The sequence below is a fragment of the Rhodococcus sp. JS3073 genome (assembly GCF_026810085.1).
Classification (GTDB): Bacteria; Actinomycetota; Actinomycetes; order Mycobacteriales; family Mycobacteriaceae; genus Rhodococcus_F; species Rhodococcus_F wratislaviensis.
The window spans coordinates 2,170,677-2,228,347 of record NZ_CP113951.1 but is presented as its reverse complement, the minus strand read 5'-3'; the positions used below and the strand labels follow the sequence as shown (position 1 = coordinate 2,228,347).

The window sequence follows — 57,671 nt, the reverse complement described above, 5'->3', positions numbered from 1 at the left end:
TCGGATTCGGCCGCGAGGACATCTGGGAGCCCGAGGAGATGTACTGGGGTCCCGAGGACACCTGGCTGGGCGACGAGCGCTACAGCGGCGATCGCGAACTCTCGGGTCCGCTCGGGGCGGTGCAGATGGGTCTCATCTACGTGAACCCGGAGGGGCCCAATGGCCAGCCGGATCCGCTGGCAGCCGCCCGCGACATCCGGGAGACGTTCGGCCGCATGGCGATGAACGACGTGGAAACCGCCGCGCTGATCGCAGGCGGCCACACCTTCGGCAAGACTCACGGCGCAGGCGACGCCGACCTGGTCGGTCCGGAACCGGAAGGCGCCCCGATCGAGCAGCAGGGCCTGGGCTGGAAGAGTGCCTACGGTACCGGCGTGGGCAAGGACGCGATCACCAGTGGTCTCGAGGTCGTGTGGACCCCCACGCCGACGAAGTGGGACAACAGCTTCCTCGAAGTCCTGTACGGCTACGAGTGGGAGCTGACCAAGAGTCCCGCGGGTGCCTGGCAGTGGACCGCGAAGGACGGCGCAGGCGCGGGCACGATCCCCGACCCGTTCGATTCGTCGGCGGGGCGTGCTCCCACGATGCTGACCACGGACCTCTCCCTGCGCATCGACCCGGCCTACGAGAAGATCACCCGGCGTTGGCTCGATCACCCGGAGGAGTTCGCCGAGGAGTTCGCCAAGGCGTGGTACAAGCTCCTGCATCGCGACATGGGGCCCGTCACGCGCTACCTCGGCCCGTGGGTTCCGGAGGCGCAGCTGTGGCAGGACCCGGTCCCCGCAGTCGATCACCAGCTGATCGGTGACAGCGAGATCGCCGCGCTCAAGGGCAAGATCCTCGACTCGGGCCTGTCCATCTCCCAGCTGGTGTCGACCGCCTGGGCGTCGGCAGCGACCCACCGCAGCACCGACATGCGTGGCGGCGCCAACGGGGCGCGAATCCGGCTTGCGCCGCAGAAGGATTGGGAGATCAACAACCCCACTGAGCTGGCGACGGTCCTGCAGACCCTCGAACAGATCCAGCAGGACTTCAACTCGTCGCAGTCCGGCGGGGTAAAGGTCTCGCTCGCGGACCTGATCGTGCTCGCCGGCGCCGCGGCGGTCGAGAAGGCGGCGAAGAACGCCGGCCAAGACGTCACGGTCCCGTTCACGCCGGGTCGTACCGACGCCACACAGGAGCAGACCGATGTGGAGTCGTTCGCCGTACTCGAGCCGAGGGCCGACGGGTTCCGCAACTACCTCCGAGAGGGAGAGAAGTTGCCTGCCGAGGCACTTCTGGTCGACCGGGCGTACATGTTGAACCTGACCGCTCCGGAAATGACGGTTCTCGTCGGTGGCCTGCGTGCACTGAACGCCAACTTCGGCCAGACGAAGCACGGCGTCTTCACCGACCGGCCGGAGGCGTTGACCAACGACTTCTTCGTCAACCTCCTCGACATGGGTACGCAGTGGAAGGGAGCGGCCTCGGCCGAGAACGTCTACGAAGGCACCGACCGTGTGACGGGTGACGCCAAGTGGACCGCCACCGCCGTCGATCTCGTGTTCGGTTCGAACTCGCAGCTGCGCGCTCTCGCCGAGGTGTATGCCACCGACGATGCGCAGCAGAAGTTCGTGCAGGACTTCGTTTCTGCCTGGAACAAGGTGATGAACCTCGACCGGTTCGACCTCGACTGATGACGGTTGATCGGTCCAGGGCCGATCAATCCTGAACTGGCCCGGCACCCGCGAGTTGATACTCGCCGGGTGCCGGGTTCAGTTGGTCGACAGTTTCTCGGCGTTACGGACCGCGGTCTCGAGGTGCCTGTCCGCGGTGCTCAGGTCGAGTCGGGCGTCGCTGAGGCTGTCGATCACCTGTTCCCGCGAAGCGCCGGTGGTTGTGCTGTCGAGTAGGTCGAACGCGTCGGTCAACTCCTTGATCCGGTCTTCGAGCGCTTGCAGATCGGTACGCAACCGCGCGGTGCGTTTGACGAGGTCCTCGACGTTCATGGCTGCCCTATTCATCCCCGGACGCGCTGTCGCATCACCACTACGTCTGTCTACCCGCGGATCCGCGTATGAAACCCGGGGGTCGAGCGGCGACCTATCGGTACACCAGGCCGCCGTCGATCAGTCCCGCCTGCCCGGTCATGTAGTCGGAATCGGGCCCGGCCAGATACGACACGTACGCCGCGACGTCCTCGGGCGTCTGCGCGCGGCCGAGGGCGATGCCGCCGACGAACTTGTCGAACGTGGCACCCTTCGGCGCGCCGGTGAGGGCCGCGAAACGCTCGTCGATGGTGACCCACATGTCGGTGCCGACGACGCCGGGGCAGTAGGCGTTGACGGTGATGCCGTCGGATGCGTACTCCTTGGCCGCGGCCTGGGTGAGTCCGCGGACCGCGAACTTGGTCGCCGAGTACACGCCGAGCATCGGGAAACCCTCGTGGCCGGCGATCGACGACGCGTTGATGATCTTTCCACCATGTCCGAGTTCCCGGAACTTGGCTGCCCCGACCTGGATTCCCCACAGCACGCCTTCGACGTTCACGGCGAGGATCCGGTAGACCTCCTCGGGTGTCACGTCGGCGATCGGGTTGACCTGGGCGATTCCCGCGTTGTTGACGATGATGTCGAAGCCGCCCAGCTCGCGCTCGGTCCGGTCGACAGCGGTCTGCACCTGATCGCGGTCCGTCACGTCGGCGACCAGTGAGATCGCCCTCGCGCCCACGGCCCGGACCTCGTCGGCCACCGCATCGACCCGGTCGCCGTTGACGTCGACGAGCGAGATGTCGGCGCCGTCCGACGCCAGTCGCAACGCGATCGCGCGTCCGATGCCTTGGCCCGCGCCGGTGATCAACGCGACTTTGCCCTTGATGCTCATCCGTGACTCCTGTCCATTGTGACCGTCCTCACAGAGGAGCCAAGCATCATCGACAGCGGGTCTGCAAGGGTTGCACTCGGTTGCAATGCGAATTCGCTCGTTGTCGATTGTGTTTGCCCCCAATGGAAATGACCGGAATCCGGCCCTTGGTTCGGTGCCCGTAGCAGCGGTAGGCTCGGCCGGGTGAGTACCACCGGTTCGGTTCGACACCGCCTTCCCGCTGTCGGCTCCGGCGTCGATCTGCCCCGGCACGCGAGGTTGTTGAGTCAAGTGCACGAGGCCGTGCTGTCGGGTCGGCAACCGCCCGCGCAACCGCGCGACGTCGTCGGCCGGTCGTGGTCGCGGCTGCAGGCGGACGGGATCAGCCCCGACCGCTGCGAGGACGTGGTGCTCGCCGACTACGCCGAGGTCGAGGCCCGGCGCACGCGTACTGCCCTGCGATCGGTCCTCCCGGAGCTTCGCAACACGTTGACCCTGGTGGCGGAAGACGCGAACTTCATCGTGGTGATCGCAGACGCCGACGGGGTGGTGCTGTGGCGGGAGGGGGCACGCGGGGTGCGGAAGGCCGCGGACGCGCTGGGGTTCATGGAGGGCGCCCGGTGGTCCGAGGGGGCGGTGGGCACGAACTCCATCGGAACAGCGTTGGTGGAAAATGCTCCCGTGCAGCTGTTCTCGGCCGAACACTACGCACGGTCGCACTGCGGGTGGTCGTGCACGGGGTCTCCGGTGCACGATCCACGGAGCGGCGAGGTGCTCGGCGTGGTCGACATCAGTGGCTCGGCGATGTCGGTGCATCCGACGACGGTGGCACTGGTGCAGACGGCGGTCCGGTTGGCCGAAGCCACGCTGTGGCAGGAACACATGATCACTCTGGAGAAGCTGCGAGGTCATGCCGCACCTGTGCTCGGGGCGACCGTCGGTCCGGCCCTCGTGGTCGACCGGCACGGTTGGGTCGCCGACGCCCGCGGCCTCGCCGTCCCCGAGCGGGTGGCACCCCCGTGCCCCGGCACGCCGCTGTTCGTGCCCGGGTTGGGGTTGTGCATGCCGGAACCGCTCGGTGACGGCTGGCTGGTGCGACGCGGGGGCAGGCGGACGGCCATCGCAGTGGAACTCGATCTCGGTGACACCCCGCGCGCAACGGTGCGAGGCGACACGAGCTGGACCCGAGCGCTCTCGCCCCGCCACGCGCAGATCCTGCGACTGCTGACCGAAACCGGTTCCGCTGGAATCGATGCCGCGTCACTGAGTGTGGCGATGTTCGGTGACCGCGACCACGTGGTGGCCGTCCGTGCCGAGATCTCCCGGCTCCGGAAGAGTCTCGGCCCCGTTCTGTCCACCCATCCGTATCGGTTCGCGGACGGCGTCGACGTGCATGTCATCGATTGAGCGGAAGCTCCGGATCGAGGTGGCTGACGCAGCGCCGATGACCCGAATCGTTGATCACGGGCCGACGCTCCTGTCGGGTCCGACGGCTGAGAGATGAGTGAGCGGGTCCGCGAGTTCGCGGCCGTGGTGGGCCACTGCCTGTGCGTAGAGGCGGCCGGCGCGGTAGGAGGAGCGGACGAGGGGTCCGGCCATGACGCCGGCGAATCCGATCTCCTCGGCCGTCTTGGAGTGCGCGACGAACTCCTCGGGCTTGACCCACCGTTCGACGGGGTGGTGGCGGGGGGAGGGGCGCAGGTACTGGGTGATGGTGATGATGTCGCAGCCGGCGTCGTGCAGGTCGTGCAACGCCTGGGTGACCTCGTCGGGGGTTTCGCCCATGCCGAGGATGAGGTTGGACTTGGTGACGAGGTTGTCCTCGCGGGCGGCGGTGATCACGTCGAGGCTGCGCTGGTAGCGGAACGCGGGCCGGATCCGCTTGAAGATGCGGGGGACGGTTTCGACGTTGTGGGCGAGCACCTCGGGGCGGGTGGAGAACACCTCGGCGAGCTGGTCGGGTTTGGCGTTGAAATCGGGGATGAGCAGTTCGACGCCGGTGCCGGGGTTGAGCTGGTGGATCAGGCGGACGGTTTCGGCGTAGAGCCAGGCGCCGCCGTCGGGGAGGTCGTCGCGGGCGACGCCGGTGATGGTGGAGTAGCGCAGTCCCATCGCCTGGACGGATTCGGCGACGCGGCGGGGTTCGTCGCGGTCGAGGTCGTCGGGTTTGCCGGTGTCGATCTGGCAGAAGTCGCAGCGGCGGGTGCATTGCTGCCCGCCGATGAGGAAGGTTGCCTCGCGGTCTTCCCAGCATTCGTAGATGTTGGGGCAGCCGGCTTCTTCGCAGACGGTGTGCAAACCCTCGCGTTTGACGAGGCTTTTGAGCTCGGAGTATTCCGGGCCCATCTTCGCTCTCGTCTTGATCCAGTTCGGTTTGCGTTCGATCGGAGTCTCCGCATTCCGGATCTCCAGTCGAAGCAGCTTGCGGCCGGGCGGGGCCTGCGCGGCGTCGGACGATGTTTCTGGTGTGGCAGTCACGTGTCGATTCCTGGGTGGTGGTCCGCCGAACCGTGGTGCCGGAGGGCGACCACGGCTCGGCGGGATTGCTACATGTTGATCGGGCGACCCAGCGCGGCCAGGACCGATTCGTGCATGGCCTCGGACAGCGTCGGGTGCGCGAAGATCACTTCCGCGAGATCGTCACCGGTGGCCTCCAGGGATCGGGCGATGCCGAAGCCCTGGATCTGCTCGGTGACATCGGGACCGACCATGTGGGCGCCCAGCAGTTCGCCGCTGTCGGCGTCGAAGATGGTCTTGACGAACCCGTCCGCTTCACCGATGGCGAGCGCCTTGCCGGAGGCCTGCAGATCGAACTGCCCGATCTGCAGGGAACGACCGGTCGCCCGCGCCTGGTCCTCGGTGAGGCCGAGGCTGGCGACCTGGGGTCTCGAGTACGTGCACCCGGGGACATAATCCTTGTCCAGCGGTCTCACGTGCGGGGTGCCCGCCAGCTTGTCGACACACAGCACACCTTCGTGGCCGGCCTTGTGAGCGAGGCACGGGCCTCCTGCGACGTCACCGATGGCGTAGACCCCGAATGCGGTGGTGCGGCACCACTGGTCGGTGGTGACGAAACCGCGGTCGACCTCGACGCCGAGGTCCTCGAGCCCCAATTCCTCGACGTTGCCCTGGATGCCGGCTGCGACGAGAACCCGCTCCACGACACGCTGTTCGAGGGTTCCGTCCGCCGATCTCACCGTCACGGATACGGAGTCCGCGCCGACGGTGAGTTCGGATACCGAGGCGCCGGTGTGGATCTCGATGCCGCGCTTCTCGAACTGCCGTCGCACGTGGCCGGCCACCGCGGCATCCTCGACGGGCATGATCTGCGGTGCCAGCTCGACGAGCGTGACCTCACTGCCCAGATCGTGGTAGAGGCTGGCGAACTCGACACCGATCGCGCCGGAACCGATGACCAGCAACGACTTCGGAAGGTCCTGAGGAACCAGTGCGTCGAAGTAGGTCCAGACCCGATCGCCGTCCGGTGTCACCCCGGGCACCGACCGCGGGCGCGCACCCGTGGCCAGGATGATGTGGTCGGCCCGGTACTCGGTGAGCGGCGACGCCGAGTCGGAGCTGTCCCGAACCCCCACCACACCCTTTCCGGTCAGGCGTGCGGTGCCGGTGATCACGTCGATACCGTTCTTCTTCATCAGATATCCGATGCCGTCGGACAACCGGCTCGACACCCCACGGCTGAACTCGACCAGTTGTGCCATGTCGAATTCCACACCGCTGGTGGAGAATCCGAGGGGACGCAGATTTGCCAGCGTGTGGGCAACGTCGGCGCCGTGCAGCAGCGCCTTGGTGGGAATGCAACCCCAGTTGAGGCAGATTCCGCCGAGCCGGTCCCGTTCGATCACCGCGGTGCGGAGTCCGTGCTGAGCGGCGCGGATGGCGGCGACGTAGCCGCCGGGGCCGCTTCCGATCACCAGGACATCGTATTTGTCAGTCATCTATACCCCTAGACCAGCATCAACGCGGGTGACTCGACGAAGCGCCGCAGTTCCTGCAGGAACGTCGCGCCGAGGGCGCCGTCGATCACCCGGTGGTCGCAGGAGAGCGTCACGGTCAGCACCGTGCGGGCCTCCACCCGGCCATCGACGACGACCGGCCGTTGCTGCCCCGCACCGACGGCGAGGATTGCGCCTTGCGGTGGGTTGATGATCGCGTCGAATTCACGCACGCCGAACATGCCGAGGTTCGAGATGGTGAACGTGCCGCCCTGGAACTCCTCGGGGGTCAGCTTGCCGGTCTTGGCCTTCGTCACCAATGCGTGGACCTCACCGGAGATCTCGGCGAGGCTCTTACTCTCCGCCCCGCGAACGATGGGCGTGATCAGACCCGACGGCAAGGCGACGGCCACCGAGATGTCGGCGGCGGAGAATCTCAGCACCGACTGGGCCGCTTCGTCGAACTGGACGTTCATGTCGGGGACCCTGCGCAGCGCCGCCGCGCAGGCCTTGACGACGAAGTCGTTGACCGACAGCTTGACCGAGGGCACGGTCGCGTTGATCTCCTTGCGGAGCGCGAGGAGATTGTCGATCTCGAGGTCCACGGTGAGCCGGAAGTGCGGGGCGTTGCGTTTCGATTCCTGCAGCCGCTGACCGATCGCCTTCCGCATCGAGTTGAACGGGATCGTCTCGAACTCGGGCGACGTGTGCTGTGGGGTGTCCGCTCCGCCCGTGGACGCCGCCACCGGATCGGGAAGCAGCCGAAACGTCCGTTCGGCTTCCCGGACGTCCGACTCGCAGACGCGTCCCCGCGAACCGGTGGCCCGGCAATCGTGCAGATTGATGCCGAGGGATTTCGCCAGTCGACGCGCCACCGGCGTCGCACTGACTCCGCTGTCGTCGTCGGACGAGCGTCCTGGCACACCCGATCGGGTCGGAGACGGTGCTTCCGCGACGGTTCCACCTGCCGAGCGAATCGCGTCGTGGACATCCGCGACGGAGATCCGGCCGTCGCGACCGGTCCCGGCCACCCGGCCCAGGTCGATCGACAACTCGCCTGCCAATCGGCGGGAGTGCGGTGTCGCGAACACGTCATCCTTCGTCTGTCCCCGTAGCGAATCCGGGACAGTCGTCGCGCCGGGCGTCCTCGCCGGCTCCTGTGCCGCCGGCGCCGGCGGGGTGGGTGTCACCCGCGGTTCCGCGGGGGTGGGTTGTCCACCCGGCGACCGCTCGGGCTCGGATGCGGGGACGGAATCCGCTCCGATGCCGGTCAGGAATTCCTCGATCTCGGCGTCGGAAACGGCCGCGTCAGCCGATACGGCCAGGACCGCACCCACCGGCAACGTGGCACCCGGCTCGGCGACGATGCGACGAAGCGCTCCGTCGAACGGCGCCTCCAACTCGTTGGTGATCTTGCTGGTCTCGATCTCGCAGATCAGATCGCCCTTCGAAAAAGGGGTTCCTTCGTCGATCAACCACTCGGTGACGGTGCCCTCGTCCATGGACAGGCCCCATTTGGGAACTTCGATCAATTTGATGTCACTCATGATCAGGCGGTCACCACCTTGCGTACCGCGGCCTCGATGCGCGCCGCGTTGGGAAGCCATGCCTGTTCGAGCACGGGGGAGAACGGCACCGGGGTGTGCGGTGGGGTGACCAACTCGATCGGTGCCTTCAGCGAACCGAACGCCTTGGTGGCGATCAGCGCGGCGACATCGTGACCGAATCCGCATCGGGCCGCGGACTCGTCGACGATCACCACCCGCCCGGTGGACGCGACGGATTCGAGGATGCCCTCCTCGTCGAGGGGTGAGACGGTCCGCGGGTCGACCACTTCGACGGAGATGCCCTCGGTGGCAAGTTTGTCGGCGGCCGTATTGGCGGCATTCACCATCGCCGACAGCGCGATGATCGTGACGTCCGTGCCCTCCCTGGTGTAGTTGGCGACACCGAACGGGATGGTGTACGGCTCGTCGGGCACCTCGCCCTTGAGGTCGTACAGAGTCTTGTGCTCGCAGAACACCACGGGGTCGTCGTCACGAATGGCTTGGATGAGAAGACCTTTGGCGTCGTACGCGTTGGACGGGGCCACCACCTTGAGACCGGGAACCGCGGCGAACACGTTGTACGGGGACTGCGAATGCTGCGCCGCCGCCGAGAATCCGGCACCGATCATGCCGCGCACGACGAGTGGGGTGCGGGCCTTCCCGCCGAACATGTAGCGGAACTTCGCGGCCTGGTTGTACAGCGCGTCGTAGCAGACTCCGAAGAAGTCCCTGAACATCAGTTCGGCGACCGGACGCAGTCCGGTCAACGCCGCGCCGGCCGCCATACCGATGATCGCGGACTCGGTGATCGGGGTGTCTATGACCCGGTCGGAACCGAATTCTGTCCACAAGCCCTTGGTCACACCCAGCACACCACCGAACGCCTCGAGTTTTCCGGACTCGAGTTCCGGATTGGTCCCCGCCTGACCACCACGCAGATCTTCACCGATCTGCACTACCGTCGCGTCGCGTTCCATCTCCTGGGCGAGCGCGGCCTTGATTGCTTCGCGATACGTCGTCTTCGACGTTGTCATTTCTGTTCTCACTCTCAGTACGACACGTAGACGTCGGTCAGAAGGTTTGCAAGCGGCGGGTATTCGGCCTTCCGGGCCTTCGCGACGGCATCGTCCACGCGGGCTCGCGCGTCGGAATCGATCGCGTCGAGTTCCTTCGCGGACACCTTCTTGCTGTCTGGGTGGTTGCGGAAGTTCAGCAGCGGGTCCTTCGTCTTGCGCAGTTCCGCGACCTGATCCGCGGTGCGGTACAGCTGCGCGTCACCCTCGAAGTGTCCGTGCCAGCGGTACGCGATCGCCTCGATCGAGGTGGGGCCGCCTCCCATCCGGGCACGCTCGACGGCCTCACGGGTTGCCTCGTACACGGCGAAGAAGTCGGTGCCGTCGACGGTGACGGCAGGCATGCCGAAGGACGCCGCGCGAGAGGCGATGCTGGGTGCGCCGACGGCGTAGTCCCGTCCGGTGGCCTCGCCGAATCCGTTGTTCTCGGTGACGAAGACGATGGGAAGGTCGAGCACGACAGCCATGTTCATGGCTTCGAAGACCGTCCCCTGGTTGGAACCGCCGTCGCCGGTGAACGAGGCCGCGACGCCGCCGTTTCGTAGTGTCTTCGCGCTGAGCGCCGCACCGATGGCCAGGGAGGGTGCCCCGCCGACGATGGCGTTCGCTCCCAGCATGCCGACCGACAGGTCGGCGATGTGCATCGAGCCGCCCTTGCCGTGGCAGAGGCCGTCGTCCTTGCCGAAGATCTCCGCCATCATCCCGTGCAGGTCGCAACCCTTGGCGATGCAGTGCCCGTGGCCGCGGTGGGTGGACCCGATGTAATCGGTATCCTGCAGGTTCTCGCACACGCCGACGGCAATGGCTTCCTGACCGGAGTACAGGTGGATGAATCCGGGGATGTCGCCGGTGGCGTTCTCCTCGTGGAGGCGGTCTTCGAACGCTCGGATCTCGGACATCTTCCGATACGCGCTCAGTAACGAGTTCTTGTTCAGCGCCATTGCACTCCCTTGGTTGCTACGTTTCGCCGGCTACGTCGGGGCCCGCGTCGGAACGGTTCGTGCCTCGTGTAACCCGGGTCATGAATGTAGGGAGATATGACGTGCGCAATAAACGTTGCAGCCGATTGCAATGTGTCAATCGGTGGATGCGAAACAGGAGCGGATCTGGCTCGAACACGTCGAACTCGGCGAGGCGGCCGACTCGTAGTCGGGAGGAGGGTGACGTAGAGGCAGTCGAGCAGCGAGGGACACCAGGCTCATCGGCGGCCGGGATTGCCTTGGTCACCTCACGACGTGCGATCACCGACCCCGGACTGGACGACCTCACGAAGCACGTTCTTCCGGACCTTGCCGGACACGTTGCGAGGTAGGGAATCGAGATTGATCGTCTCGGACGGCTTCTTGAATGAAGCCAGGCGTGCGGTGATCCAGGCGACCACCTCATGGTGTGTCACGGGATCGTCGTCTGTCGGCACGATGCACGCGATCGGAGTTTCTCCCCACTTCGGATGCGGTTTGCCAACAACGGCTACTTCACGAATCCGGGGGTGCTCGGCGAGGACCGATTCGAGTTCGGCCGGATAGATATTCTCTCCGCCGGAGATGATCATGTCCTTGAGACGATCCACGACGTAGAAATAGCCGTCCTCGTCCCTGTGGACGACGTCGCCAGAGTGGAACCACCCACCGTGGAACGCGGCTTCGGTCTCCGCCGGACGATTCCAGTAGCCCTGCATCACCCCGGCACCGCGGTAGACGATCTCCCCTGGTGCACCGACCGGGACGTCGTTCATGTCGGCGTCGACGACTCGGGCTGCCACCGTCGGGACCGGTCGGCCCACCGACCCGGGTCGTTTCAACCACTCGTCACCGGAAATCCAGGTGGTCACTGCCGACGTCTCGGTCTGGCCGAGGGTCGATACGATCCGGACACCGGGAAGAACTTCCGCCATTTTGCGCAAGAGTTGCTGCGAGGCAGGGGCGGCCCCCCAGGACACGGTACGGAGGCTGAGATTCCTCGAAGGCAGGCTCTCGGCGGCGCACACCATCTCCCATTGAGTGGGCACGAGGAACACATTGTTCACCATTTCGGTCTCGATCAGGTCGAGGAACGTCTCCGCGTCGAAGTTGCCGCTGGGGTTGATCACACACGTCTGCCCCATCGTGAGACTGCTGAGCAGCGTGGTCATAGCTGCTATGTGAAAGAAGGGGGTGGTGACAAGACGAACCGCGTTCTCGGAGAACAGCTGGTTCATATGAATGGACGTGACGGCGCCCGCAAGCAGGTTCTCGAAGCTGAGCATTGCCCCCTTCGGAAGACCTGTGGTTCCCGAGGTGTACATGATGACCGCGACGTCGCCCGTCGAGGCCGGCCCAGGCAGTGGTGAAGGGGGTCTGTCGCCGGGTGTGAGGTCGGCCAGCCGTGTCGATCGGTTATCGGATCTGCTCCGGCCACCGTTCACGACGTAGGGGAGATCGGGATGGCGCCGCAGCGTGGGTTCTACCAGGGCAAGCAGATCGTCATCGACGATGACGGCCGACACGGCCGCATCGGACGCAAGGAACTCCACCTCCGGTGGGGCGAGACGGAAGTTCACCGGAACGGCGATGGCCCCCAGGTGGTGGACCGACAGCAGAGCAATCGGAAACTCGGGTCCGTTCGACATCGCGAACAGCACGCGGTCACCGCGGCCGATTCCTCGGTGTTTCAACCACTGTGCCAACTGTCGTGACCGGCCGTCCAACTGGGACCACGTCAGGGATCGACCTGAATACCGCATGGCAGCACTGCCTGGCTTCACCGCAGCGTGTCGAGCGACTTGATCAGTCCATGTGAGGTGCCCGCTGGGGCTGGTCACTTCCGGATCATACGGTGCACTGTCGCGGGAAGTTGCTCGGTTCGCTGATGTATTCATATGTCTCACTGTGTCCTTGGCGCTTGCTGGTTGATCGGGTGTGGTCCCGCGACTGTGCATGAGGGGTGATCGACGGCAGGAGAGCCTGTTTCAACTCGTGTGTGACTGCGCGGTGCAGGAAGAGTCGCGATCCGTCGCATTCCTGGTCGGTGAGACGAACCCGTATGCGGACAGCGCTCGACTGCAAGCGATTCCGAACCTATCGGCACTAGCGACGAGAGGTTCGAACGATTGTAAGCTAACCCGCAGCGTGACTTCCGTCAACTGTCTGACACATCCCAGGAGTACTCCATGGCTGAATCGCCATTGCACACCGCCGAGTCATCGTGGTCCGAATCCATTGTTCAAACTGTCGACGCACCTGCGCATCTCCGCCGATTGGCCGACGCCACCCGGGCATTCATGGAGGCGCAGATGCGAGCAGACGTCGACGTGGCAATCGCCGATGACGTCGCTTCTCGGCTCGAACACCTCACCCGGCGTCTCCGCTCGTCGGTGCCCGATCGGACTCCGGGTGACCTGTTCGATATTGGAGGGCCGCTGCGGAATGACTTCGGTAACGCCGTGGTCGGCCGTCGGAACCCGGTGGCGCCACCGATGACCGTTCACCGACTGCCGGACGGTCGTGCACGCGCGGAACTCGACCTGGGATGCCTTTACGAGGGCGCTCCGGGACAGGTCCACGGAGGGGTTTGTGCGATGCTCCTCGACCAATTGCTCGGTGAGGCCGCAGGTGCCGGCGGAAATGCCGGTATGACCGTGTATCTCACGACGACCTTCAAGCGGATCACCAAGCTCGGGCACATCAGGTTGGAAGCGTGGACCGCTTCGGTCGACGGCAGAAAGGCAATTGTGCGCGGCCATCTTGCTGATGGCTCCGGAGCGACCTGCATCGAAGCCGAAGCCCTGTTCATCATGCCGCGATCGCACGTGGGCACAGTGAACGAGAGCTCGCGGGGTGAAATCAGCTGATTCGGGGGCCACGTGAACGGACGGCACCAATCACGCCGCGGCTCGTGGCACGGGAACGGAGATACCCGGGGACGTGCCACACGCTGCGGAAAGCCCGCCCCGGCGTGAGTTTCCATAGGAAGGGTCTATCGGGGCGATAAGCAATCGCAGTTTGCTTGTGTGTCATGGGTCACCTTCAATGGGTCTACTGCATCTTCGTACTGCACAGATGGCGACCGTGCGATCCCATAACAAAGGACTCCCGTGACCACAGGTGAAGTCGCTCGAGACAAACAGACCCCCCATTCCTCCTCTGGCGCAGGAATTCTGAAAAGCAGTGGCCGCGCGTGGGGGATGACCGGACTTGTCGTCTTCCTCTATATCGTCAACTGGGGTGACAAGGTCGTCTTGGGTGTCATTGCCCAGCCGCTCGCCAGGGAACTCGGCTTGACCGCCTCTCAAATCGGTTTGGCCGGTTCTCTGTTCTTCCTCGCCTTCACTATTGGGGGCTTCTTCGCAGGCCCAATCAACAAGTATGTGACACTGCGGTGGTCACTGCTGGCGCTCGCCGTTGCATGGTCCGTGGTGATGCTCCCGCTGGTTGTCGCCGCGAGTGTGACGATGCTCATCGTCAGTCGCATGCTCCTCGGGCTCGCCGAGGGGCCGAGCGCTGGGCTCATGCATACCGCTACGTACTCGTGGCATCCTCCTGCCAAGCGTGGCCTTCCGAGTGCGTTATTGACTGGTGCCTCGTCGATGGCCAAGATCGCCCTGGCGCCGATACTGACGTTCGTAACCATTGAATATGGATGGCGTACAGCAGTTCTCGGGCTCTGCGGGCTCGGCGCAGTCTGGGCGGTGTGCTGGCTGGCAAGTTGGTCCGAGGGCCCCTACGCGGGCAAGGCCTCCGCCGAGTTGGATTCGGACATTGGAGGAACCGAACCCAGCGCTCCGTGGCGCACGATATTCCTCTCACGCACGTTCGTCAGTTGCGCCGTCCTCGTCATAGTCGTGTACGCATTGGTAACCATGGTGTTGACGTGGCTGCCGTCGTACTTCGAAGTCGGACTGGGATTCAGCGCCATGCAGGCCGGATCGTTGTTCGCGTTGCCATCCATCGTCAGCCTCGTTCTGATGATCATGTCGGGCGCGGTCACAGACCGCCTGCGGCAACGCGGCGCCTCGGCTCGTCTGGTCCGGATCATCGTGCCCTGCATCGGTGTCATCGTGTGCGGAAGCGTTCTGATGGCAATGCCTGTGTTCGACACCCCGATCGTGGCCGTCGTGGCTATCTCGATCGGCTACGGATTCTCGGCAATGGTTTTCCCTCTGGTGAATTCGGCCATCTCGGAACTGTGTCCGCCGCAGCAGACCGCAGGAACGATGGGTACCTTCATTGCGCTGATGGCTGTCGGTGGCCTGATCGCACCGTATGCCACCGGTTTGATCGTCGACAACGCAGCGACTCCGGCCGCGGGTTATCTCTTGGCATTCCAATTGCTCGGAGGGCTCGGACTCGTCGCGGCAGTCCTGGCATTGGTCTTCGCGCACCCCGACCGTGATCGGAAGCTCATCCGTGAACGGTCGTAGCAACCCGTACCCGAATCATCGTCCGTCGAGGCTGGGGATCGGAGAGAGCAGCGTCGTCACCGTGGTCGCCCGTCCGCTGGTCCGGAGACTTCAGGTTGGATGGATGGATAACAGTCGGCGAACGTGGTGGTGATCGCAGCAGATCGTTCTGGTGGGCGCAGGACGTCGCGAGTGGTCTCTTGCGGGTTCTCAGTCCGGACTGGCGCCAATCCGGCTGTGCTGGAGGGGGAGTCGGACTGCCTCACCGTGGCCGTCTCCACTGGAGGATCTGCACACCTCCGGCGTGATGGTCTGGCATTCGGCGAGTTTGCTGTCGACGTCGTCGGGGATGTCATTTCCGTCCCCGCCGGGGTGGTGCGGGTTCGCGTTCGCTGCCGGATCCACTGAGCAGTTCACTGAGCGTTTCGCCGACGCCCTCGAGGACGCCCTTGGTCTTGGATTTCGTGCTGCCGCTGCCTTTGACGTCGGAGACGAGGTCGGTCAGGCCCTTGGGTTCGCTGCCGATCTCGAGCCGGTTCACCGCCTCGGCGAACCGGAGGTAGGTGTCGACACTGGCGACGACGATGCGGGCGTCGATAGTGAGCAGTTCGATACCGACCAGTGAGACCCGCACGTAGGCGTCGATGACCAGGCCCTTGTCCAAGATGGTGTCGATGACGTCGGCCAGGCTGCTCGAGCTCGGACCACCCGTTGTGGTCATCGCTGCACTCCCCGCTTCCGGGTGCCGGAGGTTTTCGCCGGGGCGCTTCGCTTGCGGGGCGGCTCGTCACTACGCCTGCGGGTCGGTTGCCGCGCCGGTCGTTCCTCGGCCTTCTCTGCCATCCCCTCGTCGTCCTCGTCCTCGTCATCGTCCTCCTCCGGTGGCGGTGCCTTCTTCGGCCGCTTCTTGCGCCCCACCAGGCCCACGGCGTCGTGGGTGAGCTTCCGCACCCTGCCCGTGGTGTCCTCGTCGGCTTCGTCGGTCTCGTCGGTCTCGTCCGGTGGCGGTGCTTTCTTCGGCCGCTTCCTGCGCCCCAACGCACCCACTGCGCCGAGTGTGCCCCCGGCGAGTTTCGCGACCGTGCCCGCGGTGTCGTCGGTGACGTCCCCGACCGTCTCCGCGGTGTCGTCGGTGACGTCTGCGGCCATGTCCGCGGTGTTCTCGACCAGGTCTTCGGCGGTCTCGAGAATTTCGTCGGAGCCGGAGAGCAATCGGTTGTTGAGGGCGTCGATCCGGGCGGTCGCGGCGGTCATGGCTGCCACTTTCACGGCGTCGAGGAGTTGGCCCCGTACCGATTCGCTGAGTTCGGCGAATTGGGGTGAGGATTGGAGGAGTTTGGTCGCCCGGTCCACCATCTCCTGAGGTCCCCCGGCGAGGCGGCCGGCGCTCGCCGCGGCGAGCAGCAGTCCCAGTTTCGTCCGGTGTGCTCGCCCCATCCAGTAGCCCACGACCACCGCTGCCGCGATCTGCAATCGGGTCATCATTGTCGACTCCCTTCACCCGGATCGGCGATCGTTGGACGACCCCGGTCGGGCTGGAGCAGCCGCCGGCACCCGAGATCAGCGAGTGCCGTGCGGACCACTCCGAATCGGCTACCCCCAACGACTCATTTTCAATCGGTCAGGAGTTGGAATTGATCGGTGCCTGTGACGTGTGGCGACACCGGCCGGCCGGTCGGCTCCTCGAACGCCGTCCACCCTGGTACAGGCCGGTTCGCGGACGGACTCGGCGCGGCCGTCCGTGCCGCGCGGTGACCCGCGCGGCTTCGCGAAGCGGTCGAAGTGACCGTCTTCTGCTTCGGGCGCGCGGCGCCGTTCTTCTTCACCGGCAGCGTGAAGGTGGTGTGACCCCGCCTGTGCCTGGCCGTTGGACCGGTCGGGGGCCTGCCGGCCTTACTTGCCCATTTCCGTCGTGCCGGGGTCGGCTGTCAGGTCGTCGGTGTCTGCGAACACCAGCCGCCCGTCGTCGAGGGCGACCGCCCACCGGTGCACCGGCGCCCAGGCGTGCCCGCGCTCCTCGGTGTCGGTCAGCTCGGCGTAGTCCTCGATGATCCGACCCGTCTGCGCCGCTTCGGACGGTCGGCGCACCAGCACACGTGCGCCCGCGCCGAGCGGACCAGGTTCGGGTTTCGGTGTGTTCTTGTTCTCGGGCATCGATCTACACCTTCCGGTCGGCCACGCTGGGCCACGCGCCCGGATCATAGGCACAATGGCGTCGCGCCCGCTGCGCGATCGGCCATCCTCATGGCCTCCGGGTTGTCACGCCGCGGACCGGCGCCGCGCTGCACCCCCCGGGGGGTGTGCGACCTTCAGGGCGATCCGCGTATCGCACTCGCTTGCGGGTACCTGCTGAGGACGGTGCGCGCCGCGATGGCAGACCGGGCAGCCTCGTGGGTCACGCGAATGCACACGAGAAACAAATGTCCCGATAATTCACTGTCACCCATTCTCTATTTGATTTGCCGGAACAATATGGGCGGTTTGTTGATTTCATTATGTGAGAAAGTTTCTTGTTCGCGAAACACTCATCGACCCCGATTGCGATAGGCACAGTAAGCGGGGCTTGATGATCCCGTGGATTCATCACCGGGAAAGGAGTGAATTCTGATGGGTTCTGCAGGAATCGACTTCAATGTCGCGTTCGAGGCGTTCCTGAAGTGGCTGAGCGTCACCTTCGGCGGCGGCATCGGATTTGGATGACCGACGGAGCAATCCGGGACAGCGGTGCCCCGGCTCGCCTGGGGGCGGCCGGGCCACCGCCCTGATCAGCGCGATCACTCGCGAGGCTACCGCCTGCCCCCAACCGCCGTCCTCGGCCGGGAAGTGCACTCGGTGTACGGGGACCGGTCGGCAGAGAGTCGATATCGTCACCCTGAAATCGGGCCGGCCCGACCCGGAATGACCTTGTGCGAACCGCGGCTCGAGAATCTGGGCCGCTCGAATTGGGCGTCGCCCGTAAATGTGGGCCGCCTCCGAATATGTGCACGTGATTTTTGCCGATTCTGGATGCCCGATAGTCCCGCATTATTATCTCCCGTTGCACGAGAGTGGCGGATGCCGGACTTCCCGGCGCGCAGCATGTACAAAGGGCGCCCGCCGTCACCGTCACTTCTTCGGCCCGCATTCGGCGGCGCGCGGGGACCGCGGCGTTTGGGATGCACGCCGACCCCGCTGGGGCTATGGGAGTTGGGTTCGGGCCGCATCCGGTCTCTCAACCCCGCCACGGCCAATCTGGAGGGGTTCCTGGACGGCGCCGAGGCGTCTGCGCGCACGGCCGCCGAGTTCTTCACCGCCAGCGCGGTGAACAGGCCGGCCCTCGTCTGGGCCTAAGCCTCGGCGGAGATCACAGCAGATCGTGGACCTGCTCGAGCGCGCTGGCGACCTTTGAACGTGCGGCCTCGGCGAGCCCCCGTACCGGCAGCGGGAGATTGGGCGATTCGACGAGGCCGAGGTGTTCGGCGATGGCGGATACGACGCGCAGGCTCCCATGGGTCCGGAACAATTCCCAGATGGGTTCGAGTCGATTCGACAGCGCGGTGGCGGTGTTCTGGTCGTCGTTCCGGGATGCGCGGGCAAGGGCCAGACATGGCTTGGGAAGCACGCCGGCAAGCACGCTGTACCAAACGTCGCAGCCGGCGTCGAGGCCTGCCGCGGCGAAGGGGTCTCCGCTGACACCGATCGTGACCGTCGACGGGATGTGAGATCGGAGGGACTTCACTCGACCGGCTGCCTCGGCGGGGTCGACAGGGACACCGGGAATCTTGATCGATCCGATCTTCGGAAGTTCGGCGATGCGGCCGTGCAGTTCATCGGTGAAGGTGAAGTGGGTGGTACCGGGATTGTCGTAGACGCACAGCGGCACGGACAGTTCACGTGTCACCGCTTCGTACAGGCCGAACACTTCCTCTGCGGTCAGTTGTTGATAGGACATCGGTGCCAGCAGCACCGCGGCGGCGCCCGCATCTTGTGCATCCTCGGCGAGGGAGCGGACGTGCGCCGTGCGCAGCGACCCGATACCGATCATGACCGGTGTGGTGCCCGCTGCGGCCACAGCGAGCTGTGCGACCCGCTTGCGCTCTTCTCTGGTCAGGTAGGCGTAGCTACCGGTGGACCCGAGGGCGCCGATGGATTCGACACCCGCGTCAGCCAGTCGCGAGACAATTCCGGAGAACGCGGACTCGTCGATTTCCGTCTCGTTCATCGGCGTAAGGGGGAAGGCGGACAGTCCGGTGAACATCGTCGAACCTCACTTCGCTCGGGTGTGGGACAAAACTCGTCGAGGCGAGTGGGACGGAAGGCGCACAGCAACTACGTCGGTCGAGGGGTCATTCAACCGATGACGACGGTGCGCCCATCGAGTCGTCGAGCACGGGTCGGCTCCATGTCTGTTGCGGACCTTTGCCTTTCGCGACGAGGCCCAGCTCGCGCAGTTTGGCGATCGTCATCATGGTGTTGAACATGGGGTTCGGGTTCGCGCCCGATACGCCAAGCGCCTGGGAGCGCGCAACGAAGGCGTCGACGAACGCCGGAAGGTCGTCGATGCCACCGCTGAGCAGTGCCTGTGCGGCGCCGTCCAGCGCCGCAGCCTGATCGAGCAGCGTCGACAGACGCTCGGCTGCGGTCGGGCGATCGAACACCTCGAACGCATGGCCTTCGGTGACGATGTCGACAGCATCGGTCTCGACCAGCGTCAGCGCCTGGGCGAGCGCGGCGAAGATATTCATCTGGTTGGCATCGTGCATCGCGCCGCACGGGCCGTTCGGTTCGTCGGACAGGTGCAGCAACCGCGCCTCGGGAAGGTGGACGACGACCTGGCCGGCGCAGTGGCCGTGGGTGCGGATGACCTGAACGGCACCGTCTCCGAACGACCAACCCGACATGTGTTGAGAGCCGATGGCGAGGTGCTCGAGCGGGAGTTCCTCGTAGGTCCGGGTGATGTCGGTGATGGGAACGTAGGGCTGGTACATGGCGAGGAGCTGTCGAGTTGCCGCAGACGGATCCTCGAAGCCCGGTACCAAGCCGGACACGCGATCAAGGCTCGTTGTCCAGTAGGGGAGCCCGTGATCGTGGTACTGGCTCGCGTCGTGTGCGCTGACGAAATGGTGCACGTTCGATTTGTCGAGTCCCTTGCCGAGGTCTGTGATGATGTCGTTGTTCCCGACATGGTCGGGGTGACCGTGGGTGGTGAGCAGCAGGATCTTCGACCACGGAGCGAGGTCGTCGGCAGCGGTCCGGATCGCGTCGCGGATGACGGATGTGACCCCGCTGTCGACGAGTACCAGGAGATCTCCGGCTCGGTGAACGATCACGTTGCCCACGTCTGGTTGGCGAGCGGCCATATCGAGCTCTTGACCCGCAATCATGCGTGTCCGAACGTCGATCTCGATCTGTTCGCCGAGTGCCACCCGTTCGTTCTAACACGTCACTCGACTTGGGCGCGGCGGTTCACGACATCTCCGCCTGACCTTTAGAAGTCGTTTGGATCAGGCCGCTCGATCGAGCGTGGCGTGAGTACGAGTCCTCTGATGTGTGAGGCGATGGCGCTCATGGACGTAAGCCACACGTCGTCCTGGGAACTGACATATCGAATCAGTTCCTCGAGTACTAAGGCTCGGGACGGCCGGCCGGACAGGAAGGGGTGGTTGGTGAGTACGAAGCACCCTCCGACCGAACGGATCCCTTCGAACTCGAGACCCCAGATCTCGGCGGCCTTGCGCGGGCTTTCGATCAGGCCCGACCCGGAGAAGTCCGGGATGTAGCAGTACTGTTCCCAGTCGTCGAGTGCCCATTGGATGGGTATTTCGACTATCGATCTCTTGCCCGAAATGGAGAGCTCGTAGGGGTGCTCGGCGTCCATGAGGCTGCTGTCGTAGAGAAAGCCACGATCGGCCAGCAGCCCGGGGGAGTGCCAGTTCAGTTCCCACATGGGGGCCCGGTAGCCGACCGGGCGTTGCCCGGTGACGGTCTCGAGGGCATCGAGGCCGCGGTCGAGGATCGTCGCCTCCTCCTTTGCGGTGAGGCCGGCCATCGATTCGTGCAGGTAGCCGTGGTGGGCGATCTCGTGGCCGGCATCGGCGATCGCTCGAATGACATCCGGATACCGGTGGGCGGTGTACCCCGGGACGAAGAAGGTCGAGGTGACGTCGTGCCGGTGGAGCAGGTCGAGGATGCGGGGTACGCCGACCAGGGGTCCGTAGGCCTGGTGAGACATCGCGGTCATGCGGTCCGCGTGCTGAGTGGACACGCCGAGCAGGGCTGATTCGGCGTCCACGTCGAAGGTGAAGCAGGCCGCGGCCTTCTTCCCGTGGGGCCACTGGACTGGGGCGGCGGGTGTCGTCATGTCTTAACGGTCCTTTGCTCCCGGTGACGCATTGGTGCTCACGACTTCTTCGCCAGCAGGGAGGTGAACTCGTACGCGAGATTCGCTGCGGCCACGCCGGTGATCTCGGCGTGGTCGTAGGCGGGGGAGACCTCGACGATGTCGGCGCCGACGAGGTTGAGTCCGTCGAAGCCGCGGATGATGTCGAGCAGTTCGCGGCTGGTCATCCCGCCGGCCTCGGGGGTTCCGGTCGCGGGGGCGTGCGCGGGATCGAGCACGTCGATGTCGATGGAGACGTACAGCGGTGTCTCACCGATGGTCTGGCGGAGCTGGTCGATGATGTCGTCGATCGGCCGGCGGGTGAATTCCCGGCAGTGCACGATCTGGAAGCCGAGTTCGGCATCGGATGCCAGGTCGTTCGGCGAGTACAGCGAGCCGCGGATGCCGACGTGGGCGCTGTGGCCGTAGACGAACAGACCGTCCTCGGCCGCGCGTCGGAATGGGGTCCCATGGGTCAGGGGAGTCTCGAAGTAGGTGTCCCACGTGTCCAGGTGCGCGTCGAAGTGGACGAGGGCGACCGGTCCGTGCACCCGGTTGACGGCCTTGAGCAGGGGGTACGCGATGGTGTGATCACCGCCGAGGGTGACGAGTGTGGCGCCGTCCTTGATGAGCTCGTAGGCGCTGGTTTCGATCTGGGCGACGGCGGTGTCGATGTCGAAGGGGTTGAACGCGATGTCGCCGGCGTCGACGACCTGCTGGCGTGCGAAAGGCTCGACATCGAGGGCCGGGTTGTAGGGGCGCAGCAGGCGGGAGGACTGGCGGATGTGTGCGGGGCCGAATCTGGCACCGGGGCGGTAGGTCACCCCGGTGTCGAAGGGGATGCCGACGACCGCGACGTCGTAGCGGGGAACGTCCTCGATGCGGGGGAGCCGGGCGAAGGTCGAATGACCCGCGTAGCGGGGGACGCTGAGTCCGTCGACCTGTCCTACCGGCGCGGTCGTCTGAAAGTTGGCGGAGTTGCTGGTCACGCTCGGCATCGGGTTGTTCCTCCATTGATCTGAATTGTCTGGCCGACGTAGGCGCCGATCTCTTTGTGCGCCAGTAGGGCGACAGCTGCGGCGATTTCGTCGGGTCGGCCGATGCGGCCTACGGGGATGTCGTGGGCGTACTGATCGTGCATATCGGTGAGGCTGATCTGCGCGTCGGCGGCGTCGACTTCGAGTTGGGGGGTGTCGATGACACCGGGTGCGACGGCGTTGACGGTGATGTTCTCCGGCGCGAGTTCACGTCCGAGGGACTTGGTCAGGGCGATCAGCCCGGACTTCGACGCGGCGTACGCGGTGGCGCGAGGCCAACCGGTGACCCCCCATTCGGAGGTCACGATGACGATGTTGCCGCGGCCGCGCCGTCGCATGCCGGGCAGTACGGCCTGAACGGTGTGGAAGGTGCCGGTGAGGTTCGTCTCGACGATCTTCCACCAGTCCTCTTCCGGGTGTTCGCCGAGTGCGCCCATGGACATGTACGCGGCATTGCAGACCAAGATGTCGACGGACCCTTCGCTGCGTTCTATCTCGGCCACCGCGGACCGGATCGAGGCGGGGTCCGACATATCGGCGGGCACCGGGAAGCCGTCGATCTGTTCGACGACGGCTTTCATGCTCGCGTTCTCGCTGCGGCCGTTGACACCGACTCGCGCCCCATCGGCGGCGAGGCGCTGCGCGATGGAACTGCCGATGCCTTGGGTGGCGCCGGTGACGAGTGCGATCCGCCCCTGCTGGTGCTGAGTTTTCATCAGATCACCGCTCCGCTGTTGGGGGACAACACTTCTCCGGTACAGAAGTCGGCTTCCTCGAGGAGGAACTGAACGGTGCGGGCAACTTCGTCTGGCCGGCACAGCCGCCGGGCCGGCAGGGTGGCGAGGTATTCCGGGGCCCGCCACGGCGAATCGGGTGCCAGCATCGGTGTGTCGGTGGGGCCGGGGGCGATCGAGTTGACACGCACCCCGTCCGGTGCGACTTCGGCGGCGAGGCTGCGCACGAATCCGATGACCGCCCCTTTGGCCGCGGCGTAGTGTGCTTCGCCGTCGCCACCGCCGATTGCCAATTCGGAGGAGATCGCGACGATCGATCCGTGTCCGCGGTCGAGCATCTGCGGTAACACGGCGTGGGCGGTGTTGCGCAGGCCGCCCAGGTGTACTCGAAGCATCCTGTTCCAGGCGTCGCCGGTGATGTCCGAGACGGGGGCGGTGGAGTAGTGGCCGGCGGCGGTGACCAGGGCGTCGATCAGGCCGACGTCGCGTTGTACCGATCTGATCGCCTGCGTGACGCTCTCGGAATCGGAGACGTCCGCGACGACGTGGTAGCTGGTGTGCGGGGTCGGTACGAGGTCCAGGCCGGCGACCGTCCAGCCGTGGTCGGTCAGTGTGGTGGCGACGGCGGCGCCGATGCCGGACGCGGCGCCGGTGACTACTGCGATGCGGGTCATTGCGGTTCCTTTCCGGTAGTGCTCGGGATGCGGTCTCCGACCGGTCCGATGATGCGGTCTTTGACCGCGAGGTAGACCACGGCACCGATCAGGCCGAGCCCGACCGCGGTGATCAGCATGCTCCAGTTGATGTACCAGGGCTGGCCGGGCTGGGTGCGCGGCCACACCACGTTGATCGTCTGGAAGATGATCCACACCGCGGCGAAGTACGTCACCGGCGCGCTCGCGCGGCCGAGAGTGAATCGCCCCGGCGTCCACTTGCCGGTCAGGTGTGCGATGGCGGCCCCGATGACCGGGATGCCGAACGCGATGTAGAAGCCGATCACGGTGAAGTTGACGAGAATGTTGTAGAAGCTCGATCCGGCCAACAGAACCAGTAGGGCTGCGACGAGGGCGGTCAGACCGATCGCGTTGATCGGCATCCGTTCCGGCCCAGCGAGTTTGCCGAGCACCGAGGATCCGGGAAGTCCGCGGTCGCGGGCCGCTCCCCAGATGCACCGGGAGACCGCCGCCTGGACCGCGAGGAAGCTGGAGACGAATCCGATGACGAACATGATCAGCAGCGGCTTGGCCACGCCCGATCCGAGGTGCGCGAGAAGGGTCGATGCCACCGGATCGCTCGACTGTTCGGCGAGCACCTGGTTCAGATTCGGAATCGCCAGAATCAGTGCCGCGCTGGAGAACATCACGATCAGGCCCACACTGAGCAGGCCGAGGATAATCGCCTTGGGCACGTTGCGTTCGGGGTCGTCCACTTCTTCGGCGATCGAGCCTGCGGATTCGAACCCGACGAACGCGAAGCCGGCGTACGCGATGGCCAGCAGCATCGGCCCCGACGCCCACGCGCCGGCGTTCGGCAGTCCCTCGAACAGCGTCGAGAAGGGGTTCTCCCGGTAGAACAGGAGCAGGACGATGCCGAGACCGACGGATCCGACGACCTCGCAGATGATGCTGGCGATGATCATGATCTTGAGAATCTGCCGGCCGATCATGTTGGTTGCGGTACCGATCGCGATGATCGCCACCGCCAGCGTGGTGGTCATCCACCGGCTGGGATGTTCGACCCCGAAAACCTCGATGATGAATCCAGCGGCGGCGTAGGCGAGGGTGGACAGGGCGATGGTCAGACCCCACATGTAGGCCCACGCGGCTGTCCATCCCCAGGTGGTGCTGCGGACATGTCGCGCCCACTGATAGACGCTGCCGGCGTAGGGCCATCGTGACGACAGTTCACCGAAGACAGCTGCGACGGCGAGCTGACCGACCAGCACGATCGGGAACGCCCAGAAGAATTGTGGCCCTGCGGCGAACAGGCCGAGGGTGAAGATCGCGTACAGCGCGACGATGGGGGAGACGTCGGCGAAGGCGAGTGACAGCGCGGAACGGAAGTTGAATCCGCGGTTGAGTTGTTCGCTCTCGGGTGGGTGGGAGGAGCGGGCGTGATGCACGGCGATCTCCGGGTTGTCCAGTTCCATGGTGGTGCTCCTCACAAAAAATCCTGGTGAGGCCCAACTATGGTCCCTGAACAACCGGGGGTGAATACTCAAAAAGTATAGATTTGACTATCTCATTTAGATGAAGATCCAACTCGGTAGGAGAAATGCTCATGGGACTGAGCGTGGGCGATCTGCTGGACACACCGCATCTGCGCCTCGAGCTTCAGGCCGGCCGTGAGGGCATCGGCAAACGGGTGACCTGGGCGCAGACCTCGGACCTGGACAGGCCGTGGGAATGGATGACCGGCGGCGAATTGCTCATGAAGAATGGCCGCACCCTGCCATCCACCTCGGCCGGCCAGGTCGCCCTCCTCGAGGGCCTGGTCGAACACGGAATCAGCGGTCTCGTGCTCGGGATCGACCCCGCGACACCGCCCTTGGACCCGGCAGCCGCCGCGGCGGCGGACTCGCTGCCCCTCCCCGTCATCTACGCCCCCTATTCGGTGGGGTTTGCCGCGATCGGGAGGGCCGTCGCCGACGCCAGTACCGCGGACGAGGGTCGTCGGATGGCGGTGACCGAGCGGGTCTACACCATGATCCGCAGATCAGTCACCCAGCCGGCGCGAGACGGGGCGCTCACGCAACTCGCCCGCGATCTAGCGTGCAAGCTCGCTGTCCTCGACGCAGAGACCGGGCGCCCGGTTCTCGACGACGCCGATGCGATACCGGACGGGCTCCGAAACGCGCTGTTGACGGAGGTGCGCCGACGCGACGGCGCCCTCCCCGGGGTTGTTCATATCGAGGTCGCAGGCACGAGAGCGCAGGTGGTGGAGGTTCCCGACGAAGAGCCCACCGTTCTGCTGACCTACGCGCACCGCGCGGCCGCCCCCGATATCGTGCTGCTCCAGCACATCGCCACAGCGGCGGCTGTCCTGCTCGCCCAACGAGGCATTCGCCGCGAACACGAGCGGCGTATCGGTGGGGAACTGTTGGCGCATCTGCTCGACAACCGGCTCGACGAGGACGACGCTCTCCGGCAGCTCTCCGAGCGCAACCTCGTCGCGGACGACTGCGTGCTCGTCGCCGCCCGAGGCGGGAGCGAGACCGGGGAGCAGCACGTCCATCTGAGCCTCGACCGGCGCAGGATTCCCAACCTCCTGCTCAAACGGTCCAGCCTGCTCTACGCACTCCTTCCCGCGTCCGCGGACGCGATCAGCGTGCTGCACCGCCGCCTGGGCCCGGATGCTGCAGTCGGCGTCAGCGACCCGCTCGGCTCACCTGCCCGGGCCGCGGCCGCGGTTCGTGAGGCGAACTGGGCGGTGCGCGACGCGGCGAACGCTCCCAGCCGGCTCAGCAGGTATGCGGACGTTACGTTGTTGTCGGTCCTGCGGGATACCGAAGAAGCGCAGGTTGTGGTGGACCGTGTCCTGGGCTCACTGTTGCGCTACGATGCCGATCACGGAAGTGATCTGACGAGAACTCTCGACATCTTCCTCACCCATGACCGTTCCTGGCAGCAGGCCGCCGCCGCGACGGGCGTCCACCGCCAAACCGTGGTCTACCGAATGCGTCGGGTGGAGGAGATCACCGGCCGCAACCTCTCCGCGACCGCGCACATCACCGAGCTGTGGTTGGCACTGCGGGCACGTGACCTGCTGAGTACACCCGGCTGAGAAACACACCGGCCGATCCGGGCCCGCAACCCGATCGCCGCCGACACCTGTCTGGAGCTCCGACCGTGCTACCCACCATTGAACAGATCATCAAGATGCCGGTCGTGCAGTCAGGGCGCCCCGAAGTTGCTGCCGGCAAAAGGCACATGCACCGCACGGTGCGGTGGGTCCATGTGAGCGAGCTCGCGGACATCGCGCAGATGCTGCAGGGCGGGGAACTGATTCTGACCACCGGTATCGCCCTCGCGGACACCGAAGAAGAACTGCGTGAGTACGTCGCGGCTCTGGCAACCGCCGGGGCAAGTGGTCTGATCATCGAGCTCGGTCGACGCTTCACCACCCCGCCGACCAGCCTGATCCGCGCCTGCGCGCGCCGGCAGCTCCCACTGATCGTGCTCCACCGGCCTGTCGAGTTCGTCCGACTCACCGAGACGGTCCATACCCAGATCCTGCACGAGCAGATGGCGGCACTGCAGTTGTCCGAACGCGCCCACGCCACCTTCACCGCACTATCGGTCGACGGCGCGAACGTGACCGACATCGTCCGGGAAGCCGCGCACATGGTCCGGGCACCAGTCGTCTTCGAGGACCTGATGCGCCGCGTGCTGGCCTACGAACCGGCGGGCCGGCCCGTCGATATGTTGTTGCAACGGTGGGATGTGCGCTCTCGTGCGGCTCAATCACGCGCGAGAACGGCGGTCTGTGGACCCGAGGAGTGGGCGGTCACCTCCGTCGAGGCCAACGGCGACGTCTTCGGCAGACTGATCATGCTGCCTGCGCATCGGGCCACGTCCGAGGAGCTGATGATCCTCGAACGCGCGGCGACCGCCTTGACCCTCAACCGTGTCCTCGAACGCGACCGCACCGCTATCGAAATTCACGCCCAGCGATCGATTCTGACCGACCTCATCGATGGCCGGTACCGAAGTGAAAGCGAAATACACTCACGCGCAGCGTCTCTGGGGATTTCTCTCGGCAAGCGCCAGTTGGTCGCGGTCGTGGTCGACGGACTCGCGCACCCTGGGGACGGCGCGACCGGTGACCGCCTGCAGGCGGTGGCACGAGCACTCGACGCGGCGGGCATCGTCGCCTTGCTGACCACATTGTCCAACGGCACCGTCGGAATCCTCATCGCCCTCGACACCGCCGGACAGACACCGGCTACGGTCACCAGGCTGGCCACCCAGCTGCGACTACTGTCGCCGCAGAAGCCACCGCTGATCGGCATGGCCGACCCGATCACCGGACTCGATGCCGTCCGCGGCGCATTCTCCGAGGCCCTGCACATCACCGCAGCCGCGCGCGCACACCCCGAGGACAAGCTGTACTTCCAGCTACCCGACATCAGACTGCGGGGACTGATCTACACCTTCGCCGACGACCCCCGGCTCCAGGCGTTCGTCGAACGCACCCTGTCCCCGCTCCTCGAGTTCGATGCACGGCATCGAACCGATCTCACCGCGGTGCTGCGGGTCTATCTCGAACACCGTGCCAACAAAACCGAGGCCGCGCGGGCGGCGCGCCTGTCTCGCCAGTCGTTCTACGAACGCCTGGCCACCATCGCGAGGATCCTCGAGGTCGACCTCGGATCCGGTGAGGTGTGCACGTCGCTGCACGCCGCCCTGATGGGCTGGGAGTCGCGACAGCACCCCGACAGTTAGGTGGGACAGGACACGCCGACGCCGCCCGGCGTGTCGATTACCGGGCCCGTGAATGTTCCTTCGGGATCACCGTGGTCCCCGTTGCTCGGACCACGACGACCGGCTCGTCGAGTACGTCGGCGGCGCTGGGAGCCAGATCGTACCGCGATGCGATGATCTTCCGGGCCTCGAACTCCACGGTGCGGCTGGTGTTTCCGATCCTCACCACACGCCCGGTGGCTTCGATGAAGTCCCCGGCGTAGACCGGGGCGAGGAACTCGACCGAGGAGTATCCGACGAAAAGGCCTTCGTCTCCGTCGGTGATCACTGCGATCTCGGTGATGATGTCTCCGAACAACTTCAGCATCCGCGCACCCTCGACGAGGTTACCGCCGTAATGCGCCTCCTCCTGTCCGATGCGCACCCGCAGTGTCGAGGTGATTTCCTTGTTCTTGCTCATGGTGAGTCTTTCCTTTCTCGGTGAATGCGCCTACGCGCGTTCGATGACGGCGTCGACGGCGGTCGCATGATCGCGGCCGACGATGAGGGGGTTGATGTCGATACTGAGGATGGTCGGGTGCGCGAGGGCGAGGTCGCTGACCGCGCGGAGCGCAGTCAGGACACCGGGCCGGTACAGCGCGCCCCCGCGTGCGGCGTCCATCATGTTGCCGACGGTCGACTCGTCGAGGAGACGGGCCGCCGCCTTCTCGTCAACGGGGCCGACGTGCACGGCGGCGTCGTTGTGGAACTCCGTCCACACCCCGCCGACGCCTACGACGATCGTGGGCCCGAAGACACGGTCACGCTTGTACCCGACGATCACCTCGAGTTCACCCCGAATCTGTTCGACGACCAGGAAATTGAGGTTCAAGTCGGGATTCTTTGCGATCATCTCGGCTGCGGCCTGCTCGACATCGACCGGGCTGATCGCGACCAAACCGCGCTCCGTCTTATGGGTGATGTTCGGGGCGATTCCCTTCAGGACGATCGGGGTGGACAAGGCGCGGGCGGCGGTGGCGGCCTCAGTGGGGTTGTCGGCGTGAAGCCGGCGTGGAGTCGTCACACCCATCGACGCGAGAATGCCGAGGGCCTGGTCTTCGGTGACCGTCCCGCCCGGCGGCAGGTCGGGGACGACGAGAGGACGCTGCCAGGTGCTCTCCGCGACATCCTGGACTCCGGTTGCCAGTTTCGCCAACGCGGACAGTCCCGGGCGCGCCCCCCGCATCAGCGGAATCGCCGCCTTGCGGCAGTACTCGACCAACACCGGATCGATCTCGTCGCTGACCGGGCTCAGCAGTACCGGAAACTTTCCCTGCGCGGAGTCGGTGTCGTGCAGGTACTGAGCCAGAGCGAGCCCGAGCTCACGTTCATGCGGGCCGGACGCGCGGTGTTGGTCCATCGCGACCAGGAGGATGTCACCGGGTTCCTGCGCTGCATGGTGGATCGCGGTGGGGTAGATGTTCGTGTAGTCGTCAGCGCCCCAGGGGTCGAGTGGGTTGCGGACACCGAGAAATGGCCACCGCTCCCGCAGCGCTTTCACTGCGGCCGAGCTCATCAGCGGCAACTGCAGTCCTACCGAATCCGCGATGTCGGCGATGAGATTGCCTTCGCCCCCGGAGTTCGTCACCACGTGGGTGCGTCGTCCCCGGGGACGACCGCGGCCGGCCCCGAGAAGCTCACCGAAGGCCATGAGTTCGTCGAGGTCGTCGGCGATCAACGCGCCGGCCTGACGGAACGCCGCGGTCGTGAGCCGAGCCCCTGCCGCCAGCTTTCCCGAGTGCGCAGTCACCCCTTCGGTTGCGGTGTCCGAATGCCCGACGATGCAGACGGCGAGGGTTTTGCCTGCCTCACTCAGCCGACGGGCGGCGGTAAGGGTTCGCGTGGCATCGGTGAGTGTTTCGATGAACGCGAGGACGGATGCCGTATGGGCGTCTTCGGTGAAGAAGTCGAGGTAGTCGGCCAACCCGGTCACTGCCTCACTGCCCGACGACACCGCGGTGGACAACGGCACCCGGCCGCCGGCGTTGACGAATGCTTCGATGATCGCGCCACTTTGTGCCACTACCGCGACGGTGCCACGGCGAACGTCCGAGGTGACCGTTCCGACGTAGGGTGCCGCCCGGGTGACGAGGTCGAGAACGCCCATGCAGTTGGGACCCACCACCTCGAATTCGTACTCGCGACGCAGCGCAGCCAAACCGTCGGAGACGGCGAGGGCATCGGCGCCGGAGTCGGTGTAGCCGGCTCCCGGGATGACGAATCCGCGGACGCCGGCCTCGAGGCCTTCCTGGACGATCGGCAGGATCCGGTCGGTGCGAACCTGCACGACCGCGAGGTCGGGAGTCTTGTCTATCGCACTCAGCGACGGCACACCTGGAAGTCCCGCGACCTCACTGTGGTTCTGCGCCACGGGAATGAGGGACCCGGTGTATCCCAGTTCGAGGCAGTTCCGCAATGCGACGCTGCCGATGAACGAGCGAGGGGAGGCGCCCACTACCGCGATCGATTGGGGCCGCAAAAGTCTGTCCAGAAGCATGGGATCACTGTGCGAGCTGACAGGTGAGCTGCACCACTGACAATGTGTTCCCAGATGCGCGAAGCCCCGGACGATCTGTCGATTCCCGAACCCGTCGGCCGCTGCGAGACTGCCAGTAATCCCCAGACCTACAGGAGATCTCATGGCAGTTACCGACTCATTCCGTGCATTCGTCGTTCATCACGCCGACGGTCACACCACCAGAGAGGTTCGCGACGTGCGCCTCGACGACCTCGGGGCGGGTGACGTGGTCATCCGAGTCGCCTGGTCGAGCGTGAACTACAAGGACGGCCTCGCCAGTTCGGCGAACGGCAAGGTCGCGCGCCTCGACACGTTGATTCCCGGAATCGATCTTGCCGGGACGGTGGTGGATCCAGGATCGTCGGGCCTCGACATCGGTACCGAGGTCATCGTGCACGGATACGACCTCGGCGTGGCGCACAGTGGTGGTTACAGTCAGTTCGCCCGCGTACCGTCGGACTGGGTCGTGCCCCTACCCGAAGACCTCACGGCACGCCAGGCGATGAGCTTGGGAACCGCCGGCTTCACTGCAGCGCTCAGTGTCCGCGCGCTCGAAGTGCAGGGTCTGCAGCCCGGCAACGGACCGGTCCTCGTCACCGGTGCCACCGGCGGCGTCGGTAGCGTCGCGGTGAACATTCTCGCCGCAAAGGGCTACGAGGTCGCGGCCTCGACGGGCAAGGAGGACGGAGCGGCGTGGCTGACCAAACTCGGCGCCACGGAGGTACTTACCCGCGCCGAGACGTCGGCGGTCGACAAGCCACTGCAGCGCGAACGGTGGGCCGGGGCGATCGACTGCGTCGGTGGTAACACCTTGGCCTACGTTCTGAGCAGCCTCAAGTATGACGCCAGCGTCGCCGCGTCGGGAAACACCGGCGGGGTGAAGCTTCCGACCACGGTCTTTCCCTTCATCTTGCGTGGAGTCAGCCTGATCGGAATCGACTCCGTTCAGTGCCCGATCGGACTGCGCCGGACCGTGTGGCAGCAACTCGGCACGGACCTGCGCCCGGGCAACCTCGACGCCCTCGGTACCTCGGAGATCACCTTGAACGAGCTGTCGGGCGCGCTTGGCAACATCCTCGACGGGGAAACGCAGGGGCGCACACTGGTGCACCTCGACTAGCAACCTGGGTATCACACGACGCGGACGGGAGGATGGATGTGCTGCCCGTGCGGCGGCCGGTAGAAGTAGTTCGCTGACCGATCCCGGAACCGGGGCGTCAAATGGAACATGAGCTAGTCGGTTTCGGACCTGGTGCCGTGTTATTCCGATCGACCGACGGTCCGGGGTCCGGGTGGGCGCCGAGGGTGACGAGGGCGTCGATGCCGGGCAACGGGTGCAAGGCGGGAGGCGGCACGCCTTAGGCGACGCGCCGTCTCAACTCTCGGCGAGGCATTCCCGCTGGCTTCAGACTCCGCGACCGAGGTCGGCCTTGGCGCGCAGTCGCTCGACCTCCGCGCGGGAGTGCCGGACCGCCTCGGAGTCGGAGCCCTTGTCGCGGGCGACATCGTGTGCGAGGTCGAGGATCGCGCGGCGTAGGTGCTTGCGTGCCCGGCGGGACCGCCTGTCAGGGGCCGATTTCAGGAAAGCCTTACGCGCTTTCTTGCCCAGAACGCCGTCGACCTCGGCTGCAGTGAGGGCCCCTGCCTCGACCTCGGGGGCGAGGATGTCGCGGACGAATTGATGCTCCCGTGGCGCGGCCCGCCGGAAGGCGATCGTCAGCATCGTGAATCCGATGACGATCGAACCGAACATGACGCCGATGAGGACGAGCGGGTTTCCACCTCCGAGTCCAGCTGCATCGTCCCACGTGAAGTGCAGGAACATCCCAGCCGCCACGAAAGCCGACCCGAGCCCGATTCTCCGGGGCTGCGCCTTGGTCCCGATGAGGTAGAGGGCGCCGGCGCAGACCAACGCGCTGAAGAGCGGGTGAGAGATGAAGCTGACGCCGATCCGGGTCACGGACATCTGCACGGCGTTACCGACCGGGTCTGTTCCGAACGTCCGGGCAGTGGAGTTGGCGGCGTAGAGGAAGTCCTCGAAGATCGCGAATCCGAGTCCGATGAATGCGCCGACGATGAGGCCGTCGTTGGCGGTGCGGATCAGTCGCGGGGCGAGGCCCATCAGCAGGATGAAGCCGCACAGCTTTGCGGCCTCCTCGGTGATCGGTGCCGTAGCGCCAGCGGCCCAGTTCGCGCTCCACTCCTGGCCGAAGAGCTTCGGGTAGATGCTGAGCATCGCTGAGTTGACGGTCATGGCGAAGGCGAACGTTGCGGGGATGGCACCCCACAGAAGTGCGGCCGCGACGAGTCGGCCGGGTTGGCGCTCCCACCGGTCGATGTGACGGAACCAGGCGAACCAGGCGAGTCCGCACAATCCGCAGAGCACGGCCGATATCGCGAATCCGTCGGCGTAGAACCCGGCCTCTGGTGCGAAGTACGCCCAGGCCTGGAACAACCCAACCGCAGTGAGCGCCAGGTAGACCCAGAAGGAGAGGTTATGGGGTTGGACGAACTCGAAGCGCTCGCCCCACCCGGAGACCTCCAACGCCTCGCGTTGGCGTCGTTGGGCCGCGGTGCTCGACGAGTCGGTCGCCGTGTCGGTGTCGCTCATGCGTTGTTCCCGTCGACGGTGTGGATGCTGGCGATCATGGCCCGGATGTTCTCGGCGGCCGCGGTCATCTGGGTGGGCGGACCGTATGCCGTGATCTTCAGGCCGGTGCCGTCGAAGACGAAGGCTGCGACCAGACCGTCGACGGCGAGGCTGCTGTAGGGCTGGACGACGCCGGTCTGTCCGGTCGTCGTGGTGAGGGTGCTCCGGTTGCCCTCGACGCGGAACGTCGGGTCGGTGGTGCGGGAGGTGACTTTCTCGACCTGGTCCAGCAGTTGGTCCGGGGTGCCGTCGAAGGAGTCGGGCGAGACCTGGAAGGTGATCCCGTCTCCCGCGATGGTTGCATCGCCGGCCTTTCGGCCCGATTCCCCTTGACCGACGCGGAAACCGGTCTCGATGTCCCATCCTGTGGCCGGGGTGAAGGCGATGGTGTCTGTAAGCGCGAGCTGTTCGCCGGCGCGTATCGGGTCGTCCCAGTCGATGGACGCGTCGATCCGCGGCACGACGACGGTCAAGAGTAAGAAGACCGCGATGACGAAGAGTGCGGGCGGCAGTGTTCGTCGATCGATACCGAGCACCCGGTGCTCGGCCGGTACCCGCTTCCGGTGGGCTCCGGCATGGGTTTGTGTCACGGGCTCCCCTGGGTGGTCGGATGTCTCTAGGCGTTCAGGACATTCGGATGGTACCGCTCGGTCCATGGCTCGGCAGGTCACCCTGCTTTTACCAGGTGTCGTATAGGCAGTTTCATCGAGCGCTGTGCAGTGGGACCGTGCAGGCCGACTCGGCGAACGACAACTTCCAACCTGTTGTCTGCACGATCTCTGCCGGCTAACCGTCTGAGGTCTTGGAACGATGGGCGGAGCGCATGCTCAACGGAATTTCACAGGGTGAATCTCTCTGCGAACGAGCACCTTTGAGATACCAGTAACGCAGTCACCGGCTGGCGGGGTAGCGACTCCAGGGTGTGGCTGCGAGTTCGGCGTGCCGGTGGAGGCGCGATCTGCACGACTGATCGGGCCACCGCTCGCCATGAACCTCGTCCGCTTGGGGTGCTCTCGAAGGAACACGCCTCGTCCAACCACGTTGCAGTGCAATTGTGTTGGCACGGTGTCGGCGGAAATCGCGGCTGTCTCTCGTCGGGTTGCGCCGTATCGATCGGCGATCGACCGTCACGGCGCGATGACAGGGTTACGGCCCCGACGTGTGGGCGGCCCCCGTGGTCGAGGGCCGCCCCAGGGGATGGGTCAGAGCCATCCGGGTAGCACGAAGATTCCCCAGGCCACGAGCGGTCCGACGAGTGTGACGAGTGCGCTGTATTTGAGGATCTGTTTGTAGAAGCGGTCGCGGTCGACGTCTTGTGCGTTGGCGAGTACAAGGGCGCCATTGGTCGAGAAGGGGCTGACGTCGACGATGGTCGAGGAGACGCTCAGTGCGACGATCACCCCGACGGCGCCGATGTTGCCGGACAGCAGGAACGGGACGGCGAGGGGGATGGTGGCACCGAGGATCGCTGTGGACGAGGCGAACGCCGAGACGATGGCGCCGATGTAGCAGAGCAGTAGTGCGACGAGCAGCGGCAGTCCGAGGCTCGCGACTGCGTCGCCGACGTATTCGACGGTTCCGGCCTCCTGCAGCACGCCGACGAACGTGAGCACACCGCCGATCAGCAGTACCGTCGACCAGCTGATTTGCGCGATCGCACCCTTCTGGGCCTTCGGGGAGGCGAGGGCGAGCACGACTGCGACGGTCATCGAGATGAATCCGACGTCGAGGTCGAGGACGAGCGCGAAGAGCGCGAGGGCGCCGAGGCCGATGAGTGTGAGTATCTGATCGAAGGTGATGGCGCGGACGGCGGTGGCCAATGCGGGGCTGTTCTCCGCGGTGACGGTCTGGGTCGGTGCGGTGGTTGTGGTTGCCCCGTGCCCTCGCAGGCGTGTGGGTGCGGCGCTCGCTCCGCCGACGGTGCCGTCGTCGTGGTGGTGTTCGTCGTGCACGCTTCGTCCGAGGAGGTCACGGCCGCCGAGGAAGACGAACAGCAATACTCCGATCGCCGCATTGAAGAACAGGCTGCCGAGGAACAGGGCCAGGGGGCTGCTGACGAGGCCGGCCTTCGACGCGATGTTGTTGACGGTGACGCCGTAGATGCTGATCGGCGAGAAGCCGCCGGCCTGCGCCCCGTGAATGACCATCATGCCCATCAGGAGTTCGAACGGACCGCCCACGTCATCCGCAAAGCCATCGAACGCGGCGAACTGCCCGAAGACGTGGACCCCCGTGAGGTTCTCGAAACCCTTTCCGCCCCCTTGTATTTCCGGCTACTGGTCGGCGACCAACCTCTCGAGAGTGCCTTCATCACCCGCTGTATCGACCACACCATCGCCCTCTACAGCATGGAGTTGCGATCATCGCACGAACCCGAGGATCCCCTTACCGGATAGCGACCGGGCTGAGGATTCTGGCAAATTCGGGAGAATCACGTACCGACACGAATTCGAGAATCCGCAGTTCGAAAGCTCGGAGAAGTGACATGTGAGCCGCGAACCTACAGTGTCGGTGGATATGTAGGTTCCACTTTTATTGTGTCGGTTCCCCAGCTCATGTCGTTCGGGACGCCACGCATTCCCAGATGTCGGGATTGACCGCGCAGCCTCGATCGCCTGGACTTCACGCACTCCACGCGTTCTGGTGCATAGATCTGAGGTGGAGGGGGACCCCGACCGCAGCAGAGCGCGCGTGCGTGGGTTGATGGCGGCGCATCCGAGTCACTACGACCATGTAGAGCCGTAGGTTCACCTGGACCCGGTCGGTGAGCCGAGGACGTTGAACGGCACTGGTTGCTGAGCAAGTCACGGACGCGATCCCACGTGCTGCCCATCGCTTTCGCGGTATTCCACCCGGACGAGGCGGCACCCTGTACGCGGCGAGCTTGCCGACGGGGCGCGAGGAGATCGACCGCCGGTGCCGGAGGGACTACCGTTCTCGGTCACCCGGGTGACCGTCGGCGCCGATCAGCCGAGGTTGACCCGGCACCGGGAACCGCAGTGGCCGAGGCGAACTGGGAGCCCGCGGGAATCTCGTCATCGAACTCGATCGGGGGCACACTCGAATGGACTTGGGTTCTTCAGAACTTCCCGACGGCGTCGAGGTTGGCGAACACCTCACCAGCCATGAAGACGTTCGCACCTGCAGCCTCGTTGAGGGCCTGCGCGAAATACGGGGAGAAGCGGAACGGCCAATACGTCGGGCCGATCCCGCCACCGTGCGGCGTCATGACCGTCGGCATCATCTCACCGACATTGTAGGTGGCGACAATCCTCTCGCCCTGGGCGACCCCGTTGACCTTCACGGTCCCGTAGGCGCCGTCCATCCTCAGCCAGATATCTTCAACCACAACAGAATTCCCAGTCTTGCCGATGAACCTCGGCCCGCCGGGATAGAACACGCCCATGCACGCGTCGATATGGTTGGTTTGCGAGCCGATCGGCAGATAGAGACCGGTCTTCGCGGGCTTGGCCTCGAACGGCGCGATGCCTTCGACCGCGATCGCGTTGTCGTTCATCAGCGTGACGATTCGCGGGGGGAAATCGAAGTTGGCATATCCGGACTGCGTGAAGTACGGCAATCTCATACACTCGGCCTGAGCAGTCGGCAGGGGCGCGTGAAAAGATAACGCCAGAACCAGGAAGACCCAAGCGACTGCTCCTACAAACGCACGCAAGACACGCATCTCTGCTCCAATCTTCGGGTTTGTTCGGCGTGGCACCGGGCGACAAGTGGCGCCAAGAAGCCACATATAGTACGGTACGCGCCCCGCGCCTGGCATCAAATCGCCATTTTGCTCGGATTGACTTTTTTTTGGGAGAATCCCCAGCGGTGCGCGGAGAAGAGCTGGTGGTGCCGTCGAGTTCAGGCAGAGCTCTACCTCTGCGCGATCAAGGGCTGCCACTCCATCCGGATCCTCGGCAATTCGATCGCCGATCCCGATGACTGCGGACCTGGCATGTTCGGCGCTGCGAAATGCTGTCGCGCTCCGCAACCCGGCACCGTCGTTCATTCCGCTCGCGGCATCGAGTGCGGTTCTGGGGTCTTCGTAGAATTGTTGTCCGGCATTGGTTTACGAGGATCAATGAGGACGACGAGGGCACGTGGTGACGATGCGGCGATGGAATCGTTCTTCGCGTCTCCGCAACGCAATGTCCTCGACTGCCGTGCGAGCGGCCGTGAGGTACCTACTGTTGGCGATCGTGGAATGGATCGAGACGACCTACCACCGGCGGAGCCGGCGTCGCTGTTTCGGACGTGCACGCGATCGGCGGTACGCAAGAGCTGGGCGCCCCGATCCCAGTGCCGCATGGCAACCGAGCCCGGATTTAGCTGTGCAAGAGAGCATGTGTTTCCTCGAGGTATGGGATCGCGATCGGAAGAACCGTTGCGGGATAACCGATCCGGAACGTCGCGACCGGGCACTCGTCGGCTCCACGAATGTTTCGGTCAAGGATTCGACGACCGGGCGGGAAGGGTTCGATTGCCGAAAACCTACCCTGGCAAGTGACCCGAGGCCCTGGTTTGCGCAGCCTGCTTATCTCCCGCTCATCTTCCGTCTGGAGAAGTGCTCATACATTTCCTGCGAAGATTCGAAGCCGATGCGACCAACTCCCGTGTCGGCGGGGTCCAGAGGATGCTCCTGCAGGGTCGATGCCGCGGGATGTCCTCCGAATGGTCTTTGTGGTGTTAACGGGACAGCCATCCACCGTCGACGGACAGGGCGGTCCCGGTGACGTAGGCGGACGCGGCCGAGGCGAGGAAGACGGCCGCACCGGCAAGATCTTCCGGTCGGCCCCAGGTGCCGGCGGGAATGCGGCGCAGCATGTTCTCGGCCCGCGCGGGGTCGTGCCGGTGTGCAACGGTGAATTCGGTTTCCATGTAGCCCGGCGCGATCGCATTGACGCGGATGCGCTGGGCGGCCCATTCATTTGCCAGCGCCTTTGTCAGTCCGAGGATTCCGTGTTTGGAGGCGGCATAGGACGGAACCTCCATCCCGCCCTGGAAGGAGTTGATCGAGGCGATGTTGATGATACTGGCGGCATCCTCACCTGCGGCGAGGACCGAGTGTGCGAAGGCCTGGCTGAGCAGGAAGGGGGTGGTGAGGTTGAGGTCGAGCACCGCCGACCAGTCCGTGGGCGTGGTTTCGGTCGCGGGGCCGCGGCGGATGATGCCGGCGTTGTTGATCAGGATCGTCGGATGCGGGAACTCGGCTTTGGCCCAGGAGATCAGCTCGGCCGCGGTGTCGGGTGTCAGGTTGCTGAGGTCGGCGGTGCGGGTGGCGCAGTGAACGCCGCGGGCGCGCACCTCCTTGGCGACCTGGTCGAGTTCGCCGATGTCGACGGCGAGGATGTCGGCTCCCGCCTCGGCGAGTGCGATGGCCAGTGCGCGGCCGAGGCCGCGGGAGGCACCGGTGACGAGGGCGGCGTTGCCGTCCAGCCGGAACAGGTCCATAACCGTGGTGTGGGCGGGTGTGTTCATGGGAGAGGCTCTTTCGAAAGGTGGTGACCGGGCCGGTGTGCGGGGTGAGCGCCGCACACCGGCCCGGAGGCTTCATCAGTTGCGGGTGGCCTCGTCGAGGACCCGGTCGTGTTCGAGGGAGGTGCGGGCGGTTTCCTTGGCGGCTATTACGGCGATGATGGTGATCACGGCGAGGACGGCGAGGTAGATGCTGACCGCGATGGTGTTCTTTTCCTCGACGGTGCCGAGCAGTGCGACCGCGATGACGGGGGCGAGACCGCCGGCGAAGACGGAGGCGAGCTGGTAGCCGAGGGAGGCGCCGCTGTAGCGGACGCTGGTGCCGAACAGTTCGGAGAACATCGCCGCCTGCGGCGCGTACATCAGGGTGGTGAAGATCAGCCCGATGAAGATCGCCGCCGCGATGACGGTTTGGTTGCCGGTGTCGATGAGGGGGAAGAACACGAAGCCCCAGATGCCGGCACCGAGTGCGCCGGTGAAGTACAGCGGTCGCCGCCCGACCCGGTCGGACAGGGCGCCGATGATCGGGGTGAGGAAGAACTGCGCGACGGAGGCGATCAGCACACCCGCGATGGCGGCGCTCTTGGGCATATCCAGGTAGGTGACCATGTAGGTCATCACCACGACCGTGAAGATGTAGTACGAGGTGTTCTCCACCAACCGCAGGCCCATCGCGATGAGCACCTCGCGGGGGTATTTGCGTAGGACCTCGATGATCGGTGCGTGCTCGGCCTTGTGGTTCTCGAGGGCTTTTTTGTTGGCGGCGAAGACCGGGGATTCTTCGATGCTCAGCCGGATCCACAACCCGATGAGGACGAGAACGGCGCTGAGCAGGAAGGGAATTCGCCAGCCCCAGGAATCGAAGGCTTCGTCGCTCTGGAACAGTGCCAGCACCCACAGCACCACCGCCGAGAGGAGGTTGCCGAGTGGCACTCCGGCCTGGGTCCACGACGTCCAGAATCCTCGGCGGTCGTTGTCCCCGTGTTCGGCGGCCATCAGGACCGCGCCGCCCCATTCGCCGCCGACGGCGAAGCCCTGGAGCAGTCGGCAGCCGATCAACAGCAGCGGTGCGGCCATACCGATGCTCGCGAAGGTCGGCAGTAGGCCGATGGCGAAGGTGGCGGCGCCCATCATGAGCAGGCTGACGACCAGCATCTTCTTGCGTCCGAGTTTGTCGCCGTAGTGGCCGAAGACGATGCCGCCGAGCGGGCGGGCGAAGAAGCCGACCGCGAACGTGGCGAACGCCAGCAGGGTGGCGGTGGCCGGTTCGCTGTCGGGGAAGAACAGGGGCCCGAAGACCAGTGCAGCGGCCGAGCCGTAGAGGAAGAAGTCATACCATTCGACGGCCGTGCCGATCATGCTGGCGAAGGCGACCTTGACGATCGAGGTGCGCCCGGCCGCGTGGGTGGCGGGTTCGGCCGCAACGTCGGGTGTGGACATGGCGTGTCCTTTCGGGACAGGGGTGGGGTCCGGTGTGGTCATGGGACGAGCACGACCTTCATGTCGTGACCGGCCGCGGCGCGTTCGAGCGCCGAAGCCGCATCCGTGAGGGAAATTTCGGTCACCAGCTGAGGCCACGGTGTCGGGTCGGCGGCCATCGCGGCGGCAGCGGCCCGGTAGTCGACCTTGGTCGATCCGTAACTGCCCTGCAGACGAATCTCCTTGCGGGTGACGGCGTTGAAGTCGACCGGTCCGGTACGGGCGAACAGGCCGACGACGGAGATGGGGCTGCCGGGCAGGACCGCGGCGATGGCGGCATCGAGCGCGGCCGTCGAACCGGAGGCGTCAACCCATGCGGTCGGGATGAAAGGCAGCGCGTCCCGGTCGGCGATCACGGTGCGCAGACCGAGCGCGCGGGCGAGCGGCAATCGCACGTTCTCATCGTTGCCGACCCCGGAGAGCACGACATCGTGGCCGTGTTGGGCCAGGACGAGGGCGGCCATCGTGCCGATCGGTCCGGGCCCGGACACCACCACCCGGGTGGGTCCGTCGGTGGTGTTCTCGATGTGCGCGACCGCGCGGCAGGCGACCGACAGTGGTTCGGTCAGCGCCAGCGTCGACGCCGGCAGGCCGCGGTCGACCTCGACCAGGCGGACCTCGGGGACGACGAACGATTCGGCGGCGGCGCCGTCGAAGGACAATCCGAGGACGGTGCGCCGGGGGCAGATCTGCCGGAAACCGCGCTCGCACAGATCGCACACGCCGCAACCGTCGATCGCAACGGGGACAACGCGTGTGCCGAGCCAGGCCGGGTCGACGCCCTCGCCGAGGGCTTCGACGTATCCCACCGCCTCGTGTCCGAGCACCACCGGGGGGCGGATCCATTCGTAGCCGGTGTCGTGACGCCAGGCGTGCACGTCGCTGCCGCACAACCCGCAGGCCTCGGTGCGTACCCGCACCTGCCCCGGGCCAGGTTCGGGCTTGGGCAGATCCTGCACCAGGACGTCGTGGGGAGTGGCACTTTTCTTGGTCAGAGCTCGCATGGGAAACCTGCTAACTTTCGCCCGCTGCCGGGCTCAGGGATGAAAGAGTTTGGGGCACCGGCGGACACCGCCCCTGAGTGCCGAGGCACTCGGTGTGGTTGCACCATGTCAGGCGGTGTCCGCCGCAGTGTCAGCGGATGAAGCGGTCGACGTAGTCGGCGCCGAGACCGATCTTCTCGTAGTGCGCGCGGGCCTTGTCGATCTTGCTGAAGACGTCTTCGATGCCGACGGTGTTGCCGTCGACGTCGACGTAGATGTACGCACCGCTCACGTGGAACAGGGTCGCCATCTCGGTCACGTCTTCGGGGACCTCGAGGGTGTGGATGTCACCGGGCGGCTCGAACGCGTAGGTGCCCTCTTCTGCCCACCAGTCGTACTCGAGGTAGTGCCAGCGGCCCCGCAGGGTGAACGCGTGCACCGCCCCGGCGTGCCGGTGCCGGGACAGGATGCCCGAGCGGCGCACCCGCAGAATGTTCACGAAATAGCCCTGGCTCGCCGACAACACCAGCGGGCGGAACTCGACATCCTGGGACTGCGGAACCCACAGCCGCTCGTCACAGTCCAGATCCAGTGCACCCGGAACGATCAGATCGTCACTCATCCCGTACGGCTTCGGACCCATGTAGGGCACAGCCTCTTCGTTCTTCATGCCAACGGTGGAACTCACGATGCTCTCCTTTCGCTTAATCGCATAAGCGACGGTACATCGTTGTGTTTCAGCGCACAAGCGGTGATGTTTCAACGAATCATCAATGCCGCTAGCTGGCTAAATGAATGGAATCCGAGTAGTCGATCGGTATTCTTAAGTGGTCGGCGACTGGGTTCCGTGCAACTTAAACGAATCAGTGAGATGTTTGTGCAGGACGCTGCGCGGCGTCGCCCCTGGGGGCATCACTTAACCGCGTAAGCTGGCGCGCATGACCGACAGCAAGTCCAACGGTGGCCGCACCCGGCGAGTGACGATGAGCGATGTCGCCCGCAGGGCGGGGGTATCTGCTGCCGCGGTCTCCTACGCACTCAGCGGGGCGCCCGGGGTCAGCGACGAGAGCCGCCAGCGGATCCTCGCCGTCGCCGAGGAGATGGGGTTTCGACCCAGCAGGATCGCCCGGGAACTGCGCTCGGGCACCACGAAAGCGATCGGGTTGCTCCTGGCGGACATCGCCAACCCGTTCTACACCGAGGTCGCCGGGGGAGTGGTCGCCGCCGCCGCCGAAGAAGGCTACGAGGTGTTCGTCTCCCACGTCGGCGTGGACGGTTCGCGGCAATCGGACGTCGCGTTCGCGCAGGTCGACCGGAACTGCAGCGGCCTGATCTTCACCTCGCTCGTCGCCGCCGACAAGCCCCTCCTCGACAAGCTTCGCCACGAGAAGATTCCCGTTGTGCAGCTCTACCGCCAGATCGAAGACGAACCCTCCGACTGGGTCGGCATCGACGACTACTCCGCCTCGTTCGAAATGGCCTCCCACGTGGTCGCCACCGGGCGCCGCAAAGTCGCCATCCTCGGCGGCCCCGACACCTCGAGCGTGTCGGTCAACCGCATGAACGGATACCGTGACGCGCTGGCCAAAGCGGGTCTGCACGCGGTCAACGAACCCGACGTATGGGGAGAGTTGACCCGAGCCGCCGGCGCGTTGCGCGCCCGAGCACTCTTCGCCGAACACCCCGAGATAGACGCCATCGTCTGCGGTAACGACATGATCGCGCTCGGCGTTCTCGACGTCTCCCGGGAAATCGGCAAGCGCGTGCCGGAAGACCTGGCCCTGACCGGGTTCGACGACATGAGCTTCTCCAGCGCCGGCCCCCTCCAGTTGAGCACCGTGACCGTGCCGCGGGATCTGATGGGCCAACGCGCAGCACGCATGCTTCTCCAACGTCTCGCCGGCGACAAGGGCCCCGCACGCAAAGAGCTACTGCCGTATGGGATTCAGGTGCGAGACACAACCGCTCGACGCGTATAACGCGCGTTTGGCCGAGGGATACTCGAGGATCGGGCGGCTCGGTTCGTAACCGCCCTGACGTGCCGTCCGTCATTCCCGGAGGCTGACACACCCTTGGCGGAAGCACACTGCTTTCACAGGAGGGAGGAGGGAGAGGAGAGGGGTGTTCACCTATGGCGAGCAATGATGCGGGCGTGGGTACCTCCACGAACTGACGGTGCGGTCATCACACGTGAGCGGGACCTCCAATCACACCTGATTCCGCCTGCACGTAGAGATTGTCGACGTCCGCCGAGGTGGGGGAGATGCTCCGCTGTGGGGGCGCTCTCGGCGACCGCCAGATCGTGCGGAGTCGGTGGTGCGTGCGATCAGCACCGTTCCCGAGGGAGCTACCGCTTCGGTGCGGTTGCCGCGTGCGTCGGCGGATTCGCCTGCAGCGATGAGCTACCGGGACTACCGGTGGATTCTCAACGACCCGTTCGACTCCTTCATGGCGAGTGGTGTCCACGGCCAGCGGTTGTTCGTGTCCCGCGGACTCGATCTCGTGGTTGGTCGCGCATTCCGGATCGCAGATCATCTCGCCGTGCGTCGCCGCACCACCGTTCCGGCGGTGTTCACCCGGATCGGGACACACTTGTCGGCGTCAGCGGTGAAGGATGCTGCTGATCAGGTCTCCGACGGTGAGAAGCTGTTGGTCCTCGAAGAAGCGGCCCTCGAGGCAGAGGCCCACTGACAATCCCTCGGCGGTAGACCGGCCGGGGACGGTCAGCATCGGGACCCCGGCGACCGAACCCGGCGCCGAGTTGCGGGTGACCGTGGGGAACACCGACTGGGGGCGCCCGTTGACGTCGATGGTGTCGTCCTGTCCGATGCGGGGCGGGAGAACGTGAACGGTGGGGGCGATCAGCGCGTGCACTCCGGCGGCGGCAAACGTCTCCTCGTACAGACGCCGAAGTTGCCACCGTCTGTGGCGGGCGTGCTCGTATGCCCTGACGGTGACTCGGGTGGCTGCGATGGACTCGAAGATCGCCCGCACATCCGGCGACCCGATCGCGTCGATCAGATCCGCGATATCGACGGGGCCCTGTTGTCCGCGAACATTGTTCACCCGCGCCGCGAGCAAGCGTTCAGCCTCGTAGAAGACCAATGCGATGCCAGGCTCCGCGGCGAGCGTCAGATCGTCGGGCATGCACAATTCCACGATCGTCACACCACTCGCGCGCAGGTCGTCGAGCGCGAGATGGGTCGCCTCGGCGACCGCGGGTTCCATGTCGTCGTACCGGCTCGGGACGGTTCCCAGTACCAGATCGGCTGGATCCGGCACACCGACCGTCGGACCCGTTCTGGTGATGACGCGGTCGACGAGGCGCACGTCCTCGACGGTCCGGGCGTGAATACCGATCGTGTCTCGTGACGACGAGAGGTTGACGACGCCGTCGCTCGGGTAGCGGCCGGTGGTGGGACGGAATCCGGCGATCCCGCAGAACGCCGAGGGGATGGTGACCGATCCTCCGGTGTCGGTGCCGAGACTGAAGGGCACCGTTCCCAGCGCCACCGCCGCAGCGCTGCCTCCGCTCGATCCGCCGGCCACTCGGGAGACATCCAGCGGGTTCCGAACCGGGCCGTAGGTGGCGTTGTTGCTCGTGATCCCGAATGCGAGTTCGTGCAGATTGGTCTTGCCGACGACCACCGCTCCGGCCTCACGCAACGCGCTGACCACCCCGGCGTCGACATCGGGGACGTCGAGTGCGAACAGCGGGCTCCCACCTGTGGTGGGCATGCCGGCTACATCGATGTTGTCCTTCACCGCGAACGGCACACCTTCGAGCTCACCGTCGGCGACGGGTGGAGCCAACTGGTCCACCACCGAGATGTAGGCGTTGTGCGAGCCTCTCGCGGCCACCGCCGCGCGGTGGCAGTCGCCCAGAAGCATTCGTCGCCGGTGCGACTCGAATCCGAGCCATTGACTGAGCGTGAAAGTCATCGGCTAGAACCCACGGCCGGGATTGAGCAGCATCTTCGGGTCGAGTGCCCGCTTGATGCTCGCCTGCACACCGAGCGAGACGTCGTCGAGTTGACGGGTGAGCCACTCGCGCTTGAGTTCTCCCACGCCGTGCTCGCCGGTGATGGTTCCGTCGAGGGCGAGCGCTGCAGCGCAGATGCGGTCGGCGGTGACCATCGCCCGATTGCGGGCGTCCACACCGAGGTCGGGGAGCAGGAGCATCGGGTGGACGTTGCCGTCACCGGCGTGACCGACGGTGGCGATGCGGATCCCGGTGTCCTCGGAGATGTCGGCGATGGTGGACAAGAGTTCCGCCAGCCGTGTTCGCGGAACACCGACGTCTTCGATGATGGTCGGGAATTGCTCCATCGTGGCCCACCCCGCGAGCCGCCGGGCCTGGAGCAGCATCTCGGACTCTGCGGGATCCGACGTCGACACGGACAGGTCGGCCCCGGCCTCGTCGCAGCACGCAACCATCCGATCGACCTGGTCGAGCGCATCGGCTCCGTCTGCCTGCCCGATCACGAGAAGTGCTGCGTCCCGGTCCAAATCCATTCGCTGATAGTTCTCGACCGCGTTGATCGTGGCGTTGTCCATGATCTCGAGCATGCTCGGTGTGACCCCGGCGGCGAAGATGGAGTTCAAAGCCCGACCGCCGGCGTCCAGCGTTGGGAAAGACGCCACGAACGTCGCAGTGGCGGCAGGCGTGGGTCGCAGTCGGAGAGTCGCCGAGGTGATGATTCCGAGGGCGCCCTCGGAGCCGACGAAGAGCTGGGTCAGGTCGAGACCCGCGACGTTCTTGACGGTTTTTCCGCCGGTGCGGAGCACGCGTCCGTCGGCGAGGACGACTTCGAGGCCGAGAACGGAGTTGCGGGTGACCCCGTACTTCACGCAGCGCATGCCGCCGGCGTTAGTCGCGAGATTGCCGCCGATCGTCGACACTTCGAAGCTTCCCGGGTCGGGCGGGTAGAACAACCCGGCGTCCGCGACCGCCCTGCCCACGTCTGCGTTGACGACTCCCGCCTCGACCACCGCGGTGTGGTTCGTCGCGTCGAACTCGCGGATCGAGTTCATGCGTTCCATGCTCACCACGACGCAGTTGTCGAGAGCGGTTGCTCCGCCGGACAACCCGGTTCCCGCGCCGCGCGGCACGACGACGGTGTCGGTCTGCGTTGCCCACGTCATGATGCTCGACACCTGGGCGGTGGTCCGGGGACGCAGGACGGCGATCGGCTTGCCTGCGGCCACCAGGTCGGCGCTGTCGCGGCGGTAGCCTTCCATCGTATCGGGGTCGGTGACGACGATGTCGGCGGGAACGAGTTCCTTCAGTGTCTCGATGAGATTCATGCGTAATCCTGGGTCGTCGTTCATGATTCGTCGAAGTTGGTGCGCACTTCGATCAGGGTCGGGTCGTCGGCGGCCAAGGCGGACTTGAACGCGGTGGTGAAGTCTTCGGCGGTCGCGACCGCGGTGCCGTGCACGCCGTATCCTTCGGCGAGGTGGACGAAGTCGATTCCCGGTACGTCGAGGCCGGGAGTCTCGCCGGTGTTCAGGATCTTCGAAAAACCGCGCAGCGCACCGTAGGTGCCGTTGTTCAGGATGACGATGACCACCGGGATCTTGTACTGTGCAGCGCTCCACAGAGCGGTGATGCCGTAGTTGGCGGAGCCGTCGCCGATCAGGCCGATGACCTGACGGTCCGGGGAGGCGAGCTGCGCCCCGACAGCGGCGGGAAGCCCGAAACCCAAACCCCCGGATGCGGGGAAGTAATAGCTGCCCTGGTGCGAGAGATCCATCTGCGACCAGAACGCGTCGGACGTCGACGTCGACTCGTTCACGTAGATCGCGTCGTCCGGAGCGCCCGCCCGGACCAGGGCGAACAGCTGCGCTGGATCGAGGCCGGCGCCGACCGAAACGGCCTCCTCGAAGTCCCCGAGCGGGGGAAGAGGGGAGCGGTCGCTGGGTTTCACCATGTTCGCGAGGATTTCGAGCGTGCTGCCAACCGGGGCAACGTAGGCCTCACCGATCGGGGCGCGCGCCGCTTCTCCGCCGTCGTCGGTGACGTGGATCAGCCGGGCGCCGCCCGGGAGGTAGTTGCCCGGAACGTACTGGTGGTAGCGGAACACGGGCGCGCCGACGACGAGGATGAGATCGTGCCCCTCCAGGGTTTCAGACAGGTCGGCGACGCCGGCGGGGAGAACGCCGCGGAAGCCCGGATGGCGCGTCGGGAAGGGGCAACGTGAGGGGGACGGGGCGATCCACACGGGTGCGCGGAGTTTCTCGGCCAGGAGCACCGCATGGGCGTTGGCACGATCGGCGTCGACCGCCGGTCCGAGCACGAGTACCGGGTTCGTGGCCGACTCCAGAGTCTCGATCAGATCGCTGATCTGATCACCGGACAGGGACGCGGCACTGTGCACGTCGCGCGCGAGGAGGCCGGCGGATTCCGGGGGAGCCTCCGCGGCCCAGTCGTCGTAGGGAACCGACACGTAGACCGGACCCTTCGCGGGCAGCAGCGCGGTGTGGATGGCCTGATTGATCGTGCGCGGCACGTCTTCCGCGCAGGTGGGCTCGCTGCTCCATTTGACCAGCGGCTTCATCAGCGTGCCTGCGTCGACGTTGGACAGCATGACCTCCTGCCCGATCGTCGAGCGAACTTGCTGGCCCGCGGTGACGACGAGTGGGCTGTGTGAGTAGACCGAATTGGTCAGCGCGCCCATGGCATTGCCGGAGCCGGAAGCCGCGTGCAGATTCACCAGAGTCGCCTCACCGGTAACCAGCGAGTACCCGTCCGCCATCGACAGGACGGCACCTTCGTGCAGGCCGAGCACGTAGCGGAAGTCGTCGGGCATTCCGGAGAGAAAGGGGAGTTCGTTCGATCCCGGGTTGCCGAACACGGTGGTGAGCCCCCGGGCCCGCAACAGTTCGTACGTCACTTCACTCACCGTTGCCATCGGTTCTCCCTCGTGTGATCGGCGACACCGACTGTGTCTCCGCGTCCACGCTAACGCTCCTGGGACAATAGCTCCAATGAATGTTTCCAATAGGGGCATAGATATCATTCATGCATCCGACCGAACGCAGTCTGCCGGCCGACCGCGGTGTGTCGCGATCGGCCGGCAGACCAGTGAGGTGTACAGGTGTCAGAACGGGAACTGTTGGGCCAAAGAGCGGCTGGTGCGCCACTGCCACTGGGTGAATTCGTCCCAGCTGCTCTGCGTCCCGAATCGCGTGCCGTTGCCGGACGCTCCGGTACCGCCGAACGGGGCATACGCGTCGTTGTTCAGGGTCTGGTCGTTGATATGGACCATCCCCGTGCGGAGCTGATCGGCCAGCCGTTCTCCGCGTTCGACCGAACCCGTCTGAATCGCGGCGACGAGACCGTACTCGGTGTCGTTCGCGACGGCGATGGCTTCCGCCTCGTCCTTGACGACCACGACGGGAGCGACCGGACCGAAGATCTCTTCCTGGAAGGCCGGCATCGACGGGGTGACGCCCGCGAGAACGGTCGGCCGGTAGAAGAGTCCCTCGAACGTTCCGCCTGTGCGAATCTCGGCACCGGCGTCGCGGGTTGCCCGGACGATGCGATCGACGTTGGCGACCTGGTGTTCGTTGATCAGGGGGCCGAGCGCGACCTGTCCGGTGTTGGGGTCACCGACCGGGAGGTTGGCGGCGCGCGCCGTCAGCTTCTCGAGGTAGCGATCGGCCACCGATTCGAGGACGATGTGCCGGCCGGCCGTCATGCAGACCTGGCCCTGGTGGAGGAAGGAGCCCCAGGCGCCGGCCGAACTCGCGGCATCGAGGTCGGCATCGTCCAGGACGATCAGGGCGTTGTTGCCGCCGAGCTCGAGGGAGACACGCTTGAGCGTCCGTCCCGCGGTCGCGCCGACCTGGCGTCCGACGGACGTCGAGCCGGTGAACGAGATCAAGGAGACGACAGGGTGTTCGGACAGCGCCTGCCCGGGCTCGGCGTCACCGGCGAGAACGTGCAGTACTCCCTCCGGCAGTCCTGCCGCCGCAAACAGTTGAGCGATCACGACGCCGCCGCTGATGGCGGTCTGCACGTCGGGCTTGAGGACCACCGCGTTACCGAGAGCGAGGGCGGGTGCGACCGCTCGCATCGCCAGGACCAGCGGGAAGTTCCACGGGCTGATGACGCCGACGACACCCAACGGAACACGGCGTCCGATGCTGACGCGGCCTTCCTGGCTGGTGGGCAGCAAGTGACCCCACGGCTGGGTGGGCAGGGCCGATGCTTCCCACAGCTCGGAGAGAACCAGGTCGACCTCGAAGGCGGCCTTGCCCGGGACGGCGCCGCCCTCGCGGATCAGCCAGCGTTCGACCTCGGCACGGTTCGCGTCGAGTGTCATTGCGGCCTTACGCAATACGTCCGCGCGGGCGTGACCGGTGCGGGCAGCCCAGCCCGGCTGAGCGGCCGCCGCGCGGCGGGCGGAGCGGTCGATGTCGGACGCGTCCGCTGCGCCGATTTCACCGAGTACCGCGCCGGTGGCGGGCTCGGTCACCTTGATGCTGCCGCCCGAAGCGGTGACCCAGTTGCCGTCGAAGATTTTGCCGGACCAGGTCTCGCCGCCGAGAAGGTCAGTCATGTCAGCTCCCATTCATAGAGTCGATAACGTCGATCACTTCACGGGAACGAAGCGATGTGGAACACACTGTGCCCCGGACGTGGGGGCCCGTGTTGTCCCGGAGCGACAGGATTGTTGCCGTCAGGCGACAGTGTGGGGGAGCGCCTGGTGACGGGCGTCCGACGGCGTCATCCCGTACTCGGCACGGAACGCGCGCGTGAAGGCTGGCGCGTCGTAGAAGCCGTACCGCGACGCCAAAGACGAGATGGTGCGGTCGAGCAGATTCGGGTTGGTGAGGTCCCGGTGCACGCTCGCCAGCCGTTCCCGGCGGATCACCGCGCTGAGGGTGTGGCCGTAGTCGGCGAAGATGCGCTGCAGTGTGCGCGGCGACATGTGTAGCGCCGATGCGATCGAGCCGACGCTGAGGCCCGGGTCGGCGAGATTGCGGCGAACATGGCGGAGGATCTGCTCCCGAACCGCGGACGAGGGCGGCGCCGAGCGAGTCTCCGGCGCGGTGAGTACCGCAGACACGAGGCTCATGCCGGCGTCACCGAGCAGGGTGGCAGCCGAAGGGTCCACGTCGGCGCCCTCGGCGACCGCGGTCGTGACGAAGTGCTCGAGGAGCGCGCCGGACCCGGCTCGCACGTCGTAGGTGCGTTCCAGACACTCCCGGATCTCGTTCGGCGTGAGAACGAACGAGTGGCGTGGAAACGTGACGACGGAGCACGACCAGGTGTCCGTGAAGGACAGTTCGTACGGCAGTGCCACGTCGTACATCACCGCACGACCTCGGTCGACGACGAGTTCCCGGTCCCCTTGATGCAGGACCGCGCGACCCTTCTTCACCGCGCAGAGCTTCAACGACTCGGACGGATTCCGCCGGGCGGCCCGGGGGCTGCGGCTCAGCACCTGCGGTGTCCCCGAGATGGTGAAGGCCTCCACGGTGCCGAGCACGACCGCCTGCATCGTCCCCGTGACCTGGGCGTCCGAGGCAAGCCGAGGTGCGAGTCCACCGAATTCGGTGGACATGATCTCGCTCCAGGAGTCCGTCACTCGATTCACGTCGGCATCACCACACCACATCTTCGCCTGCATGACAGTTCTGCTCGAACAGTATGACGCTACGCGGACGGGACGCTTCGGGTTACCGTGCCGAAATCCGCCGGGTCGCCTCCGGCGGTTCCGAGAAGGCGTACGTGTTCGGGTGTGAGTTCGCTGATCATGCGGACACCCATCAACTGGAGGGTCCGCATGATGTCGGCGCGCAGGATCTCGATGGCACGTTCGACTCCGCGCAGGCCGCCGGCCATCAGTCCGTACAGATAAGCCCTGCCGACGAACGTGAAGTCCGCCCCGAGCGCGAGCGCGGCCACGATGTCGCCGCCCGTGAGGATCCCGGTGTCGAGGTAGATCTCGGTGTCCGGTCCGGCGAGAGCCTCTTTCACACGTGGCAGCAGACGAAGGGGCACCGGTGCCCGGTCGAGTTGCCGGCCCCCGTGATTGGACAGGACGATGGCGTCCGCGCCGTGCTCGACACATCGGCGGGCGTCGTCGACGGTTTGCACACCTTTGACGACGAGTCGTCCGGCCCATTCCCTGCGCAGCCAGTCGAGATCGTCGAAGGTCAGCGTCGGGTCGAACATCTCGTTGATGAGCTGGGCGACCGAACCCGGATAGGAGTCGAGGGACGCGAAACTGAGCGGCTCCGTGGCGAGGATGTCGACCCACCACCTGGGATGGCGCGCGATGTCTGCGAATGTGCGCGCGCCCAGGGCCGGAGGGACGGTCATCCCGTTGCGCACGTCGCGAAGTCTGGCGCCACCGACCGGGGTGTCGACGGTGACGACGAGAGTCCCGTACCCCGCGTCCCGGGCGCGGTCGACGAGAGCCATGGACTTGTCGCGATCACGCCACAGATAGAGCTGGAACCACCGCTGCGCGTCCGGCGCCGCGGCCCTGACTTCCTCGATGGACGCGGTGCCCATCGTGGAGAGCACGAACGGCATTCCGTACTTCTCGGCGGCGCGGACACCGGCGATTTCACCTTCGGAGTTCATGAGCCGGGTGAAACCGGTCGGGGCGATTCCGAACGGCAACCCGCTGAGCTGTCCGCCGACGGTGGTCGACAGGTTCGTCGACGAGACGTCGCGCAGGATCCCCGGCTGGAATTCGATGTCCCGGAAGGCGCTGCGTGCCCGCCCCAGCCCGATCTCCTGCTCTGCTGCGCCGTCGACGTAGTCGAACACCATCCGCGGTACGTGCCTGCGGGCGATCGTCCGCAGATCCCCTATGGTGCAGGCTTTGTCGAGTGCCGCCCGACGGCGGTCCAGACTCGGGCGTTCGAAACGAAGGAAGGGTTTGACGCCCGCCCAGGAGGGGAGCTTCGTCATGTCGTTGCGTCCTGCCGCGCAATTCCGGGCACCGTTGGCGCATGTTCGACGTCAGGATTCTTCCGCTGCCGAGGGACCAGCAGCGCCGCGATCGCACCGATGACGGCGATCAGCGCGAACAGGTAGAAGGCGGGTGCGACATTCGACCCGTTGGCGATCACCAGACCGGTCAGCGTCGGACCCGTCACGCCGCCGAGCCTGCCGACGGAGGCAACCCACGCCGTTCCGGCCGCGCGGCTCGATGCCGGGAAGTACGAGGCGGCGAATCCGTAGATCAGGACCTGAGCGCCGATCGTTCCGGCACCGGCGACGAACGCAAGGGCGAACAACAACCACGAGGACACGTCCGTGCTGAGGACCAGGATCGCCACCGCGGCACTCGCCAGCGACGCTGCGGTGACAGCTTGCGGGCCGATCCGGTCCGACAGACGGGAAGCGAACAGCGGCACGATGATGGCCCCGGCATTGAGCACCAACAGGAAGGTCAGTGCGGAGCTGCTGCCGAATCCGGACGACTGCATCAACTTGGGAAGCCACGTGTTCAGCGCGTAGGTCAGCAGCAGCCCGCATGCGCTGAGCAGCCCGAACAGCAGGGTCGCGCGCCGCAACTCCCGGGTGAACAGGGCCCGCGGCCCCACCTTCTCACCGGGACGCGGAGGCTCCGGACGATCGATTCCGGCGCGGTCGGCGATGCGGTTCGCTTCGTCGACACTGCCGCGGGCGAGCAGGAAGCTCGGCGACTCGGGCAGCAACTTCAGCATGATCGGCACGAACACCAGGAGCGGTACGAGGCCGATCCAGTACATGGCCCGGACACCGAACGCGTCCACCACCACGAGTCCGAGCAGGGACGCCAGAACGCCGCCCCCGGGGAAGCCGGCCCACACGATGGCACTGTAGGTGTGGCTCTTGCCCTTGGGCGAGAACTCGACCGCCATGGCGGCAGCCAGTGGAATGAGTGCGCCGACGCCCACGCCGACGAAGAAGCGTGCCACTCCGAACAGTGTGGCGTCGGGGGCGATGGCGCACACGCCCATCCAGGCCGAGAACCACCCGGTGGCCGTGATCATCAACGTTCGGCGCCCGAGACGGTCGGCGATCCCGCCGACGAGGATCGAGCCGACCAACATGCCGACGAGCGCGTAGCTTCCGATCACTCCGGCTCGTGCCGGGGTCAGGTTCCACGCGGGGTCGGCGAGCATCGAGGGCAGGGTGGTCCCGTAGGCCACCATGTCGTAGCCCTCGAACACGACGGCCAGCAGGCACAGCAGAAGCACGACGCGCGCCGATGTCCCGGACCCTTCTCGTTGTCCCGTGGCTGATTGATCGCTCATGTCGGCTTCTCTCTCGCAATGGTGTGAGGGTTCATCGGGCGACTGGCGAGTGACCGTCGGGTCTGGCTGCGCCACATCGAACCCGGGGATGTGCGCCGACAATTCGCCGGTTGGTTATCCCCTGGAGGCGGCCCTCGCTGTGCTGCACGTCACGGTATCCGGCCACGTGGAATAGCTCCAATGAATGTTTGACATACCCCCATCGATGGTGTCTATTGCAGTTCATGACCGACTTCGACCTGAATCTCGTGCGGACGTTCCTGCTCCTGTACGAGACACGCAGCGTCACACGAACTGCCGAACGCCTCTCGCTCACCCAGCCGTCGGTCAGCCACGCCCTGAGCCGGATGCGGAAACAGTTCAACGACAGCCTCTTCAGCCGATCGCCGTCAGGTCTGCAGCCGACGGAACTGGCGAGTGCGATGTATCCGAGGCTTCGTCAGGCGTTCGAGGTCATCGACACCACGGTGAGCGGTGTGGGCCAGTTCGTTCCCGCGACGTCGCGCCGCACCTTCCGACTCCACGCCACCGACCTCGGCGAAGTGAGCCTGCTACCGTCGGTGCTCCGTCTCATCGCGGAGATTGCTCCGGGGGTCGACGTCCACATCATTCCGCTCGACTTCGCCGTGGTCGAGACCGAACTCCGGCAAGGGCAAGCCGACGCCGTCATCTGCACCCCGAGGATCACCGCCCCCGACTTCGAACGCGACGTCCTGCTCCGTGACAGCTATTGCGGAATCTGCAGCGCATCGCATCCGCGGGTCGGCACCGATCCGACACTCGACGAATTCTTGAACGAGCGCCACGTCGCCGTCGATGTGAGCGCCGGCCACACGGACGTCGACAGGTCGTTGTCCCTGCTCGGCCACTCACGCGACGTCGCGTTGCGCATCGCGCATTTCGCGGCGCTTCCGCAGCTGATCGAGAAGACGCCCCATCTCTCGATCATCCCCCGGTCGGTCTCGGACAAGTTCTGCCGGATGGCCGACGTGAAAACGTTCGAACTCCCGTTTGCCGTTCCAGCCGTGGAGATTTCTCTCTACACGTACAAGAGGGTGCTGCCGGATCCCGGTACCGAATGGTTTCGAAGAACCGTGAAGATAGCCCTGGGTGTCGAAGCGCGCTAACCGGGCCGAGGTTTTCGGCGCCAACGGCTGAGCGCCCCGCACACTCACCCCGAGGGGAGCTGCATCTGGTGAGGGACATCTACGCCACTCAAAAAGAAGGCCGAAGTCCGGGCGTGGCTGGCCGAACATCCACGTATCCAAGTGCATTTCATCCCCGCCTGGCATCGTGGCTGAACCTCGTGGAGGTGTCGCCACCGTCGATAACAACGGAGTATGCACTACGCCCAGGTCATCGTGACCAGGGGATTCACACCGCCTCGCCGACGCCCTCGCCGACGCCCTCGCCGGCAACGGAGTGCACCCACTCGACTGACGACGCCAGACCGACGGCACCGGTCACCACCGGTCTTGACGACTGCACGTCCGGAATCTTGATGTCCACAGATCCGGAGATCTCATGTCCGCCGGCCCGGACTTCCTCGTGTCCGTTGACAGCTGTATCTTCCGAATTCGCTGAAGCGCTGAGTATCCCGGCCATACCGATCAAACGAGTAACGGTGTCCGTTGTCCATTGTCAAAACGAACCCTGGTGACCGTAGAACGGCGCCCAGTACGCCTTGCCTCGTCGTCCGGAGCCAATGGTCGCGATCGTCAGCTACTGCTCCGGACCAGCCCCCTGTCAAAAGGTGCTGGTGGTCCATTCAATTCGTGAATTCTCCTTTGTTGAACGAAGATTCCGCCCTCGAGCAGTCCCATGTAGTGGGAAGATCGGTGCGGATTCAATTGCGCCCCGAGGAGGCACCATGAAGTCCGTTTCCGGTATCCGCAGTTCCCTTCGCATCCTTGCTCGCTCGCTCCCTGTGGCAGCCCTGATTCTCCTTCCCACCGCCGCGGCGACACTACCGGCACAGGCAGCGCCGGCGGTGGTCACCGAAGACACCTTCACTGATACCACTGACCGTGTCGGACCCGCCTCGTACTGCTCGGCCGGGCCGCTGTACAACCTCACCGAGACCTTCAACTTCTCCGTGCGCACTGTCGACACGAGTGCAGGCGTTCAGCGCGTCAACCTCCGGTACACGGTGTCGGTGACAGGGGTTCCCGTCGAACCAGGCCTGCCCACCGTCACCGCCACCGGAGCCAGCGTTGGTGGGCTTACCAGCGGTCCGGCCGAAACCAACTCAGGTCAGCTACTGATCAAATGGTCGTTCTCCGACGGCACTCAGCTGACCGAGCGCTCATTGTTTCACTACACCTTTGCCAACGGGGACTTCACGAACTTCCGAGTAACCTGCAACAGCATCCCGTAACGAACGGCCGAGTTAAGCTGGCGACCGCGCTGAACAGCTTGGTCTGGCCGGTATGGCGATGGCTAAAACGAACCCGAGAACCGCAGAACGGCGCTCAGCCCGTTTCGCCTGCATCGCCCCTAACAAGCGCAAGTGGCCGGCGCAGAAATAGCCGGGAAGATCGGTCTCACCTCCTGTCGTAACGTCAAGCGGACGGGCTCAACTCGGAGTTGTACGACTCGGCGTTTGCCGTAGCCCCACCATCGATCGACAAGACTGTGCCCAAGACGAACGAGCTCTGGTCGGAGGAAAGCCAAACCACAGCGTCTGCCACTTCATCCGGAGTTCCGAGCCGATTCAACGGTTGCGGGGCCAGAATCATCTCCTTCGCGGCCGCGGGTAGCTGGGCAACCATGGGTGTGCCGATGGCGCCGGGAGCGACTGCGTTGATCCTGATTCCCATGTTGGCGTATTCGCCGGCAGCTGTCTTCGTCAGTCCGACGACTCCATGTTTGGCGGCCACATACGCGCCGGCCCACAACGTTCCGACGAGCCCGGCCTCGGAGGCTGTGTTGACAATGGTGCCGCCTCCGTTGCTCTTCATGTATTGGATTTCGTACTTCATCGCGAGCCATACGCCTTTCAGGTCGACTGCGATGATGCGGTCAAACTCGTCCTCGTCGATCTCAGCCATGAACCCTGTTCCCGAGATCCCGGCATTGTTGTGCGCGAAGTCGAGTCGCCCGAAGTGCGCGACTGTCTCGTCGACCATGTCCCGGACTGATGTCGAATCGGCGACGTCAACCGGGATGAAGATCGCCTTTCCCCCGGCCTCTTCGACGAGGGCGACGGTTTCGAGTGCTTGGTCGCGAACGTGTTCCAGGTCGGCAACCACGACACCGGCGCCCTGGCGGCCGAACGCCACTGCCGTAGCGCGGCCTATGCCTCCGGCCGCACCGCTCACCAATCCAGCTTTTCCTTCAAAATCGCGCATTTGCATATCCCTCAATGATCTCTTTGTTGTGTGTCAGCGCCACCGGGCGTGAAGACCGTTTGCAAAGGTGGAGCCCATATTTTCGCGGTCTGAATCTCTCCAGGTAGACCGCATTGAGAAGCCTCGACGGCTATCGAACAAGCCATCCGGCATCGACAGGGAGCGCAACCCCGGTGACGAAGCGACCCGTATCGGACACCAGATACTCGACGGCGGCACTGATGTCCTCCGGGTCCACCCATGGTTCTGGAAGAGCATGGAGCGCGGGGAGCACGGCGGCGACATCATCACGGGTGGGGGCTTGGTGATCGGGAAGAAACAGCTGGTAGAGAGCGCTGTTGTGCACCATTGCCGTGTCCGTAGTTGTCGGGAGAACTGCGTTGACACGAATGCGGTCAGGACCCAACTCGATCGCCAGCGCCTTCATCAGACCGAGCACTCCATGCTTTGCAGCTGTGTAGTGAACGAGATTGGCGTTGCCCTTGACGCTGGCCGTCGAGCCGGTCAGAACGATCGCACCGCCGAGGCCGCCGGCGCGAAGATGTGGGATAGACGCGCGGA

At 65.4% G+C, this 57,671-nt stretch carries 49 protein-coding genes and 1 pseudogene (2 of these 50 cut by a window edge); 13 read left to right on the top strand and 37 right to left on the bottom strand.

The features are described from left to right. A protein-coding gene (gene katG, locus OYT95_RS10155) for a catalase/peroxidase HPI (RefSeq protein ID WP_268791374.1) crosses the window boundary here: on the top strand, window positions 1-1,676 show its 3' portion. It extends 553 nt beyond the left edge of the window; only the last 1,676 of its 2,229 coding nucleotides appear in the window; the start codon falls outside the window, past its left edge; it ends in the stop codon at window positions 1,674-1,676. 78 nt (window positions 1,677-1,754) lie between these two features. Here the strand turns inward: katG and OYT95_RS10150 are convergent, their stop codons facing one another. Both OYT95_RS10150 and OYT95_RS10145 read right to left on the bottom strand, forming a co-directional pair. Further along, a complete protein-coding gene (locus OYT95_RS10150; protein WP_128639718.1) occupies window positions 1,755-1,988 on the bottom strand; it encodes a hypothetical protein in 234 nt (77 codons plus the stop codon). A gap of 94 nt (window positions 1,989-2,082) precedes the next feature. Beyond that, entirely contained in the window at window positions 2,083-2,862 is a 780-nt protein-coding gene (locus OYT95_RS10145) for an acetoin reductase (protein WP_268791373.1), read from the bottom strand. Between the two features lie 183 nt (window positions 2,863-3,045). Here OYT95_RS10145 and OYT95_RS10140 point away from each other — a divergent pair, with 183 nt between their 5' ends. Then, window positions 3,046-4,248 (top strand): GAF domain-containing protein, encoded by a 1,203-nt coding sequence (locus OYT95_RS10140; protein ID WP_442972556.1) that lies wholly within the window; start codon window positions 3,046-3,048, stop codon window positions 4,246-4,248. A gap of 54 nt (window positions 4,249-4,302) precedes the next feature. On the opposite strand, the gene lipA is transcribed toward OYT95_RS10140, so the two are convergent. The 6 genes from lipA to OYT95_RS10110 form a co-directional block, all read right to left on the bottom strand. Further along, window positions 4,303-5,319, bottom strand: a complete 1,017-nt coding sequence (gene lipA / locus OYT95_RS10135; RefSeq protein ID WP_268791372.1) for a lipoyl synthase — start codon at window positions 5,317-5,319, stop codon at window positions 4,303-4,305. 68 nt (window positions 5,320-5,387) lie between these two features. Further along, window positions 5,388-6,797: a dihydrolipoyl dehydrogenase gene (lpdA, locus tag OYT95_RS10130; protein ID WP_268791371.1), complete on the bottom strand. Its 1,410-nt coding sequence runs from the start codon at window positions 6,795-6,797 to the stop codon at window positions 5,388-5,390. Window positions 6,798-6,805: 8 nt separating this feature from the next. Next, a complete protein-coding gene (locus OYT95_RS10125; protein WP_268791370.1) occupies window positions 6,806-8,341 on the bottom strand; it encodes a 2-oxo acid dehydrogenase subunit E2 in 1,536 nt (511 codons plus the stop codon). 2 nt (window positions 8,342-8,343) lie between these two features. Further along, window positions 8,344-9,375 carry an alpha-ketoacid dehydrogenase subunit beta gene (locus tag OYT95_RS10120; protein WP_268791369.1) on the bottom strand — a complete coding sequence of 344 codons (1,032 nt, stop codon included), beginning with the start codon at window positions 9,373-9,375 and terminating at the stop codon, window positions 8,344-8,346. 14 nt (window positions 9,376-9,389) lie between these two features. Continuing rightward, window positions 9,390-10,355 (bottom strand): thiamine pyrophosphate-dependent dehydrogenase E1 component subunit alpha, encoded by a 966-nt coding sequence (locus OYT95_RS10115; RefSeq protein ID WP_112298989.1) that lies wholly within the window; start codon window positions 10,353-10,355, stop codon window positions 9,390-9,392. A gap of 287 nt (window positions 10,356-10,642) precedes the next feature. Further along, entirely contained in the window at window positions 10,643-12,271 is a 1,629-nt protein-coding gene (locus OYT95_RS10110; RefSeq protein ID WP_268791368.1) for an AMP-binding protein, read from the bottom strand. Between the two features lie 699 nt (window positions 12,272-12,970). Here OYT95_RS10110 and OYT95_RS10105 point away from each other — a divergent pair. Beyond that, entirely contained in the window at window positions 12,971-13,243 is a 273-nt protein-coding gene (locus OYT95_RS10105) for a hypothetical protein (RefSeq protein WP_268791367.1), read from the top strand. Between the two features lie 243 nt (window positions 13,244-13,486). Beyond that, window positions 13,487-14,812, top strand: a complete 1,326-nt coding sequence (locus OYT95_RS10100; RefSeq protein ID WP_442972555.1) for an MFS transporter — start codon at window positions 13,487-13,489, stop codon at window positions 14,810-14,812. A gap of 331 nt (window positions 14,813-15,143) precedes the next feature. Here OYT95_RS10100 and gvpJ read toward each other — a convergent pair whose 3' ends face one another. From gvpJ to OYT95_RS10085, 3 genes are all read right to left on the bottom strand, one after another. Beyond that, window positions 15,144-15,512 (bottom strand): gas vesicle protein GvpJ, encoded by a 369-nt coding sequence (gene gvpJ, locus OYT95_RS10095; protein WP_268791366.1) that lies wholly within the window; start codon window positions 15,510-15,512, stop codon window positions 15,144-15,146. After that, window positions 15,509-16,276, bottom strand: coding sequence for a hypothetical protein (locus tag OYT95_RS10090; protein ID WP_268791364.1), 768 nt, complete (start codon window positions 16,274-16,276; stop codon window positions 15,509-15,511). The genes gvpJ and OYT95_RS10090 overlap by 4 nt, the downstream gene beginning before the upstream one ends. 408 nt (window positions 16,277-16,684) lie before the next feature. Next, window positions 16,685-16,945 carry a hypothetical protein gene (locus OYT95_RS10085; protein ID WP_037233228.1) on the bottom strand — a complete coding sequence of 87 codons (261 nt, stop codon included), beginning with the start codon at window positions 16,943-16,945 and terminating at the stop codon, window positions 16,685-16,687. A gap of 996 nt (window positions 16,946-17,941) precedes the next feature. On the opposite strand from OYT95_RS10085, the gene OYT95_RS10080 reads away from it, so the two are divergent. Further along, on the top strand, window positions 17,942-18,121 hold the full coding sequence (locus tag OYT95_RS10080) for a hypothetical protein (protein ID WP_268791363.1): 180 nt from the start codon (window positions 17,942-17,944) through the stop codon (window positions 18,119-18,121). Window positions 18,122-18,134: 13 nt separating this feature from the next. On the opposite strand, the gene OYT95_RS10075 is transcribed toward OYT95_RS10080, so the two are convergent. The 7 genes from OYT95_RS10075 to OYT95_RS10045 all read right to left on the bottom strand — a co-directional run bounded on the left by OYT95_RS10075 (window position 18,135) and on the right by OYT95_RS10045 (window position 25,069). Beyond that, window positions 18,135-18,992 carry a dihydrodipicolinate synthase family protein gene (locus OYT95_RS10075; protein WP_235214519.1) on the bottom strand — a complete coding sequence of 286 codons (858 nt, stop codon included), beginning with the start codon at window positions 18,990-18,992 and terminating at the stop codon, window positions 18,135-18,137. Between the two features lie 124 nt (window positions 18,993-19,116). Further along, window positions 19,117-20,196, bottom strand: a complete 1,080-nt coding sequence (locus OYT95_RS10070; RefSeq protein WP_268791362.1) for an MBL fold metallo-hydrolase — start codon at window positions 20,194-20,196, stop codon at window positions 19,117-19,119. Window positions 20,197-20,258: 62 nt separating this feature from the next. Next, window positions 20,259-21,131: a polysaccharide deacetylase family protein gene (locus OYT95_RS10065; protein ID WP_037233234.1), complete on the bottom strand. Its 873-nt coding sequence runs from the start codon at window positions 21,129-21,131 to the stop codon at window positions 20,259-20,261. Between the two features lie 38 nt (window positions 21,132-21,169). After that, entirely contained in the window at window positions 21,170-22,147 is a 978-nt protein-coding gene (gene speB / locus OYT95_RS10060) for an agmatinase (protein ID WP_037233236.1), read from the bottom strand. Then, a complete protein-coding gene (locus tag OYT95_RS10055) occupies window positions 22,135-22,902 on the bottom strand; it encodes an SDR family NAD(P)-dependent oxidoreductase (RefSeq protein WP_037233238.1) in 768 nt (255 codons plus the stop codon). The genes speB and OYT95_RS10055 overlap by 13 nt, the downstream gene beginning before the upstream one ends. Then, the gene (locus tag OYT95_RS10050; protein ID WP_037233241.1) at window positions 22,902-23,594 is read right to left on the bottom strand and encodes an SDR family NAD(P)-dependent oxidoreductase; all 693 of its coding nucleotides are present in this window, start codon (window positions 23,592-23,594) and stop codon (window positions 22,902-22,904) included. Before OYT95_RS10050 ends, OYT95_RS10055 begins: the two co-directional genes overlap by 1 nt. Beyond that, complete coding sequence (locus OYT95_RS10045; protein WP_268791361.1) at window positions 23,591-25,069, bottom strand: APC family permease; 1,479 nt, start codon at window positions 25,067-25,069, stop codon at window positions 23,591-23,593. Before OYT95_RS10045 ends, OYT95_RS10050 begins: the two co-directional genes overlap by 4 nt. 131 nt (window positions 25,070-25,200) lie before the next feature. On the opposite strand from OYT95_RS10045, the gene OYT95_RS10040 reads away from it, so the two are divergent. Beyond that, complete coding sequence (locus tag OYT95_RS10040; protein ID WP_268791360.1) at window positions 25,201-26,703, top strand: helix-turn-helix domain-containing protein; 1,503 nt, start codon at window positions 25,201-25,203, stop codon at window positions 26,701-26,703. Window positions 26,704-26,798: 95 nt separating this feature from the next. After that, window positions 26,799-28,364: a PucR family transcriptional regulator gene (locus tag OYT95_RS10035; RefSeq protein WP_328286560.1), complete on the top strand. Its 1,566-nt coding sequence runs from the start codon at window positions 26,799-26,801 to the stop codon at window positions 28,362-28,364. A 37-nt stretch (window positions 28,365-28,401) separates the two neighbouring features. Here the strand turns inward: OYT95_RS10035 and OYT95_RS10030 are convergent, their stop codons facing one another. Both OYT95_RS10030 and OYT95_RS10025 read right to left on the bottom strand, forming a co-directional pair. Further along, a complete protein-coding gene (locus OYT95_RS10030; RefSeq protein WP_328286540.1) occupies window positions 28,402-28,803 on the bottom strand; it encodes a hotdog domain-containing protein in 402 nt (133 codons plus the stop codon). 30 nt (window positions 28,804-28,833) lie between these two features. Then, window positions 28,834-30,879 (bottom strand): acetate--CoA ligase family protein, encoded by a 2,046-nt coding sequence (locus tag OYT95_RS10025; protein ID WP_268791359.1) that lies wholly within the window; start codon window positions 30,877-30,879, stop codon window positions 28,834-28,836. Window positions 30,880-31,021: 142 nt separating this feature from the next. Between OYT95_RS10025 and OYT95_RS10020 the strand changes: the two genes are divergently transcribed. Further along, window positions 31,022-32,020, top strand: a complete 999-nt coding sequence (locus OYT95_RS10020; protein WP_268791358.1) for an oxidoreductase — start codon at window positions 31,022-31,024, stop codon at window positions 32,018-32,020. Between the two features lie 285 nt (window positions 32,021-32,305). Here OYT95_RS10020 and OYT95_RS10015 read toward each other — a convergent pair whose 3' ends face one another. The 3 genes and pseudogenes from OYT95_RS10015 to OYT95_RS10005 all read right to left on the bottom strand — a co-directional run. Continuing rightward, window positions 32,306-33,511 carry a PrsW family intramembrane metalloprotease gene (locus tag OYT95_RS10015; RefSeq protein ID WP_268791357.1) on the bottom strand — a complete coding sequence of 402 codons (1,206 nt, stop codon included), beginning with the start codon at window positions 33,509-33,511 and terminating at the stop codon, window positions 32,306-32,308. Beyond that, window positions 33,508-34,140, bottom strand: coding sequence for a hypothetical protein (locus OYT95_RS10010; RefSeq protein ID WP_268791356.1), 633 nt, complete (start codon window positions 34,138-34,140; stop codon window positions 33,508-33,510). The genes OYT95_RS10015 and OYT95_RS10010 overlap by 4 nt, the downstream gene beginning before the upstream one ends. Before the next feature lie 612 nt (window positions 34,141-34,752). Then, a pseudogene (locus OYT95_RS10005) lies at window positions 34,753-35,712 on the bottom strand (SLC13 family permease); the annotation flags it as partial. On the opposite strand from OYT95_RS10005, the gene OYT95_RS10000 reads away from it, so the two are divergent. Beyond that, complete coding sequence (locus tag OYT95_RS10000) at window positions 35,686-35,946, top strand: TetR-like C-terminal domain-containing protein (protein ID WP_268791355.1); 261 nt, start codon at window positions 35,686-35,688, stop codon at window positions 35,944-35,946. The pseudogene OYT95_RS10005 and the gene OYT95_RS10000 sit on opposite strands and share 27 nt — an antisense overlap. 683 nt (window positions 35,947-36,629) lie before the next feature. On the opposite strand, the gene OYT95_RS09995 is transcribed toward OYT95_RS10000, so the two are convergent. The 5 genes from OYT95_RS09995 to OYT95_RS09975 form a co-directional block, all read right to left on the bottom strand. Further along, entirely contained in the window at window positions 36,630-37,067 is a 438-nt protein-coding gene (locus OYT95_RS09995) for a hypothetical protein (RefSeq protein WP_268791354.1), read from the bottom strand. A gap of 1,172 nt (window positions 37,068-38,239) precedes the next feature. Next, window positions 38,240-39,031, bottom strand: coding sequence for an SDR family oxidoreductase (locus OYT95_RS09990; RefSeq protein WP_268791353.1), 792 nt, complete (start codon window positions 39,029-39,031; stop codon window positions 38,240-38,242). 75 nt (window positions 39,032-39,106) lie between these two features. Beyond that, window positions 39,107-40,468, bottom strand: a complete 1,362-nt coding sequence (locus OYT95_RS09985) for an MFS transporter (RefSeq protein WP_005561020.1) — start codon at window positions 40,466-40,468, stop codon at window positions 39,107-39,109. A 38-nt stretch (window positions 40,469-40,506) separates the two neighbouring features. Continuing rightward, a complete protein-coding gene (locus OYT95_RS09980; RefSeq protein WP_268791352.1) occupies window positions 40,507-41,511 on the bottom strand; it encodes an alcohol dehydrogenase catalytic domain-containing protein in 1,005 nt (334 codons plus the stop codon). Window positions 41,512-41,641: 130 nt separating this feature from the next. Beyond that, the gene (locus OYT95_RS09975) at window positions 41,642-42,178 is read right to left on the bottom strand and encodes a 2,4'-dihydroxyacetophenone dioxygenase family protein (RefSeq protein WP_268791351.1); all 537 of its coding nucleotides are present in this window, start codon (window positions 42,176-42,178) and stop codon (window positions 41,642-41,644) included. A 250-nt stretch (window positions 42,179-42,428) separates the two neighbouring features. Between OYT95_RS09975 and OYT95_RS09970 the strand changes: the two genes are divergently transcribed. Both OYT95_RS09970 and OYT95_RS09965 read left to right on the top strand, forming a co-directional pair. Next, complete coding sequence (locus tag OYT95_RS09970) at window positions 42,429-43,469, top strand: LacI family DNA-binding transcriptional regulator (RefSeq protein WP_037235413.1); 1,041 nt, start codon at window positions 42,429-42,431, stop codon at window positions 43,467-43,469. Window positions 43,470-43,806: 337 nt separating this feature from the next. Continuing rightward, window positions 43,807-44,181 carry a hypothetical protein gene (locus OYT95_RS09965; protein ID WP_268791350.1) on the top strand — a complete coding sequence of 125 codons (375 nt, stop codon included), beginning with the start codon at window positions 43,807-43,809 and terminating at the stop codon, window positions 44,179-44,181. On the opposite strand, the gene OYT95_RS09960 is transcribed toward OYT95_RS09965, so the two are convergent. The 7 genes from OYT95_RS09960 to OYT95_RS09930 all read right to left on the bottom strand — a co-directional run bounded on the left by OYT95_RS09960 (window position 44,092) and on the right by OYT95_RS09930 (window position 53,760). Continuing rightward, on the bottom strand, window positions 44,092-45,432 hold the full coding sequence (locus OYT95_RS09960; RefSeq protein WP_268791349.1) for an amidase family protein: 1,341 nt from the start codon (window positions 45,430-45,432) through the stop codon (window positions 44,092-44,094). The genes OYT95_RS09965 and OYT95_RS09960 overlap by 90 nt on opposite strands. Before the next feature lie 3 nt (window positions 45,433-45,435). Beyond that, window positions 45,436-46,797: an FAD-binding oxidoreductase gene (locus OYT95_RS09955; protein ID WP_037235421.1), complete on the bottom strand. Its 1,362-nt coding sequence runs from the start codon at window positions 46,795-46,797 to the stop codon at window positions 45,436-45,438. 20 nt (window positions 46,798-46,817) lie between these two features. Continuing rightward, window positions 46,818-48,404 (bottom strand): benzoylformate decarboxylase, encoded by a 1,587-nt coding sequence (gene mdlC, locus OYT95_RS09950; protein ID WP_268791348.1) that lies wholly within the window; start codon window positions 48,402-48,404, stop codon window positions 46,818-46,820. A gap of 189 nt (window positions 48,405-48,593) precedes the next feature. Further along, a complete protein-coding gene (locus tag OYT95_RS09945; protein WP_268791347.1) occupies window positions 48,594-50,057 on the bottom strand; it encodes a benzaldehyde dehydrogenase in 1,464 nt (487 codons plus the stop codon). Window positions 50,058-50,177: 120 nt separating this feature from the next. Then, entirely contained in the window at window positions 50,178-51,065 is an 888-nt protein-coding gene (locus tag OYT95_RS09940; protein WP_268791346.1) for a helix-turn-helix domain-containing protein, read from the bottom strand. A gap of 92 nt (window positions 51,066-51,157) precedes the next feature. Continuing rightward, the gene (locus OYT95_RS09935) at window positions 51,158-52,426 is read right to left on the bottom strand and encodes an alpha-hydroxy acid oxidase (RefSeq protein WP_268791345.1); all 1,269 of its coding nucleotides are present in this window, start codon (window positions 52,424-52,426) and stop codon (window positions 51,158-51,160) included. Then, on the bottom strand, window positions 52,423-53,760 hold the full coding sequence (locus OYT95_RS09930) for an MFS transporter (protein ID WP_255221585.1): 1,338 nt from the start codon (window positions 53,758-53,760) through the stop codon (window positions 52,423-52,425). Before OYT95_RS09930 ends, OYT95_RS09935 begins: the two co-directional genes overlap by 4 nt. Before the next feature lie 224 nt (window positions 53,761-53,984). Here OYT95_RS09930 and OYT95_RS09925 point away from each other — a divergent pair, with 224 nt between their 5' ends. After that, the gene (locus OYT95_RS09925; protein WP_268791344.1) at window positions 53,985-54,887 is read left to right on the top strand and encodes a LysR family transcriptional regulator; all 903 of its coding nucleotides are present in this window, start codon (window positions 53,985-53,987) and stop codon (window positions 54,885-54,887) included. Between the two features lie 743 nt (window positions 54,888-55,630). Next, on the top strand, window positions 55,631-56,137 hold the full coding sequence (locus OYT95_RS09920; RefSeq protein WP_268791343.1) for a hypothetical protein: 507 nt from the start codon (window positions 55,631-55,633) through the stop codon (window positions 56,135-56,137). Window positions 56,138-56,321: 184 nt separating this feature from the next. On the opposite strand, the gene OYT95_RS09915 is transcribed toward OYT95_RS09920, so the two are convergent. Next, window positions 56,322-57,080, bottom strand: coding sequence for an SDR family oxidoreductase (locus OYT95_RS09915; RefSeq protein WP_268791342.1), 759 nt, complete (start codon window positions 57,078-57,080; stop codon window positions 56,322-56,324). A gap of 160 nt (window positions 57,081-57,240) precedes the next feature. Further along, window positions 57,241-57,671: the 3' portion of a mycofactocin-coupled SDR family oxidoreductase gene (locus OYT95_RS09910; protein WP_268791341.1), read on the bottom strand. It continues 406 nt past the right edge of the window; the window shows 431 of its 837 coding nt (coding positions 407-837); its start codon lies off the right edge, out of view — the gene reads right to left on this strand; its stop codon occupies window positions 57,241-57,243.

What these genes read in the sequence shown, in the direction of transcription:
- OYT95_RS10055 (WP_037233238.1), bottom strand. Translation starts at nt 22,902, where the DNA reads ATGAAAACTCAGCACCAGCAGGGGCGGATCGCACTCGTCACCGGCGCC.
- OYT95_RS10090 (WP_268791364.1), bottom strand. Translation starts at nt 16,276, where the DNA reads ATGATGACCCGATTGCAGATCGCGGCAGCGGTGGTCGTGGGCTACTGG.
- OYT95_RS09980 (WP_268791352.1), bottom strand. Translation starts at nt 41,511, where the DNA reads ATGCGAGCTCTGACCAAGAAAAGTGCCACTCCCCACGACGTCCTGGTG.
- OYT95_RS09935 (WP_268791345.1), bottom strand. Translation starts at nt 52,426, where the DNA reads ATGACGAAGCTCCCCTCCTGGGCGGGCGTCAAACCCTTCCTTCGTTTC.
- OYT95_RS10145 (WP_268791373.1), bottom strand. Translation starts at nt 2,862, where the DNA reads ATGAGCATCAAGGGCAAAGTCGCGTTGATCACCGGCGCGGGCCAAGGC.
- OYT95_RS10030 (WP_328286540.1), bottom strand. Translation starts at nt 28,803, where the DNA reads ATGAGCAAGAACAAGGAAATCACCTCGACACTGCGGGTGCGCATCGGA.
- OYT95_RS10025 (WP_268791359.1), bottom strand. Translation starts at nt 30,879, where the DNA reads ATGCTTCTGGACAGACTTTTGCGGCCCCAATCGATCGCGGTAGTGGGC.
- OYT95_RS09960 (WP_268791349.1), bottom strand. Translation starts at nt 45,432, where the DNA reads ATGACTTTCACGCTCAGTCAATGGCTCGGATTCGAGTCGCACCGGCGA.
- OYT95_RS10050 (WP_037233241.1), bottom strand. Translation starts at nt 23,594, where the DNA reads ATGACCCGCATCGCAGTAGTCACCGGCGCCGCGTCCGGCATCGGCGCC.
- OYT95_RS10115 (WP_112298989.1), bottom strand. Translation starts at nt 10,355, where the DNA reads ATGGCGCTGAACAAGAACTCGTTACTGAGCGCGTATCGGAAGATGTCC.
- OYT95_RS10065 (WP_037233234.1), bottom strand. Translation starts at nt 21,131, where the DNA reads ATGACGACACCCGCCGCCCCAGTCCAGTGGCCCCACGGGAAGAAGGCC.
- OYT95_RS09955 (WP_037235421.1), bottom strand. Translation starts at nt 46,797, where the DNA reads ATGAATCTCATCGAGACACTGAAGGAACTCGTTCCCGCCGACATCGTC.
- OYT95_RS09925 (WP_268791344.1), top strand. Translation starts at nt 53,985, where the DNA reads ATGACCGACTTCGACCTGAATCTCGTGCGGACGTTCCTGCTCCTGTAC.
- lpdA (WP_268791371.1), bottom strand. Translation starts at nt 6,797, where the DNA reads ATGACTGACAAATACGATGTCCTGGTGATCGGAAGCGGCCCCGGCGGC.
- gvpJ (WP_268791366.1), bottom strand. Translation starts at nt 15,512, where the DNA reads ATGACCACAACGGGTGGTCCGAGCTCGAGCAGCCTGGCCGACGTCATC.
- OYT95_RS09995 (WP_268791354.1), bottom strand. Translation starts at nt 37,067, where the DNA reads ATGAACGACAACGCGATCGCGGTCGAAGGCATCGCGCCGTTCGAGGCC.
- OYT95_RS10035 (WP_328286560.1), top strand. Translation starts at nt 26,799, where the DNA reads ATGCCGGTCGTGCAGTCAGGGCGCCCCGAAGTTGCTGCCGGCAAAAGG.
- mdlC (WP_268791348.1), bottom strand. Translation starts at nt 48,404, where the DNA reads ATGGCAACGGTGAGTGAAGTGACGTACGAACTGTTGCGGGCCCGGGGG.
- OYT95_RS10120 (WP_268791369.1), bottom strand. Translation starts at nt 9,375, where the DNA reads ATGACAACGTCGAAGACGACGTATCGCGAAGCAATCAAGGCCGCGCTC.
- OYT95_RS10105 (WP_268791367.1), top strand. Translation starts at nt 12,971, where the DNA reads ATGCTCCTCGACCAATTGCTCGGTGAGGCCGCAGGTGCCGGCGGAAAT.
- OYT95_RS10020 (WP_268791358.1), top strand. Translation starts at nt 31,022, where the DNA reads ATGGCAGTTACCGACTCATTCCGTGCATTCGTCGTTCATCACGCCGAC.
- OYT95_RS10150 (WP_128639718.1), bottom strand. Translation starts at nt 1,988, where the DNA reads ATGAACGTCGAGGACCTCGTCAAACGCACCGCGCGGTTGCGTACCGAT.
- OYT95_RS09930 (WP_255221585.1), bottom strand. Translation starts at nt 53,760, where the DNA reads ATGAGCGATCAATCAGCCACGGGACAACGAGAAGGGTCCGGGACATCG.
- speB (WP_037233236.1), bottom strand. Translation starts at nt 22,147, where the DNA reads ATGCCGAGCGTGACCAGCAACTCCGCCAACTTTCAGACGACCGCGCCG.
- OYT95_RS09970 (WP_037235413.1), top strand. Translation starts at nt 42,429, where the DNA reads ATGACCGACAGCAAGTCCAACGGTGGCCGCACCCGGCGAGTGACGATG.
- OYT95_RS09940 (WP_268791346.1), bottom strand. Translation starts at nt 51,065, where the DNA reads ATGTCCACCGAATTCGGTGGACTCGCACCTCGGCTTGCCTCGGACGCC.
- OYT95_RS10125 (WP_268791370.1), bottom strand. Translation starts at nt 8,341, where the DNA reads ATGAGTGACATCAAATTGATCGAAGTTCCCAAATGGGGCCTGTCCATG.
- OYT95_RS09920 (WP_268791343.1), top strand. Translation starts at nt 55,631, where the DNA reads ATGAAGTCCGTTTCCGGTATCCGCAGTTCCCTTCGCATCCTTGCTCGC.
- OYT95_RS10110 (WP_268791368.1), bottom strand. Translation starts at nt 12,271, where the DNA reads ATGAATACATCAGCGAACCGAGCAACTTCCCGCGACAGTGCACCGTAT.
- OYT95_RS09985 (WP_005561020.1), bottom strand. Translation starts at nt 40,468, where the DNA reads ATGTCCACACCCGACGTTGCGGCCGAACCCGCCACCCACGCGGCCGGG.
- OYT95_RS09945 (WP_268791347.1), bottom strand. Translation starts at nt 50,057, where the DNA reads ATGACTGACCTTCTCGGCGGCGAGACCTGGTCCGGCAAAATCTTCGAC.
- OYT95_RS10045 (WP_268791361.1), bottom strand. Translation starts at nt 25,069, where the DNA reads ATGGAACTGGACAACCCGGAGATCGCCGTGCATCACGCCCGCTCCTCC.
- OYT95_RS10085 (WP_037233228.1), bottom strand. Translation starts at nt 16,945, where the DNA reads ATGCCCGAGAACAAGAACACACCGAAACCCGAACCTGGTCCGCTCGGC.
- OYT95_RS09990 (WP_268791353.1), bottom strand. Translation starts at nt 39,031, where the DNA reads ATGAACACACCCGCCCACACCACGGTTATGGACCTGTTCCGGCTGGAC.
- OYT95_RS10075 (WP_235214519.1), bottom strand. Translation starts at nt 18,992, where the DNA reads ATGAACGAGACGGAAATCGACGAGTCCGCGTTCTCCGGAATTGTCTCG.
- OYT95_RS10015 (WP_268791357.1), bottom strand. Translation starts at nt 33,511, where the DNA reads ATGAGCGACACCGACACGGCGACCGACTCGTCGAGCACCGCGGCCCAA.
- OYT95_RS10040 (WP_268791360.1), top strand. Translation starts at nt 25,201, where the DNA reads ATGGGACTGAGCGTGGGCGATCTGCTGGACACACCGCATCTGCGCCTC.